This window comes from Paenibacillus sp. OAS669, assembly GCF_014873645.1.
Classification (GTDB): Bacteria; Bacillota; Bacilli; order Paenibacillales; family NBRC-103111; genus Paenibacillus_S; species Paenibacillus_S vulneris.
This window is the reverse complement of the sequence record NZ_JADBDR010000008.1, coordinates 57,672-115,342: the sequence shown is the minus strand read 5'-3', so window position 1 is coordinate 115,342 and position 57,671 is coordinate 57,672. Positions and strand designations below refer to the sequence as shown.

Sequence of the window (57,671 nt, the reverse complement as noted above, 5' to 3'; positions counted from 1 at the left end):
CCATGTTTGCCACGCAAAAAAGGCCCTTCCGCCGCAAGGGACGAAGGACCGTGGTGCCACCCTAATTTGCCTGATGATAGACATGTTATGCTTCTATTTCATCAAGCCTTAATCTCTTGTAACGGAGAGTACCCGGACCAGCCTAGGACCCGGAGCGCCAAGCTATCCTACGCTTGTTCTCTACTTCCGAGTCGTTCAACCGTCAGCTCAAGGACCCATTCAACGCCAGCTATCTACCGGTTCACAGCAGCCACCGGCTCTCTGAAAGACTCGTTGTCGTCTACTTGCTCCTGTCATTGCTTGTACCTGTTATGTTGAACAGTTTGCTTCTTGTTATCATAAACAAACGTTCCTTCCGTGTCAATCCTCCGGCGTCTGCACGTTATTTTCATGACAATTTTTCCGTTTCGCCTGTCCTATATACCACTCGTCCCGCATATTATATAATAATAATTATTACGAATTAGAAAGGGAGAAATGTCCATTGCAAACGACGCTCATGCGCTGGGGCACCAATATCCTTGCCCTGCTATGCATTATCATGCTTCTGCTAATTTATACTCAGAAGCAGCCGCCGGATCTCAGCTTTTTTCACAGCGCCGAAATGCAAAGCTTCAAAACGCTGTTCTTGAGCATCATCCTGGAGGCGTTCCCTTTCGTTCTGCTTGGCGTGCTGGTCTCAGCCCTCCTGCAAATGTTCGTCTCCGAGCAGACCATACGGCGCCTGGTGCCCAAAAACCCGGTCCTCGGCATCCTGTTTGCGTGCGTGGTCGGCATCATTTTTCCCTTATGCGAATGCGGAATGATCCCCGTGATCCGGCGTCTGATGAAAAAAGGAATGCCCGTCTATGTAGCTGTTGTCTTTATTCTGGTGGGGCCAATCATTAATCCCGTCGTCTACGCCTCCACCTACATGGCGTTCCGCAGCCGTCCGGAAATCGCGTATTCCCGCATGGGGCTTGCCTTTATCGTCGCTCTCGCACTCGGGCTGATCGTGAACAGGTTTATTAAAAGCGATCCGCTTCGCGGCAGTCTGTCCGCAGCCGCGGGAGGACATCATCATGAGCCGCATACGCACGGGCATGACGTCCACCATCATCACGAGCATAACGTACATAACCATGATCATGCTGCCCATAACCACGATCACCAGCACGATCATGAACCTAACGGACATCGTCATACTCACTCGCACTCCCATTCCCATTCCCATACCGGTATCACGGGCCGATTGTTCGGCGTGCTCGGCCACGCGTCGGATGAATTTTTCGATATGGGCAAATATTTGATCCTCGGCGCCATGATCACAGCCGCGATACAGACGGTCGTTTCGCGCGAAAGTCTCATGTCCATAGGCCAGGGAGACTTCCAATCCCATTTGTTTATGATGGGTCTGGCCTTTGTCCTGTCCTTGTGCTCGACCTCGGACGCTTTTGTAGCTTCCTCCTTTGCGACGACCTTCTCTGCGGGCTCGCTGCTGACCTTCCTTGTGTTTGGTCCTATGCTGGACATTAAGAGCATGCTGATGCTGCTGTCCGCTTTTAAAACAAAATTCGTGCTGAAGCTATCCGCCCTTATCATTGTTGTTGTGCTTGTATGCTCTTTGGTATTCGAACGAATATTTTTGACCTAAAAGGAGCGTGACCCTGTGAGTCCGCGATTGTTAAGTCTGCATCACCTTATTAAATCCGCGATCCTGTTCGGGTTCGCCATGTACATCGTCTATCTGGTCAAAACGGATAACATTCTGTACTACATAGCCCCCCGGATGATTGATTATGTCAAATGGTCTGCCTTAGGCTTATATGCCATTGCCATTTATCAAGTGTACCTCGGCATCAGCTCCTTATGGAGAAGGAATGCCGCCGAGTGCGACTGCGGCCATGACCATACTCCCTCTTCGTCCTTTCTCAAAAACACGGCCATTTACGGCCTGTTCGCCGTCCCGTTGTTGTTCGGCTTCCTGCTGCCGGATACGTCAATGGGAAGCAGTCTTGCCGCCAAAAAAGGGATGAACCTCAGCAGCTCCAGCAGCGTCAAGAAGGACGCCGTCAGCTCGGCTCCTGTTCCTTCGGCTTCCCCATCGGGTTCGGGCTCATCCGAAGCGGCATCTCCCGCAGCGCCGGCAAGCCCCAAATCGGAAGCCGCGGAGCCTGCGAATTCGGACGATCTGTTCCCATCGGATAAATTTACGGCACAGTATGCCAAATTCGCCAAGCAAATCTACAAATCCGATCTCATTCGTGTTAAGGAAGATCTGTACCTGGAGACATTGACTACGGTCGATTTGTATATGGATCGTTTTATCGGCAAAAAGATGGAGCTCACCGGCTTTGTCTACCGGCAGGAGGAAATGAAATCGAACCAGTTCGTCGTCGGCCGCTTCTCCGTTTCCTGCTGCTCGGCCGACGCTGCTCCGTTCGGCGTCCTCGTCGAATACGATCGGGCGGCCTCGTTCGCCGATGATTCCTGGGTTACGGTCACTGGGACCATTCAAAAAACAAAATATAACGATATGGACATTATGCTGCTCAAGGTTGAAAAAATCGCCAAAGCCGAGCCGTCCAAATCGCAGTATGTTTATCCGAATTTTGAATTTGGAACATGATGGGAAGCAAAAAGCCGGGCTTTATGAGCTCGGCTCAGTCTGTTGAGACTGGAGCTTGAAATGTAGTCAAATATTCCGGTCGGGTATGCCCCTCCAGCCGCTGTTGAAACCCGTGAAAAGTGATTAGATTTAGTGGTATTTTCACGGGTTTCAAAGGCGGACGTAAACTCCTCCGAGGCACACCCCACCTCCATATTTGCATATTTCACGCAGAAACAGGTCTCAAAACAACCTAATCCGAGCTTATTGGCTCAGTTTTTGCTTGTGTAGGGAGCTAGTAGTAACGCGGTGTCATCCGCGTTATAGCTCCTATGTTAGCGCTGTACGGCGGCACCTGACGTTGGTCAACCACATGCGTTGCATGTGCTAAGAGCACAGCCCCTCGCTTCTCTGGGTCGAAGCATTGCATCATGACAGACCGGACCTGCTTTGATACAATAAAGCATAAGTAAGCTTAGCGATACATACCACCTTTCATTCTTAAACCAAAAAGGAGTTATCCCCATGATCAAGCAAATAGACTGGCAAGGAACACCGGCCTACACCCTGGAGAACGATAAGCTGATCGTCTCGATCTGCCCTGCGCTCGGCAACAACGTATACAGCATCTGGGACAAAACTCTCGACCGCGAAATGCTTCGCGTCCCGGCTTCGCCTGCGGAATTGGAGCAGCAGCCGGTCCAATTCGGGACGCCGATCCTGATGCCGCCGAACCGCATTCGGGAAGGGCGCTTTCAATTTCATGGACAATCGTATCAATTCGATGTGAATCATGTGACCGGCAATCATATTCACGGCATGCTCCGCAGCCAGTCTTGGACGGTGGCTGATTCCGGGAGCAAAGATGGAGGCCTGTTCATCACCTCTACGATCCGCCTGGCCGATGACGCCAACGTTCAACGGCAATATCCGCATCCTTTGGAGCTGGAGGTTACCTATGTACTGGAAGGCAGCCGGCTGAACCAGGTTTTGAAGGTTCGCAACACCGGCTCGACGCCTGCCCCGTTCGGCTATGGGCTTCATACGTGGTTCCTGCTGGACGGAGAACCGGACAAGTGGAAGCTGACCTTGCCTGTCAGCGGCATCTGGCAGCTTGATGAAGCGAATCTCCCTACCGGTGAAATTACCCCGCTGGGACAATATGAGTCGCTGCGTGAAGGCGCAGCACTACAAGGTCATAACCTGGATACAGTCTTCCAGATCGGCGACAATCCTTGTCTGGCCGTCCTGTCCAAGGAAAATGTAGAGATTCGCTACAGCGGCTCCGAGCTGTTCAAGCAATGGGTCATTTATACCAAAGGGGAAGCTCATGATTTCATCTGTCTGGAGCCTTACACATGGGTTACGAATGCGCCGAATATCGACCTCCCTGCCGACATCACCGGCTTGCGCGGGATCGAGCCTGGCGCAGCCCTGGAGCTAGAAGTGACTCTCGAAGTCATTTACAAATAGACACCTCCACAAATCGACCCTCGCAGTGAACCGCAATTTATAAATGCTGATGTTAAAGATAAAGAGACAGTGACCTGGAAGCAGAATCCTGCTTAAGGCACCGTCTCTTTTTTCAACACAACGTCACTGCTTCCCTACCTCGATAATGTATTTATCCCCTTTTTCCCCCGCCTCTCTCAAGACGGTATTGATGTCCTTGTTCTCAGTAACCATGGACTTGGCGGCTTCCTTCAGGAAGGAATACATTTTGGTATCATATTGGGTAGCTTCCGGAAGAGGAGCTGGCTTCGCGGCGAAAATACCGGCCAAATTTTTCCCCTCATACAGCTTGGTGTCGCTCGAGAACTGCTTTTTCAAATTAGCATCCTTGAGAATCGTAAGTCGAATCCCTTTATTCATCGACTTTTGCACGTCTTCGTTGATCAAAGTTTGAATGGCCGCGAAGGCAGCGTCTTTATTTTTGCTGGTTGGTGTGATCATTGCCATATGAAAGTCGATTTCCCGTCCAAGTCCGGGCTTATCGTCAAAGGAAGGGAACGATACGATATCCCAGTTGAAATCCTTACCCGCCTCCTTCAGCTGCGGCAGCCGGGTCGTTAAGTTGGCGATCCAATACGGGTACATAGCCAGCTTCTGATCCTTCAGGAAATAATCGATGCCGTACGTATACTTCTTATTGCCGTCAACGATTCCCGGAATTTGATACAGCTGGTCGTATAAGCCGAACACTTTTTTATAAGGATCACCGGTAAGTACCGTCTTCTCCTGCTTCTCATCGACGACCGGAAGCGAATAGGCGCGGCTTAGCACCTGCGGATCTCCCATATCCAGACCGACATACTGAGTCCCCTGCTCGAATCGGGTTACTTTGCGCGCAAGCTCAATCACTTCGTTCCATGTCATGTTATCCTTAGGATAAGGAATCGCAAATTTATCGAAAATATCTTTGTTGTAAGCCATGACCCCATAATTCATGGCGTAAGGTATGCCATAGATCTCGCCTTTAGGACCGAACTTTTTGAGCAAATTGACCGCTTCCGGCTCCAGCACGTTGAAATCGACATTTTGCTGCTTGATTCGGTCGCTCAGATCAATACCCAGATTTTGCTTCAGCAAATCATGTAAATAATAATTGCTCGTTAAAATGACATCAGGCAGCTGGTCCGCCGTAATGAGCTTATCCAAAGAGCTGCCCGATACCAGCTGCACGTCGATGTTCGGGTATTTCGCCTTAACCGGCTTCGTCACGAGCGATTCCAAATCGGCGTCGCTTAATATCCCAGCATTATGATTATAAAAGGTTAAGGTAACCGGCTCATTATTATACACATTTTGGCTATTACCTGAATTTTTCGACTCATTGCCTCCGCATCCGGAAAGCAGCAAAACCATGACCAAACCTAACCCTGCACATCCTCGAACTTTGTTCCTCATTCTTATTCAGAGCCCCCCATTTTGTCCATTTTACAAGGAATCAACACCATATATTGCCTGGATGAAATTATCGGCTGACCTCCTCATGCTAACCTACATTGCCAACCATTGGAATGATCAATATAATTAAAACATGAACTATCGTGTCATTTCGTTGTATGGGGGAGCCAATGGAAAAAACAGTCCTTTTATGCGGGTATTCTTATCATCTTCAGAGGGTGAAACGAGGGGATAAGCGATTCGGTTTGGACAGCTATCTGCTTCGTCTTCAGACGGAGGGAACAAGCAGGGCGGAGATTGAGGGGGAAGATGTCAAGATGGAACCGGGGGACCTCATTCTGCTGAAGCCCGGGTCTTCTTATCAGCTTGAGGTTGATACAACGAACGGCAGCGGGGATTACTACCTGTTCTGTCATGGGGAGTGGATGGATGAATGGTGGAGCCGTTACCCCAAGCCGATCAAGTCCCGCATAAAAATCGGCGAAGCCGTCCTTCACCCATGGAGACAGATTATTAAGGAAACGCGGCGCTTGAACGAAGAGAACCAGGAATTAACCGACTATTTGCTTCGGGTACTCTGCCTTTCCATTGACCGTGCCGTCACAGACACCAGCGCATCCTACAGCAGAGCCGTAACTGCCTTAAAAATGAAGCAATACATCGAAGAGCATGCCCACCAAGCCTTTAAAGTTGAGGATGTTGCCCGGCATGCCTGCTTAAGTGTTTCACGGGCCTCCCATTTCTTTAAGGAATGCTATGGGAAAACTATGGTGGAATACGCTTTGGAATATCGTCTGGCTACAGCTTTGGAACGCATGAGACATACCGGAATGTCGATGGAAAGCATCGCGGAGAGCTGCGGATTTGGAAGCTATACGTACTTTCATCGGGTATTCAAAAGCAAATTCGGTCTGTCCCCGTCCCATTTCCGCAAGCTTGAAAAGTCCTTCCGGTAAATATGTGGCTGCGCTGTCATCCCGGCAAACAATCACGATGAAGCCGCTTCCCGCTCCATCGTGATCTTCCGGCGAGGTTACCGCCTTCCCAATCCCATCAGCCAGCCTTCGGGTACACTGGCTTCCCATTCCTGCGGCTGTTCGAGACCCATGGCTCTGCATACGACGGCGGCCGTATCCATAAGCCCCAGCTCTGGAGGTACCTTGGAGCCAGCTTCAATCCCTGGGCCCGAGCAAGTCCAGAACACGGTTTTATCCAGCGGATCATCGCTGCCATGGCCCTTGGGATTGACTCCGCCGCCTCCGTGATCCGTCGTGATCACAACGAGGCCATCCTCCGCCCAGCCTGCCTCCTCCACCGCATCGAGCAGAATACCGGTGAACCGGTCCGTCTCCGTTATAGCCTCCAAATAATCCGATGTGCCATAGCCGAACTTATGTCCTGCGTAATCGGGATAATCGAACTGTATGAATAACAAGTATACATCCGGGTTGCTTCTTATATAACCAGCTGCAGCCTCTGCCAGCTCCTTATCCGGCAAAGACACTTTATGTACTCCGATGCCCTCCTCAATAATTCCGTCCATAATCGGCTGCCAACAGGTAAACGCCGCCAGCTTGCGATCGGGATAAGCCTCATGTGCCAGCCTGAAGAACGAAGGATAAGGCGAATCGGAGGGATACCTAGAGGCGGCCGCCGTTTCATTAGTCAGCCTGTGCTTGACCGGGGGAGCCCCATGCAACAGCGAACCCCAGCACTGTGCGCTGATCGTCGGTGATACGGTCTGGGCCGTAAAGGTGGAAGCCCCCCTCGCCATCCACCGGTCCAATACGGGCGTTGACGTTTGCTGGACAAAGCTTCCTGCACCGTCCCACCCGATCACGATGATTCTATTGATTGATTTCATTGGTTGATCTCCCAATGTTCCTCTCCCCTTACCTGCGAAAGTAGGTATTGCTCCAATATTCGAATACCTGCACCTCCATTGTATAGGGATTTCAACAATAGTCAACACTAAATCCAATTAAACACAATAAATCACACAAAATTCCTCATAGATTATCGAGGTCCTTTTTCCGGTTTCATGTTCTGATGCGCTAAATGTCTGAGGAATTACTTAACTCCTCGAATACCCTCGTAGACAGATTCGCACAGCTCCGTTGTAAACCTGCCTGACATTCCTTCAAGCGCCGTATTGGTGAACGCTACAACAATAAGCTCCTCACTCGGATCAACAAACCAGGAGTGACCATAGGTGCCACCCATCCGCCACGTTCCCGGCGATTCAGGTGTATTGGCAAGCGCTGGGTCTTTAAGCAGCGTGAAACCAAGTCCAAAGCCTCTCCCCGGCCAATAGGGCATCACAAGGTTACCAATTTGATTAGTTGTCATTTCTGTGACAAGAGCCTTCGGCAGAATCGGATCTCCTCCCTGCCGCAAAGCTTCCAGCAGTTTAAGAAAGTCTCCTGCGCTGCCAATCATACCGGCTCCCCCGGAAGGATAAGCTGTCTTATCGGTAAACCTGTTGGGTGAAAGGAGGAATCCTGCCGTCCCCTCCACGAAAGGAATGGTATCCGAATCTTGTAAGCGCCGAGGCTCTCCAGCGCTGTCTGCGTAAGCCGTGGTCAATCTGTCCGTGTCCACGGCGTTAAAATCCGTGTCCGTCATGGAAAGCGGCTGAGTTACAAGCACCCGTACAGCTTCACTTAGCGGCATACCAGTAACCTTTTCGATGACCGCTCCGAGCACGTCTGTTGCTATGGAATACCTCCACATTTTCCCCGGCTCATATAGAAGCGGAACAGAAGCGAGTCTTTGCAGATTCTCTTCAAGTGAAATTCCCGCCAGATCCATGCCGTCCGATACCCCGGCAAGCTCATAAGTTCCCTTTTCTTCTTGGAAGAAACGGTAGGTTAAGCCGGCGGTATGCGTCATCAGATGGTGAACGGTCATGGAGGCATCCTGTCCGTTTGGCAGTTTGGGACGAAAGGCGGGCAACCATTTTTCCACCAGATCGTTTACCTGCAATCTCCCTTGTGAAATTAATACTAAGGCTGCCGTTGACACGATCGGCTTGGTTACCGAAGCATATCTAAACAATGCATTTTCCTGCATCGGCCGCTTCTGCTCGCGGTCGGCCCAACCAGCAGGCCTGCTGTAAACGAGGTTTCCTCCTAATGCAATTTGGACGACGGTACCCACGATCCTTTTTTCCTCAAGTGTGCGGTCAATTACCTCATTGACGCTTTTATGCACGAATTCCAGGTCTGTCTTTATCATGCTTCTCATCCTCTCCTGCTGTAATTTACTTGATTATTTATAGCAAGTGTGTTTATTATATAAATAATTTCCGCCGCCTTACATAAAACAAACAAGTTAAATAAAGAAGTTTTCGATGATTATAAAGGTATTTAAAAGAAATAACTTTTAAATTAAAGGGGACGATTTTCTTGGACGAAATCGATAAAAACATCCTGCTCCAATTGCAGAACCAGGCGAGATTATCCATGACAGATCTAGGAAAGCTGGTGGGACTGTCTCAGCCAGCTGTAACTGAACGTGTGAAACGCATGGAAGAAAAGGGGGTTATCGAGGAATACCGAACCATCATTTCTTCACAAAAAGTGGGTAAGCAATGCACAGCCTATATGCTTGTTCGGACCCGGAATTGCTATCCTTTCCTTGATTTTTGTCGTTCATCACCGGAGGTCACGGAATGTTATCGGATAAGCGGAGAGCATAATTATTTATTGAAGGTCCTCACGGAAACAACCCAGGAGCTAGAGGAGTTTGAAAACCGGTGCGACCAATACGGAACCTACACGACTCTGATCGTAATGTCTTCACCGATCGCTTATAAAAATCTCATTGGAGAAACGAATTTGCTCGCATAAGATGTAATTCTATAATCTCAAAAAAAGAATCCGCCTTGCAGCGGATTCTGCTTATGTTATACATACTCGTGACTCCTTTAGGAAGGAAAGCCATTCTTTTTAGCTAGCCAAGCTGCAAGCAAGGAGGGAAGCAGCAGGATGATTAATGAGCCCGGGAGGAATCCGGCTCCAAGCAGTTCGAGAAGAAACCCACCGATAATCCCTCCTCCGCCGATTGCCACATTCCACGCGGTGACCAGCATCGATTGGGCTATATCTGCGCTATTTCCCCCAGCTTGTGCTATTGCTGTTTGCAGTAAAGTGGCTGCCCCGCCAAACGTAAGCCCCCACGCCGTAACGCCAACAATGATGATGGCAGGCTGATGCATTCCGATTCCCAAAGCTGCAGAGGCCAAAGCAAATCCCGTGATACTGATTAAAACCAGTATTCTTAGATAACGGTCAATCAGCATGCCTATCACCCAAATGCCGACAACCGAGGTAATTCCGAAAATAAGAAGAACCAAATCCACTCGCTGAGCAAACGCGGTTTCCGCAAGATACGGTGCAATATAAGTGTACAAAATATTATGAGCTAGTACCCATGCCAAAACGACGAACAGAATCGGCCGTACACCGGGAATCAAGAAAACCTTGTGCAAAGGGAGCTGATCACCGGCAGGCTCTCCGGCATAATCCGGCACCTTCCAGAGCACCCAGCCAATAAGGGCTGCAGTCAGTAATGATACAGCTCCGAAAATGAAACGCCACCCTGTATATGTACCGAAAAATGTACCAAGCGGAACGCCCAGCGCCAATGCCAGCGGGGTGCCAACCATGGCTACGGCCATCGCTCTTCCTTTCAACGAATCAGGCACCATGCGCCGCGCATAACCGGCCGTCATCCCCCACAGTACACCCGCCGAGACACCTGCGAAGAAACGTGCGACAAGCGTCAGTACATAAACGGAAGATAACGCGGTGATGGTGTTAAAAATAAGAAAGCCGATGATGCACAGCAGCAGAAGCGGCCGGCGTCTCCACTCGCGGGTAGCTGTTGTTAAAGGAATGGCGGCCAGAAGAGATCCAACCGCATAGAGAGTGACCAATTGTCCGGCAAGAGCTTCTGTGACCCCAAGATCCAGTGCAATTTGCGGCAGTAATCCAGCAGGCAGGCCTTCCGTAAGAATGCAGATGAATCCCGCCATGGCTAAGGCCAGCAGCCCGACCCACTGAAGACGTTTGGAAGACGACACATTTGCTCCGCCTTTTCTTATAAGAGCAGTGTTTGAGTTCACGAAAAAATCTCCTTTATTTATTTTTTGCCGCTTAAAAAAGCGTTGGCTTTCGTATAAGCATATATAAATAAAACATTTTTTTACATGGATGATTAAAGGAGCATGAAGCGAATGAAAAGGAAAATACTTTTATTTTTATAAAAATTCCATGATTTTAAAGGCAAAAAGGCAGCATCGTCAGATGCCGCCTAATGTTAAATCGTAATCGACGAGCTTGAGACGTGTGGTGGAGATCCTGCTGCCGCTCTAGCGCTCTAGAAATAAAGGAGTCGTGAAGTTGAACGAATGTAAAAATACGGAACCAGCTATTCTCCCGGTAGCTTAATGACGTTCCTAGTCTAATGGTTTATATTCTTTTTACACTAAAAAAAGCGCAAACTCGGCAGAAACGCCAAATTCGCACTTTTTACAGAATGTTATGGTGTGTACATATTCGGCTGTGCCGGGGAACTCATCCCGTTGCCAAGGAAGTAGCTGGTATGGGGAGGCTGATTGTAGCCTACGTTTTGCCATGCAATGCCGAGCCGGTATACCGGATCATGCATCAACGTATACAACCGGGTGCTGGTCACATCCGTTGTCGTATAAATTCTCAGCGCCGTGCTGTCCGTCGTTCTCCACACGACTTCCTCGCGCCAATCGCCCAGCAGATCCGCCTGCAGAGTCGGTGTCGCTTTGGTGCTGTTGTTGGAGGCCGTTCCCGTTGCAGTCAATAAATTCGTCGTCGTAGAACTGCTGTAGTTCCACTTGTCAATCCGGATATCATCCAGCAGCTCCCGCTGTAAATCTCCATCCCACCATATACCGAAGTTTGTGGAGGAAGGCAGCGTCGTGCCGATTTTGGTCCCCGTGCTGGTATACAGACCGCCGTTAGCCCACACTTCTTCACCGGGGTAGCGTGGATCAATGTCGGCAGACATGCCTCGGCCTACGTCTTTGCCCGCATAGACGCCCCAGATGGTCTGCCCTGTTTTGGCATCGCGGTATTCCAATCCGTATGCGGCGGAGGTACTCTCATGAACCTGGAACACCTCCAGGCCCGGACGGTTGGGGTCCAGATCGCCCAGATGCATGGCGTCGCCATGGCCTAATCCAGTCGAGTACAGCCTGCCTCCATTGTCGTCCACAGCCATGGCGCCGTAGATGATCTCATCCTTGCCGTCCCCATCCACATCAGCGACGCTCAGGTTATGATTGCCTTGACCGGCATAAGCGGAATTGCCTGACGCGTTCGAATCGAAGGTCCACAGCTTGGTAAGCTGACCGCCCCTCCAGTTATAGGCTACCAGTACCGAGCGTGTGTAGTAGCCCCGTGCCATGACCAGGCTGGGCTTTTGCCCGTCCAAATAAGCGATGCAGGCGAGGAAACGGTCGACACGGTTACCGTAGTTGTCACCCCAATCGCTTACTGTACCGCGTGGAGAATCATAATTGGTTGTGACGAGCGCCTTGCCGTTCGTGCCCTGGAAAATGGTTAAATACTCGGGGCCAGACAAGACCCGTCCCGCCGAATTGCGGTAATCCGCAGTGGCGCTGCCAATGACTACCCCGGTTCCATCCGTCGTGCCATCCGCCGTTTTCATGGCCACCTCGGCCTTGCCGTCACCATCCAGATCATAAGCCATGATCTGCGTATAATGGGCTCCGGCACGAATATTTTTGCCCATGCCGATTCTCCAGAGACGGGTTCCGTTCAATTTGTATGCATCGACGAACACTTCGCCGGTATACCCGTCCTGTGAGTTATCCTTGGAATTGGAGGGGTCCCACTTCAAGATGATTTCATACTGCCCGTCCCCATCCAGGTCGGCCGCCGTAGCATCGTTGGCGCTGTATGTGTACGCTACACCGTCAGGGGTTGTTCCTCCGGCAGGCTTCTGCAGAGGCACAGTTAAGTAATTAGTCCCCCACACGCTGATGGTTGGCGATGCCGTCTGTTCTACTCCTCCCACCACAGCCCGGACATAGTAAGTGGAGCTTGCCGTTCCTCCAGTGTCCTGGTAATTCGTACTGGATGTGATGGGAGAGCTGTTGAGCTTCGTTCCGTTGCGGTATAAGTTGAAGGAAGTACTGCTTGCTTCCGTACCGAGCAGCCGCCAGCTTACGAACACCCCCGTGCCCGTCTTGACGGCGACCAGCCCTCTATCCAGCTTCTCCATTTGTCTGGCAACTCCCGCGGCTGAAGCTTGCCCGGGACTGACGAAGGATTGCAGAGGGAGCAGGAAAGAGCTTGCCAGCATGCAGCTCAGCAGCATCATGCCGGATTTTTTGAGCCTGCGTTTTACTGTTTTTAGCATTGTATACCCTCCTAAAAGTTTTCTGAAGGAAAACTTGCTTCGTAAGCATTCGCTTAAAGTTTTTCTGAAGGAAAAACTGACTTCGCAAGCTTTCAGGACGTATCTTTGATCGGGCTCATCATCTCACCCCCCAGTGAAATAGTGCGGCAGGGCCGCCCGCAAATTTGGGTCTTCGCCTCCCCATTTTCAGTTCGTTTATCGGCCCCCTCTTCCACCTTTTTTCGTGATACTCGCTCATCCCAGAAATGATAGCGTTTCCAAAATGTTCACTAGCGATATTCGCCAAATCGTTGCCGGTTATTACTACAACAAGCTCTACAGGCTCATCCAATTATGGGCTTCACGCCACCCGGACCACGGTTTGTTCTCCCTTTTTCCCTACAGTGCAAGCTTAATGAGAAGCGGCGAAGCAGCTGCAGCAGGCAGTCCGCTCACTCAATTTACTGTCTAACGTCTTCCTTGTAAACGGATTCATTTTTTTGATCCGATTTTTTTTGAATCTATTGATTCGCCTTTGTGTTCATTATAATATACACGTAAAAGGGGGGAACATGATGGATTTGGCTAGTTTTTTGCACGATACTGCTAATGAGAATTTAACGACCATTCCCGGTATCTTGATTGCGGACCGCTATGAGCGCTCTTATGGCTACAAAGTAAAACGTTCCAAAGGGACGAATGATTTTTACTTAACGTATACGTGCTCGGGGAAAGGAATCTTTTATAATGGAAAAGAGTCATGCGAGTGTGCGGAAGGGGAAGTCAGCATCATCATACCGGGAACGCCCCATTACTATGCAACCGCGGAAAATGAGATTTGGCAGTTCTTCTGGTGCCACTTTATTCCCCGCGAACCGTGGATGCCTCTATTGCAGCTGCCCGAACCCATCAAAGGGATCAAACGCATCCGAATTGACTCTGAACTCATGAACGTGCGCCTTTCTTCAGCCTTCTCCAACCTGGTTCAATACACGCTGGAAACCGGACCGTTGTCTGAACGCCTTGCCATCAACGCGTTGGAGCAAGTGCTCCTGCTCATTGCAAGCAGCCGCGCCGACAAGCTACAGCATATCGACCCCCGCATTCAGGAAGCTCTCGACCTGCTGTCCAATCATTATTACAAGCCTTATACCGTTGCTTCATTAGCCTCTCACGTAAATTTATCCCCATCCCGTTTTGCCCATTTGTTCAAGAATCAGACCGGCGAGTCCGTCATGGAAATGCTCATTAAAATCCGTTTGCAGCATGCCAAAAAAAGGCTGGAGCATACTCCTCTATCTATAGCGGAAATCGCCGCAGAGGTAGGATTCAACAACCCGTTTTATTTTACACGCCAATTCACTTCATTTTACGGCTGTCCGCCGGCTGCCTTCAGGAAGAAAGTAAAATCGCTTTAACTCCTTCCGCCACGATGAGGAGTCTCAGGGTGACCGCATTCATCTCGCTGGGCCAGCTCTCGACAAGACGAATGCCGCCTTTTTACTGCTTTTGTTCAAGCTCCGCCAACAGCCGCTTCACTACCTCGACCGTATCGGCAAACAATGGACGATAGTCCAAGCCTTCTATGAAGGTCAAATAAGCCTTCGCTATAGACACAACCTGCTCTTCGTACTGAGACGCTTGCACGGTGTATGTTCCAAGCTCCCTGGACGGCCCCTGTTCTTTCTCCTCCAGCTCTGTCAATTCCAGCAAGCCTCCGTCCAGATGTCTCACCCTGTAAGTATACGCCCTGCATTCCGGATCGCCGCATCCGCAGCAAAAGAATGGAATCCGCTGCCAAAGGTCGGGCGCCGACCAACGATAAGGCTCCACATCAGACCGTGTGCTCAGCAGCATGGCGGGTAGTCCGACATCCACGCACAAAGGCTCGTCAATAAGCAGCTCCCCGTCGATTTCCAGCTTGACGTCCGCTTGGATGATTTGTAGCTCGGAGTCCCATGACCATCCCGAATAACGCAATTGAAACATAAGCTTCTCTCCTCTCGCTGCCAATCCATAATGCCCTTGCTTATTCTCTTCATTATAAAAAAACACAGCAAGCTTGTATAGAAGCCGGCAAAGCTTGTTGAAGCCGTGTTAATAATTTCCATTTATTTCATGCGTATAATTTCACTTTTGGTACATACTACCTAGTGAACGGAGGTGATTACAATGGCACAAGGACAATCCCGCAGCAGTAACCAACTAGTTGTACCTCAAGCGAACCAAGCTTTAGACCAATTGAAGTACGAAGTGGCACAAGAATTGGGAATTCAAATTCCTCAAGACGGTTATTTTGGTTTCATGGCAACCCGTGATACGGGTGCAATCGGGGGCCACATCACCCGTCGTCTTGTTCAAATCGCTGAGCAGCAATTGGCAGGCAAGTTTACAAGATAATGATTCACTTCCATACTTACGCCAGGGGCGACTCCTACGAGCTGCCCCTTTTCTTGTACCAAATGAAAAACCCCGCCGACCTGTCGGCAGGGAAACCATTTTAAGCAAAGCTCAATCCTGTGATAAATAATTAAGAAAATAATAAGAATGAAAAAGAAATAAGTGCTGATTCAAGCCATCAACGGTTTTTTGTAATATAGATCATACATTCTGGTATTGCAGCTTCCGTTTTTTCTCCGCATCGGCAAAAATGCTTGCCATATTGTAATTCGATTCAAAGGCAATGCTCGTGCACAGCGTGTTCTTCTTCATGGCAAATTCGAATAAAATCTCCCCGTGGGTCCATCGTTTCAACTTCAATGATTCCAGCGCCGTTTGGCGAAACGATTGCACATGAACCTCCGATAAGCCTGAGTCCATGACTTCCAGCTGGTTCCCTCTGCTCTCTGCAGGGAAAGCCCTTACTCCAAATTTGCCAATAACATTGTTACGGATTTGTACGAATACCGTCCCCGAAGTCAGATGTGCCAGTTCATCCCTAATCTCGCGGAATACAAAGTCCAGCTGTCTGGCTAAAGGCACATTTTCTAAAATCATCAACATCCTCCTATCTAGTTCGTTTGTAGTACACTTACAAAATCTTCATGTTTTTCTAGGGCTGTAGCCCTATTATATGTAAAAATTATACGTTTATCAACAATAAATAACAATTTTCAGAAAACTTCCCATCGTTCAACAAAATCCTACAAAAACAGACAACCGCCAGTCTGCGATTGTCTGTCCATTTCGTCTATTCTATCCCTCTTGGCGTTGAATTTTTGGTTCGTTTGGTTAAGTCTCATCGCAAATTTCTGCATTGATTTCAATGATATTTCTATCGGGATCGAGCACATAAATCTGAGGGAAGCCCGCTTTGGGATAAGGCCTCGCTTCATGCGGTATGCCATTCTGATTCAGCCATTGGATGGCCTCTTTATAGCTGCGCACTCGAATAGCAAAATGACCGTCCCGCGTATGAATTTCCCCTTCTCTTAAGGTTTCGCCGTTATGAACAATAAGATGCAGCTGCTGCCCGCCGGACCCAAGTGAGTACCATGCACCGGGAAAATCAAACGGAGGGCGCTCGATCTCCTGAAGCCCGATAATGTTCTTATAGAAAGCCTTTGACCTCTCCAAATCCCGTACGCATACGCTGACGTGGTGTATTCCTTCAATAGTCATCATGTTTCATTCCTCCAACCTGTAACTGTATAGGGCTTCCTCTATTGTAGTACTTTTATGACTTTTGGCATATTCCCGAAATTATCAAATGCAGCCTGTTCCTATGCGCTCCATTCGTCCTACATTCTCCGTTATTGCTAGGACAAAGGGTATAGACCATGGTACTATTGGGTGATATAATTCTTCATAGTAAGATTTTAACATTTCATTCCTGAAGGGGACATGCTGATGAACTGGATTCAAGGCCTATCATTTAAAAAGAAACTGCAGTTCGGCTGCTACACGTTAGTCGCCATCTACTCCATCGCCTTGCTGATCGTCATTATTCAAAACTCGGAGCATCTGATCGCGGGCATTTCATTTCTCGTTCTTATGATTGCGTTAACCTTTCCTTTTATTAGCTGGTTTGAGAGAACGCTTACAGAGCCAATAACTACGATTTCACGTGTTGCTATCAACGTCTCCAAAGGGGACTTCTCCCAAAAAATCCAGATTCAAAGCAATGACGCTTTGGGCGAGCTCGGCACTGCCTTCAACAAGATGATGGACAAACTCCGCGAAATTCTGCAGAATACAGGCGATATGTCGAAGCATGTCTTCGATTCGAGCCGCGACATTTTCCTTAAGAACGAAAATTTACGCTCTGTTCTTGAGCAAGTCGCTCTTTCTTCCAACGAGCTTGCGTCCGGAGCCAATCAAATCTCGGAAGAAATATCGGATATCTCTGTAGCGACCAAGGATATTGAGCAAAAGGTGACCACCTATACCGCATCCACCAAAGAGATGGATTCCCGCTCCGGACAGATGCTATCCCTCGTCGAAAAAGGTATGAAGGCCGTCGAAACACAGAGCGAGGGCATGAAACGCAACGTAACCGCTACATCCAACGTATCGCAAACCATCGATCAGCTGGCGCAATTGGCCAACGGGATTTCACAAATGACCCGGACGATCTCCGATATCGCCGAGCAGACGAATCTGCTCTCGTTAAACGCCTCGATTGAAGCGGCGCGTGCCGGCGAGCATGGAAAGGGCTTTGCCGTTGTGGCCCAGGAGGTCCGCAAGCTTGCAGAGGAATCAACCGTCTCTACCAAGGAAGTATTCCAGCTGGTTAAGGGCATTGAGGAAGGCATCCGACAAGCGCTGGTCCATATGGCGGAAAACGAACAAATCGTCCATCAGCAGACTCAATTGATCACTGAAACTGAAACCGTTTTCGCGGACATTGTACACAGTGTCAAATTCATCTCGGAGCAAATCGCCTCCTTCGCCCGAGAAAGCGATCAGATGCTCGGCAGCGCACAACGCATCTCCGCCACGATGGAGAGCATTTCGGCTATCACCCAGCAATCCGCCGCAGGCACCGAGCAGGTATCCGCCTCGATGAACGAGCAAATCAACGAAGTGCAGGTTATGGTTGCCCAATCCGAGCAAATGACGAAGCTGGCAACCCAATTGCAGCAAACGATGCAAATCTTTAAGCTATAGGCCGCCGCATACGTTTACTGACTTACGGCGGTAACAGAAAGCCGGGGTGCGCAGCACCCCGGTATTGGTGTTGAGAAGCCTATGTAGCTTGAACCACTGCCCGCTTACTCCGTCAGGCTCATGAACGCTTTGACATCCTCAACCGATAAATCCATCGCCCGCTGCCAGAAATCCGGCTGACGGAGGTCGACGCCCAGATGCTTCTGCGCCAGCTCCTCCACCGTCATACTGCCGGTGTCGCGCAGCATCGCAATATATTTATCCTCGAAGGACTCACCTTGGCGCTGCGCTTCGGCGTAAATCCCGGAGCTGAACATGTAGCCGAACGTGTACGGGAAGTTATAGAACGGTACCTCCGTAATATAGAAATGAAGCTTGGAAGCCCAGAAATGCGGATGATATTCCTCCAGAGCATGGCTGTACCCTTCCTTCTGAGCTTCGATCATAAGCTCATTAAGGCGCTCTACGCTGACAATGCCCTTGGCCCGTTCTTCATAGAACCGGGTTTCAAACAGAAAGCGCGCATGAATATTCATATAGAACGCTACCGAGCGCTGAATCTTGTCTTCGAGCAGCGTAAGACGTTCTTCCTCCGTCGCAGCACCTTTGACAGCTGCATCGGCTACAACAATTTCAGCGAAGGTCGATGCGGTTTCCGCCACGTTCATGGCATATTCCTGCGCCAATGCCGGAAGGTCATTCATTACATGCTGATGATAGCCATGACCCAGCTCGTGGGCAAGAGTGGCTACATTGGACGCTGTTCCTGAATAGGTCATAAAAATTCGCGTTTCCTCCGCTATCGGGAACGAAGTGCAGAACCCGCCGGGTCTTTTGCCGGGACGGTCCTCTGCTTCAATCCAGCCCTTCTCAAAGGCCATAACGGAAAAATCGGCCATCCTGGGACTGAAGCGGCGGAACTGATCGACAATCAATTGGGCTCCTTCATCATAGCTGAAATGCTTGCTTCCTTCGCCGACAGGAGCCTCTACATCATACCAGCTCAGCTTCTCGACTCCGAGCAGCTTCGCCTTGCGTTCCAAGTATTGAACGAAGATGCCTTTGCTCCGTTCAATGACTCCCCACATTGCATCAAGAGTTTCCTTCGACATCCGGTTGATCGATAAAGGCTCCTTATGTATCGTATCCCAGCCGCGGCGCTCGTAAAGCTTTAACCGGAATCCGGCCAGATGATTCAGAGCATCTGCACAGTAATCGGCATGCTCCCCCCATTGCTGTTCCCACAGCTGGAACAAACGCTTCCGAACGGACCGGTCCGCACTGTGCATACGGTTAGCCGCTTGCCCTGCCGACAGCTCGATCGTCTCACCGTCCTCCTCCCAAGGGATTCGGAATTTGCTTACAGTCGTATTATAGGCTTCACCCCATCCGTGGTAGCCGTCAATCGCCAGATCGTTCACCAGTGCTTCCTGCTCGGGAGGCAGCTTGTCAGCCGCTTGCGAGCGGCGCTCAGTCAAAGGAAAAGCGATGCTCTGAAGCTCTGGAGCTGCCACCAGCTTCGCCCAGACATCGTCGTTGATCTCCGTCAATAATTGATCAAATCGGGTCAGCTCCGTTGCATAGGATGCCGATAACGTCTTGATCTTGCCGGCCAGTATGATAGCCTTTTTATCCGCTTGATTCTCAGCGGCCAAGCAGCCGACGAAGGAATCCGCTTCCCTGATTTTTTTTAATATGGATTGCAGTAAATCGATAACCGGTATGAACACGGCGGCATCGGCGGTTTGCGGTGCCTTGAACCCATCGAGGATAACCGATAATGACTTCAAATCCTTCTCAAGTGCTTCCAAAAAAGCATGAAACGCCGAGGAGCCGCTTCCGCCCGGGAAAAAACGCTCCAAATTCCATGTCTGCTGCAATGGTGTTTTCATGCAAACATCGCACCTTTCCTAAAAATTAGATACAATACATATTAAACCATAAAAAATGCCGAACCCAAAATAGCAAATCCACCATATTTTGGTTGAATTGTTATCGCGGGTGTGTTTAAATGGTGACTATAGATCTATTGACAGGAGTGAACGGCAACATGAAACCATTACAGATCTCGCCCGAAACAGCGCAAAAACTGGCAAAACAGCTTAACGTTCCCTTGGAGCATCTTATGCATATGCCCCAGCATATTTTAATGCAAAAGCTTGCAGAGCTTGCTAAAAGCGCTTCCAGCAAGGAAGAGACCGATGGCGGCAGCACGAAACAGGAGCCTTAAGCAATGATTCCATTTCATAACACATGGCCCTACGAGCAGATCCGGCAGGATATTTACGTCCATGAGTGCCCTTTTTGCAATGAGTCTAACGTACTACTTCCCTTCAAGAAAAAAGATTTACAGGAGATTATGGATGGAGCCAAGAAGCTCCTGGTATTCCGATGCTGTCATAATAAGATCATGATTATAGGTGCCGATCAAGATTATTTGCTAGCCAATCAGCCTTTACGAAACTTGCGCTGACGGAAGGTTCGTGCAGCGTATGCTGACTCTGATCAGGAGTGGAATAAGAAGCATGTACTACATTTCCTTTACGCACGCCTGCACCTTGATTGCTCTCAACTATGTGGCTTTAAAATTGAAGAACCGGATCCTTATCGAACGCTATACAACGTTCAGCGCCTCTCTATTGACGGGGATAGCCTCGATTATTACAATGCTGCAGCCGCTGCCTAATGACAGCCTGTTAACCGATTTACGGTTTGCTCCTATCGTTATGGCCGGCTTGCGGTTCGGACCGGTGGTATCGCTGCTGTCCGCCATCCTGCCTTCGTTATACATCTTTCATATGGATGAACCGCTCGCTGTGGTCAGAACCATGCAGGATTTAATTCTGCCCGCCGTCATCAGCTCGCTGTTCTATAAGAAGGATCAAGATAGCGGCTACGCCATGATTTCATTTCAAGACGGCCTGAAGATCTGCTTCCTGCTCGCTGCAATCCGGCTGGGTCTCGAATATTATTTACGGCACGAGCTGAGCGCCGGCCTTATGCTATCGCATGCGATTATGCTGGTGCTGTCCATTCTGGCGATTCAAGTTCTGATCGTGATGTACAACGATGACAACCGGTCCCAGATCTTGCAGCGCCGCTTCGAGCTTCTAGCCAATCAGGACGGCCTGACCGGACTGCCTAATTTACGGAGCTTCATGAGCATTGCCCGGAATACCTTCGAGCAGAGACCGCTTTCCATCATGATGGTCGACATTGATAATTTCAAGCGCTACAACGATACGTTCGGTCATTTGCAAGGAGACCAGCTGCTGCGCGAAGTCGGGCTGCTCCTCAGCTCCCTGATCGATGAACGCGATTACGTAGCACGGTACGGCGGGGAAGAATTCATTATCATGAGCCACTCCGTAGATATTTCGCGGTTGGAGCACTATGCGCACAGGCTGTGTAAAGCGGTTGCAGAGCATTCCTACCAAGCCAAGAGCGCCCTTCCGGTCACCATCTCCATTGGCATTTCCGTTTCCGACAGTGCTAACAAGGATCTGCTGCGCATCATATCCGAAGCGGATGAAGCTCTCTACCAATCCAAGAATAGAGGAAAAAACCGCTATACGTTCTATGCACCCGAACCTTCCCTGGCAACAAATAACGCATAATGCTTCATTCGATCCCTGAATGAGCACTATGCGTTATTTATTTTCCGTATGTAAGCTGCTTAGCTTCTACTCCATCATTTCCTGAGGCAGCTCCAGCCTCTCCGCCAGCATCTCCTCACGGGTAGCCGCCCACTGTTCGCGGGAGGCTCTGATCATAGCGGCATCCATGATGCGTTTATCGTTGATGACCCGTCCGAACCATTTGACCGCTTCATTATAATTTTTGAGCCTGCGGTTCAAATCCCCCAGCAAATACATGAGACGGGCGTTATTCAGCTCCGCACCTTCTGTTTCATACACGCTTGTGTACGCGTCCAGCGCGAACTGAAGGAACCGCTGCTCCTGCTCCGTATCCTGCTTGTAACGGTACAGCCAGGCGATATGGTGCAGCAGGCCCGCGATGACGCGCCCCTTTTCGTTCTTGATCTGGGCGCAAAGCAGGGCCAGCTTATAAGTATACAGCGCGTCTTCCCAGCTTCGCTCCTGCCCGTAATCCTTCATTGACCACTGCTCCGCCACCTTGGTCTTGAACAGATCTCTCTGAGCCGGCAAAAAGTGCGGGGATGTATTCTCCGTGCTGGCGTAGCCGCAGGATGGACATACCCTGACGACATAATAGTCGGGGTTGATGTCTTTATAATGAATGCAAAAATCCGTATCCGTCTGCTTCGCTTTCTTGAAGCTCGGCCTTACTCTTGACGTCTCGAAGGTTGCTTCGCAGTACGCGCATTCGACCTTCACCTGAAATAATGGCTCGACCACAAGTCCACTTCCTTTGTCATGTAGTTTATCCATTGGCGCAATAAACGGATGGCTGCCAAACCATCCGCAAGTCATGACTTTAATCGAACCTGAGACAAAACAACCCGATCAGCTGTTCACGAAATGATAAGCAGGCCCCTTCAGCCTTTCGAGCACAAACTCCTGAAGCTCAGGAGCAAGCCCTACTTTGGTGAGCGCCTGCTTCATGCAGCCAAGCCATGCATCCGCATGCCGGGTTGTAATTTCGAACGGCATATGACGCGCACGCATCATCGGGTGTCCGTGTACATCTGAATAGAGGGATGGACCTCCAAAAAACTGCGTCAAAAACATATATTGCTTTTCCATTACCGGATCTATATTTTCCGGAAATAAGGGACCGATTAACGGATGAGCCTGTACCAGAGGATAAAATTCCTCTACGATACGGCGAAACGTCTCTGCCCCTCCCAATGCCTCATAAGGCGTGATGTTCTGCGAATCCTGCTGACCGGACATCTCGTCTTCTCACCTGCTCTTTTTTATAAAATGGATCTATCCCTTGTTCCTTCTATATAACAAAAAAAGATGCTAATGCAACACGCGATTAGCATCCAGACCTTAGAAGAAACCGCAATATCCGAAGGGCATCAGCTTTCCAAATCCTCTTCACCGGAGGTCATTAAGGTTTCCCTAATGACATATACGAACGCACATACGAGAATTCCAGCAATCACACCTGTCATTTGACCAACTCCTCATTCTCATATTGGTACTATTGTACCATAAATCATCGTTAAATCCAGTCATTCTACAGTAAAATATCATATTTTTCTGACAGTTTGTCCCCGCTTCCATGAGGCATGTCTCCCCAAGATCATTCATATAAGTAAATGATGGTTGTACAATTTCGGAGTCGATTTGCTGGCGCAAAAACTCTTAGCCTATGCTTCCGTTGCCAGTTTTTGCTGGCGCAAAAACTCTTAGGAGGATCTACCCATGAAAAAATATGGCTCGATAACGCTCATTTCGCTGATGATGCTGTCTCTGATGTGCCTGATGCTCCTGTTCCCGTCCGAGGTGTTTCGAGCGTCTATCAAAGGGGTAGCCATCTGGTGGGACGTTCTGTTCCCGGCCTTATTTCCCTTTTTTGTCATAGCCGAAATGATGCTCGGGGTAGGCATCGTTCATTTCTTTGGCACGCTGCTGGACCCGCTAATGCGGCCTGTTTTTAGAATTCCTGGCATCGGGGGCTTTGTCGTGGCAATGGGGTTTGCGGCAGGCTACCCGATAGGCGCAAGGCTTACCGCGCAGCTGTGGGACCAGAAGCTGGTCAACCGCGAGGAAGGCGAGAGGCTGGTTTCCTTCACCACCTCCTCGGACCCTATCTTCTTGATCGGAGCCGTATCCATCGGCTTCTTTCACGATGCGGGACTAGCCGGCATTCTCGCCACGGCACACTATGGAACAGCGATGCTGCTTGGTATTATGATGCGTTATCACGGCAGGAAGTCGCCTATTCCCGCCTTACAGCCTGGCCCTCAAACGGACAGTACCTCGTCACAGCCTATATGGCTCCGCGCCTTCAATGCGATGCACACCGCCAGGATGAAGGATGGCCGGCCGTTAGGAGAGATGCTGAAGCAGGCTGTCACCTCTTCCCTCTCGCTTATTTTCGTCGTCGGCGGGCTGGTTGTCTTCTTCTCCGCGGTGATGGAAGTGCTGGCTTCCGCGCATATCATGAACATTTTCTACATAGGGATTAATGCGGTGCTTCAACAGTTTGACGTTCCGCTTGCGCTCTCCCAGGCGGTTGCAAACGGATTTTTCGAGGTTACGCTGGGCGCCAAAGCGGCCGGAGGAGCCGGTGCGCAAATTCCGCTCGTATATAAGGTCGCGATCGCAGCCTTCGTTCTATCCTGGGCCGGTTTGTCCGTGCATGCCCAAGTGGTCAGTCTGCTTCAGCGGACAGATTTAAGATATCTTCCCTTTTGCTTGTCCCGACTGGCTCATGGCCTTATGGCTTTCACCGCCGTATTCCTGCTATGGGAGCCGATGCAATCGACCCGCAGCACCTTGGCCGCTATGGTTCCCGACATGGACGTCACTTCCCCTTTGACTACTTTATGGCAGTTTACGCTGCCGTGGGGACTCTTGACTTTTGTCAGCGTCATGCTTGCGCTTGCCGTGTTATTGTGCCTGTACTATGTGGTTAAGCAATGTATGAAGAGATTGATATAACAAGATAATAAGACCGTCTAAAGACGTACGAACGTAAAGGATGGTGGTTCTCATGAATACGAAATTTCCTTATGCGGATTTGAAGCTGCCCAAAGCCATAGAGCGATTGCCGGAAATAGCCTACAACCTGTGGTTTAGCTGGAATTCCGAGGCGCTTGAGCTGTTTGCCCGAACAGACCGGAATCGTTGGGACCAATTCGTGCATAATCCCGTTCGTTTGCTCATGGAAACCGAGCCGGAGGTATGGGAAGCGTTGATTCATGATGAGGACTTTATCCATCATTATGATCGGGTTATTCAGCAATGGGATGACTATTGCAACGAACAGACCTGGTTCCAGAAGACGTATCCTGATTTCGTTTCCTATAAGATTGCGTACTTATCCGCCGAATTCGGCTTCCATGAATCGCTTCCTATCTACTCGGGCGGTCTCGGGGTATTGGCCGGAGACCATTGCAAATCCGCAAGTGATCTGGGGATTCCTCTTGTGGGTATCGGACTGCTGTACAAGAAAGGGTATTTTAATCAAAAAATCGATGCGGAAGGCAGACAGCAATCGGATGCGCTATCCTACGATTTCTCCAAGCTCCCCATCCTCCCGGTCCTGAACGACCATGGGGAGACGCTGATGATTGAGGTCCCTCTTGCGGATCGAATAGTCAAGCTGCAGGTATGGCAGGTGCTTGTCGGCCGGAATATAAACTATTTGCTCGATGCGGATATCGAAGGCAACAGTCCATGGGACCGGGATCTGACCGGTCAGCTGTACGGAGGCAATCAGGATGTCCGCATCGCGCAGGAGATCTTGCTCGGAATGGGCGGCGTAAAGGTACTAAGGGCGCTCAAGGTGCCTACCGCGGTGTATCACATTAATGAAGGGCATGCCGCTTTCCAGGCTATAGAACGGATTCAGGAGCAGCTTGAGGCCGGAATTCCTTTTCATGTGGCGGTTGAAGTCATTCGCGCGAGCTCCGTCTTTACTACGCATACACCGGTTCCTGCCGGGCATGATGCATTTCCTCTGCCTATGGTGGATTATTATTTCAGCTTTTTATTTTCCCGCTGGAAGGAGCATAAACATGCTTGGATGAAGCTTGGGCTGGAGAGTTCGAAGCCCCTGTTCAACATGACGCATTTGGCCTTGAATACGGCGGCTCTCCGCAACGGAGTCAGCAAGCTCCATGGTCAGGTGTCCAGGAATATGTTCCGCTCTTTTCACGGCAATATCGGCGAGAAGGAAGTGCCTATCGGGCACATCACGAACGGTGTGCATTTGAGCACCTGGCTGGCGCCTGAGCTTAAGGAGCTGTACAACCGCTTCATGCCGGGAACCTGGCTTCGAAACCAGACAAATACCGATTTATGGCGATCCCTTGATTTGATTCCTTCAGAATCCTTATGGGAAGTTCATATGCACCTGAAGGAGAAGCTGATTCGCCTGGCCAGGGCCAACCTTCGGGAGCAGCGGAGACGCAACGACCTGCCTGCCGATAAGGTTGAGGAAGTTCGCGGCCTCTTGAACCCTCAGGTGCTGACCATTGGATTTGCCCGCAGGTTCGCTACCTACAAAAGAGCGAATCTGATCTTTAATGACTTGGACCGCTTGGATCGCTTGATCAATGATCCTGATCGTCCCGTTCAGCTTTTGTTCGCAGGCAAAGCCCATCCTGCCGATCACCCCGGTCAGGAAATGATCAAAGAAATTTATCGCGTATCTCAAATGGACCGGTTCCGTGGAAAAATCGTCCTTTTGGAAAATTACGATATGAACTTGGCCCGTTATTTGGTTCAAGGCGTTGACGTGTGGCTGAACAACCCTCGCAGACCTTATGAAGCGAGCGGGACCAGCGGGCAGAAAGCCGCCCTGAACGGCGTTATTAACTTCAGCGTGCTGGACGGCTGGTGGGAAGAAGGCTACGACGGCAGCAACGGCTGGAGCATCGATGCCAATAACGATGCCGATTGGCAAACCCAGGAACGGGAAAATACGGAATCGATCTACCGGAAGCTGGAGCAGGAAATCGTCCCCCTCTATTACAATCAGGGAAAGCTCCCTCATCAGTGGTTGGCCCGGATGAAGCGCTCCATCCAAACTCTGGCTCCTGTCTACAATACGGACCGGATGGTAATGGATTATACGAATCATACGTACATCCCTTCGTTAAAAAGGACACTGGCCTTCTTGGCCGAGGATTACGATATGGCGACCAAAGTAGCGGATTTCAAGCAGTTTATTTTTGCCAACTGGCATTATGTCCGCATCCTGGAAGTGAACGATAACGTGAATAAGACAGCGGAAGCCAAGTCCCCGTTAACCGATTCCCGCCAACAGTTCAAGGAAGTTACCGCTACCGTAAGGTTTGGTCCTGTGTGGTATAAGGATACCCGTGTGGAGCTCGTATACTACGAGGAACGTCCGGACGGATGGCACCAGGTCGTAGTGGCTATGGAGCCGACCAAAGAACTAGAGGAACGAACCATTCAATACAGGGCCGTTATCCCCTCTCATCTGCGCCATAGAGCCCATTTCTCCGTTCGGGTTCACCCGGTAAGCCCTAATTTCGCTACCTCCTTCGAAGTTCCTTTGGTGACAACTTTGTGAACGAATCGCTCCCTATTAAAGGCCATTTAGGTCTTTAGTTGGGGGCGATTTGCCTTTTCCGGTTCTCCGGCATTGTGTTATCTGTCAATATTGATTATTATGGAAGTAATGTTTACTACTATTACATAATGGTGATCCTATGAATTGGAACCAAGCTTTATCTTTCGAAATGATTGTACCGCGTATGAGCTGCAATCTTATCATTGTCGGTGAGACCAAAGAAGGCATGCCGTTCTGCTATGAAGACAGCTTCGTTCTGCAAAAGGTCGATGAACAGCAGCTGGTTGCCACGATGGAATTTCACTCGATGAATCCATTGGAAAAATTGCACCACGTGTGCTTTATCGAATTCTCGTTCCGTGAACGGGGTATTCTTTATTACGCCTTTGTCGATCTGCTTCACGTCGAAACCAAACGAAACGTTTGTTCCTTAACGCTATCAGCACCTCAAGATTTAAGCACGTTTCAAAATCGCCGGTTCCAACGTATCCATCTCCCGGTAAGGACGCCCCTTACTTGCCGTATTATTGGAGTCCGCAAAGCTTCGACCCATCAAGGGATCGCTTTTTCCGGACAAATTCAGGATATTTCTGCGGGCGGGCTTTCGTTTATTACGAATACGAGAATTTTTTATCCGTTGTTCCTGGAGCTTAGCTTCGTGCTGCCCGATCATCCGAACAAATTTGTCATTAACGGTGAAATTGTCCGTGTGACGAATTTCAGCAATGATTCATACCGTATTGCCGTTGAATTCCGCGATGTGCCGGAGAGCTTGACCCATCAGATCGATGAATACTGCTCGCGATCCGAGGAGTAACATGGTATGCTAATGAGGGCGGTTTTCCTTCGGAAACCCAGCCCATGCTTTCGAAGTTAGGTTTTCTTATAGAAAACCCTTAGGAGGATATTCATTTGAAATATAACGTAGTACATCGCGGCGATGAAGTGTCCTTCCAATTAATGCAAACCTTCCACAGGCTCGTAGAACCGCATGGATTGATCCATGACGAGGAGACGCCTGATGTCGTGCTGTCTATCGGCGGAGACGGAACGATGCTCCATGCGTTCCATCAATACAAGGACCAACTGGAAACCATCGCGTTCGTCGGCATCCATACAGGCCGGCTCGGTTTTTTTGCCGATTGGAAGCCCGATGAAGTGGAGCTGCTTGCCGATATGATGATCGAGAGCTCCAGACTCAACGACCTTCGTGTCGTCAAATACCCGCTCGTTGAGATTCAAATTACAACCGCTCAAGGGATTGAAACGCAATTAGCCCTTAACGAATTTACGTTAAAGGGTGTAGATGTGACCCTGATGGCCGAGCTTCATATTAACGACGAGCCGTTCGAGACATTCCGGGGAGACGGTATTTGTATTTCGACGCCGCCTGGCAGCACGGCTTATAACAAAAGCTTGGGCGGAGCCATCGTACATCCGTCGCTGGATGCCATCCAGATAGCCGAAATCGCATCTATCAATAACAGGGTTTTCCGGACGCTGGGATCTCCGATCCTGCTGCCCAAGCATCATCACTGCGACATTTATCCGCGGAGCCATCAAACGATCCTGCTCTCGCTTGATCACGTCATTATGCAGAGAAACGATATTATCTCGATTCGCAGTATGGTTGCCGCCGGAAAAAAAGTGAAATTTGCGCGTTTCCGTCCGTTTCCCTTCTGGAGCCGTGTACGTGAAGCATTTATCGGCTACGAGCCGATCCAAGAAAGAAGGCCTTGACCTACTGGTCAGGGCTTTTTCTCTTGCTGCATACAAAAAGAGCCAATCCTGACGGACTGGCTCTTTAATTTCATTTTACTGCTGCTTTACATGCTGCTGGCCTTGCTGGCCTTGCTTGGACGGATGACCTTGCTTGTTATGATGGTTACGCGGTCTTGAATGATGATTATGGTTTGCCTCTCTGTTCTGTTGGTTCGGATGCTGGTTCCGTCGAGGCTGCGGATGATGATTCTGAGCTTGTTGAGGCTGTTGAGCCTCCTTCTGCGGCTCCCGGTTCGATGCAGGCTCTTTAGGCTCCGTGTTATGAGGCTGTTCGGAGGCCGCACTCTCTTGCAAATCCGGCTCCGACTGCTCCGCGGACTCCTGAGGCTGATTCGCTTGGTGCTTATTCGGGATTTTCTCGATAATAAAATAAGCACAGCCAAAATTGCAGTACTCATTCAGATAATCCTGCAAGGTTGCTATAGAGGTCTCTTTGGTTGCCTTCGGATGCGTATCCTTAAAGAAACCGCGCAGACGCAGCTGGTTGTAGCCCCAGTCACCGACAATAAAATCATATCGCTCCAGCACCTCGCTGTAACGATCGCGGAATGCATCCGGCTTCCAGCCGTTTTTATGGTCAACTACCACTTCGTACGTTTTATTGGCTATATGGATCACTAAATTGGGTCCCTCCTAAGAGTCCGGTGAAAAACTGCAAGCTGTTCAGGCAGATGATCATTCCCTTCGCCGTTGTCCCCGGATAGATAAAGTAATAATGATGACCGGGTTCGTCCGGGGCAGCCGTACGGTTTACGCCTGCCGAGCGGATTTCACTTGCTCATGCGCATGGTAAGAGCTGCGCACCATCGGACCCGACTCGACGTGGCTGAAGCCCCTCTTCATTCCCTCTTCCTTCAATTCTGCGAATTGCTCCGGAGGATAATATTTGATAACCGGCAAATGATTCAGCGACGGCTGCAAATATTGACCAATCGTCATAATATCGCATTGAACCTCTCTAAGATCGTCCATCGTCTGCAAAATTTCATCCCATTCCTCACCGACACCCAGCATAATGCTCGATTTGGTAGGAATTTGCGGCGCCATTTGCTTGGACCGCTGAAGCAGCTCCAATGACCGGCGGTATTTTGCCCGTGCACGAACTTTATCGGAAAGCCTCTCCACCGTCTCGATATTATGATTCAAAATATCCGGCTTGGCTTCCAGAACTGTACGAAGAGAGGATTCGCTGCCCAAAAAGTCGGGAATGAGCACCTCTACACTGCACAGAGGAGAGCGCTTGCGAATGGCCGCAATCATGGCCGCAAATATTGAAGCTCCGCCGTCCGCCAAATCATCCCTTGCAACGGAAGTGACGACGGCATGCTGAAGACCCATCTGCTCAACCGCTTCGGCAACCCGTTCCGGTTCCTGAAGATCCAGCTCGGTCGGAAGACCGGTCTTCACCGCACAAAACCGGCATGCCCGCGTACAGATGTCCCCCAGGATCATAAAGGTCGCCGTACGGTTAGCCCAGCATTCATGAATATTCGGGCACTTCGCTTCTTCACACACCGTGTGCAGCGTTTTGCCGCGCATCATATTTTTTAGTTCTTTAAAATTATCTCCGGTCGTCAGCTTAATTTTAAGCCAGTCCGGTTTACGCTCTATTTGACGAGTAGACATGGTTCTGTCCCTGCTTTCTAGTTCATTGTCCAATCTCTTTGAAGCTATTATATCAACGAACGTCAGAACAATCCACTTTCCATTTTATTTGTGATACACTAAGAGAGACATTATGCCAGCTATTTCAGTTCAAATCATATTCGGGGGAATGCGTTTTTTATGATAAATGTTGAATCGATACTCAAGCTTGTACGTACCGGTGATCTTGATGTCTCTGAAGCACAACGGCATCTGGATGAAATCATGAATCAGTCCTCTCCAAACGGTCGTGTCGACGATCTGGGCTTTGCTACGCTGGATCTGGACCGCGAGAGACGAACAGGCTTTCCGGAGGTTATTTACGGCGAAGGCAAGACGGCGGAGCAAGTTGCCGTTATTTTTGAACGCTTGATGCAGCAGTCGGATCGCGTGCTTGCCACAAGAATCAGCCAGGATAAGGCGGATTATGTTCAAAGCAAGCTTAACAGCGTAACCTACAACCCGATAGCCCGCGTATTGACCTGGTACGGCTCGGAAGCGGCCCGCAAGCCTGAAGGCAAGGGCTACATTGCTGTCGTCTGTGCGGGAACATCCGATCTTCCGGTCGCCGAAGAAGCGGCATTGACTGCAGAGATTATGGGATGCCGCGTAGAGCGCATATTCGATGTGGGAGTAGCCGGAATTCACCGTCTGTTCCGCAGGCTGGATGTCATCCGCGACGCAACCGCCATCGTCGTTGCCGCGGGTATGGAGGGCGCCTTGACCAGCGTGGTTGGAGGTCTGGTCTCCAAGCCGGTCATTGCAGTGCCGACAAGCGTCGGGTACGGCGCCAGCTTTCAGGGGCTGGCCGCGCTGCTGGCCATGCTGAACTCCTGCTCATCCGGCGTTTCGGTGGTCAACATCGATAACGGCTTCGGGGCCGGGTATAACGCGGCTCTGATACATAAAATTAGTATAAAGAGGGATTAAACGATGAAAATTGCCTATTTGGATTGTTTCTCCGGTATCAGCGGCGACATGACCTTGGCAGCCTTGGTGGATGCCGGAGCAGACCGCGATTATATCGAGGACGAGCTGCGTAAGCTGGATATCGAGCCGTTTACTTTGGAGTGGAAGCGTGTCAATAAAAAGGGCATCTCCGCCCTTAAGATGGATGTCGTCCTGGATCCTGAAACAGCTCCGTCCCATCACCGCCATTATTCCGAGATTGTAAGACATATCCTTAACGCCGGCTTTAATGAGCGGGTTGTTAAGCTGAGCTTGGCCATATTTGAAAAAATCGGCGTCGCCGAAGCGAAAATTCATGATATTCCTGTTGAACGAGTACACTTCCATGAGGTAGGTGCTATGGACTCCATCGTGGATGTGATCGGAGTTGCCCTGGCTATGGACTCTCTGGACGTGGAGAAGATTTACTCATCCCCTGTCCCGTTGGGATCGGGTACGGTGCGCTGCGATCACGGAATTTATCCGGTTCCCGCCCCGGCTACTCTCGAAATGATGCGGGGGCTTCCGATCGCTCCGACCTCCTATGCTGTAGAAATGACAACACCGACAGGCGCCGGAATCATTTCGGGGCTGGTGGATGAATTCGCGAAGGGCTATCCCCCAATGATCGTCGAGTCTATCGGTTATGGCGCGGGAACCCGCGATTTACCGAACCAGCCGAATGTGCTCCGGGTTGTTATCGGGAAGGCCGACCCGTTCGTGCATAAATTCCAGATCGAGAGTATTCAGCCTGTCGCCGAGCATCAACACGAGCATGATCATCACCATCATCATCATGACCACGACCACGGGCATTCTCACGATCACCATCACCACGATCACGACCATGGGCATTCTCACGATCATCATCACCATGATCACGACCATAAGCATTCTCACGATCACCATCACCATGATCATGACCATGGACATTCACACGATCATGACCACGGCCACTCCGATGATCATCACCACGATCACGGGCTGTTACCCGAGCATGAGCATTCAACGCAAGGGGACTGCGGAGTTAACTCCTCCTGCGTGAAACAATAATTGTAAAATCCAAACCGCCCAATTGGGCGGTTTATTTTTTCTCTATTTTTCCTGATTCAAAAATTGGCGCCTGACCTCATCATACACTTGCTTTAGCGGTACGCTATGCGTCCTTGCCGCGAGCTCGCACTCCTTAAATTCCGGCGCGAACTGAACCATTTGTCCTTTATGATAGCCGACTTTTACATGAATCGGCCCCCATGGCGTTGTCACTTGCCTGAATTCTCTGCCTAAACGATGGCAGGACGCCCTCATATACCGCAGTCCAATGGTTGTCGTCTCGCGAAAAATAACCTCTTCCAGCCGATCCAGCTGCTTCTCATCCGTCAAGACGTTAAGCATCACGCCAGGACGGCCTTTTTTCATGATAATCGGTATCCAATATACATCGTTAGCACCCGCTTCAAAAAGCAGCTCACCGATATAGGAGCACAGCTCGGGATTCATGTCGTCGATATTGGCCTGAAGCAGCAGCATTCCGTCATCTATATGTTCATCCCTATGTTGAAACCCCACGCTCATCCCTCCAAAACCTATGTAGATGCTTATAAATTCCATCATTATAACAAAAAATGTGTCCGCTGAAAATAAATTGTTCCTCGTCAGCTTCACCCTTCTCTTGGATAAAATGCTTAGACTCGTCACATCCTATGACTAACTGATGAAGGGACTGTAAAGTCATACGACCAATTGTGGAGGTTAAACGCTTATGGCAGCGAGATGGATGAATCCTATCCTCATAGTAGCTTTGTGCAGCAGTTTGTTCCTTGGAACGGCTCCATCAGCGGCAGCCCCGGCAGCCAAAGCTCCCAAACCGGGAAAGGACAGCAATAGTATGAAGGCGGTTTTTGCTGACCGGAAAGATTTATTTGACAAAATGAGTGCTGTGACCGGTATTCCATGGTACTACCTGGCGGCTATCGATCAATATGAACGTACGATCAATTTAGCCCGCAAACGGCCCCATAGCAGCAGCGGACTCATAGGAATTCATTTTACTGAGCTTCAATGGTGCGGCATGATGAACCCGGATCACGAGGATACGAATGAAGGGACCATCGCTCTGTTTAACGGAATTGGCAGAGACGGCTCCGGAGACGGGAAAGCAGATCGAAAAAACGATCAGGACCTCCTCTATTCCATGGCAAGTCTTCTGCTGAAGCATGGATCAGTTGAAGAAGATCTTCGTATCGGACTGTGGGAATATTATCAAAATACACGGAGCGTAGATCGAATCCAGGAGTTTGCTAAAATTTACAGCAAGTATGACACGCTGGATCTGCATGAGCATGCGTTTGTTCTTCCTCCCAATGCGGACTATTCCTATCGCAGTACGTGGGGGGCCAGCCGCGGCTGGGGCGGATACCGGATCCACGAAGGAACCGACTTGTTTGCAGGGTACGGCGTTCCCGTCCGCAGCGCGGCTTACGGGTTCATTGAGGAAATGGGCTGGAACCCCTATGGAGGATGGCGGGTAGGAATCCGGGATCTAAATAATGTCTACCATTACTACGCGCATTTGTCCGGTTTTAACAAGGAAGTCAAAAAAGGGGATATCGTCGCCCCCGGTCAAGTTATCGGATGGGTTGGCAGCTCCGGATACGGCAAACCCGGTACGTCCGGCAAGTTTCCGCCGCATTTGCATTACGGCATGTACCGCGATAACGGCTTGACCGAATGGTCTTTTGATCCGTATCCGCATTTACGGAAGTGGGAGCGTGAGGAACGCATGCGGAAAAAGAAATGAGCTTACAAGACCCTCTTTCTTGCAGAAGTGCAGAATGGCGGTCTTTTTTTCCACAGATAGCCGAAAAAAACCGACCCCGCAAAATGACAGGTCGGTTTGATTATTATTTGGGCAAGGCTTCGGCAGAGGTGCTCCCATGAGCCCCGGATTCCACACCGTTCTTCGATTGCTGAGCATTGATCCGCGGTAATGACAGATTAGGCGGAGGCGTGTTGGCACCGGTTGAGTTGCCTTTTCCATCAAAATAATACGTCGGTACATCACCCACAATCAGCGCATACGAGACCGGCACCTCCGTCTCAACGACCTCCGGCTCCGAATCAAAAGGTATTATGACGCTGACTTCCGCTGTAATATGAATATAAACCTCCACGAGGATCATATTAATACCGGCATTCTGGTATCTTGTATTCAAATCCACCTTTACATTGCCTGCAGGGACGAGTCTTACCGGGATGTTGGGACCGAAGGAAGCGATAATCGAGCTGTTCATTGCCTGCCCGAGCGGGATATGCTCCGGAATCGCCTGAAGCTGGGAAAGCTGGCCCTGTACGGTCTCAATCGTCTCCGCCGTGATCCGCATATGCTCCGCGTAATTCAGCATGAAGCCGGTGGTCTTGCCATTCTTGTCCGTGCGCCAGTCAATAAGCTTTTCAAAGTTTGTTCCTCGCGCAATCCGGTCCGAAATGGCTTTATTAATCGCCTGCGTAGCCATTTGCTTGATTCTGACCTTTGCCAGGTTGACCAAGGGCGGCCTCAGGTTTTTCTCGATATATACGAACGACTGCACCGTCAATAACACGATAATGAGAAGAAGCAGCAGCATATTGCGTTTAAGCTTTTTTGTGCCCGTAGGACTGCTTCTCCATCTTCGTCTAAGCACCAGCATCCGGCATCCCCCTAACGTACGCAGAGCTTGTCGCCATGAATCAGACATCCAGGGCATGTACGTTAAAGCTTATGCATTACGGCGGAAAAAAAGAAGAGTTCTGTACAATCACCTCGGATTCCCGCAGTTATGTATGTTGATCTTCAACGTCAATTCATGCTCCAGCTTGGGGAACCATTCCTTTCCTTGGCTTCGAAGCTGATTTAGGTACTTTGTGGAGCATATTAGCGATGACCTCGGGGGATCTTACTAATTCTGATGAAAAAAGGCCCGGCCGTTAACATAACGGCAAGACCTTGGTTCAAGCTCTAAAATTACTTATAAAATAGTAAAATGACAGCCGCTAAAGCCCCAGATTCGATTCCAGCCAATCATAAGATCGTGCTCCGGATATTTCATGCTTCCCTTCAAAAATCTCATACCCGAAATGGGCCGCAGCGCCTGCATCGTCGTATATCTTCTGCAGTGCTTCTATAGCTTCATGCGAGCCTCTGATAGGAAATACAGTGTCTCCGGTCCCCGATTCAATAAAAAGCGGCCTTGGGGCAATCAAACCGATCCACTCCGGCATCTCTCCGTATTCCAGCATGCCCGGGACATAGTTGTCCAGACAGTGATTGCGATCCATAATGCTGGTCCTGAACCTATTTGCATAGCCGCTGATGACGGTAGCCCCGATCCTCTCATCGATGGCCGACGCCAATGCCGTCACCATTCCTCCGCCCGACATTCCCATGCATCCGATACGCTCGGGATCGATGTCTTCTCTAGATTGGGCGTAATCCAGCGTTCGATGCAGCTCATAAACCCGGACACCCGCTAACGATTGTCCCATCATCATGAGCGACGAAGCCAGTCTGAAGCAGGAGTTGGCGCCAGGCTCCAGAGCAGCGTCCTGCTCCATTCGGCGGTCGCCAAAGCCGAGTAGCTCCGGGGCAATGACGACAAAGCCCCTTTGTACGAGGGAGATCGCAAAATGCTTGCACAGATTCGGATTCCCCGTGTTAACCCTGCCATCGTGAGTCAGCCCGACCACTTCTTTGCTGCCGAAGCCATGTCCGTGAACAGCCAGCACGGCGGGCCGCTTGCCTTGGCCATTGACGATCTCTCCCTTGGGCACCAGAACATAGGCAAGCATCGTTAAATCGTCGTAGGTCGAGAACGCTACCCGTTCCCGGGTATACTCTCCGCAATCCGCCGTTTCCAGCACGACGGGCTGAAGCTCCGCGGACTGCCCTGGCAATAGGCCAAGCAGTTCCTTCAGCTTCTCCCTCATGAACGGTCTTCGATGCTCACGTGCTGCTCCCGTTCCGAAAAAGGACACATGGCGGCCTGTATTCTCTGCATACAACCGATTCAAGAAGGCATTCGGCCTCGAGGTTGCCGGAGCGGCTTTGTCCATCGTCATGGATGCTTATACCCCCGCCCGGTGACGCAGCACATAGTCACGGGAGAAATCCATGCTATCCATATCTACGCCTTCCAGCGTCATATGTACCAGCGGTTTATGCAGACGAACCAGATCCATGAACATGCCGTAATCCAGCATCCCTCTGCCTGCAGCTACGGTCTCTAGCTTCCCGGAAGCATTCAGCCTCATATCCTTGGCATGAACGCTGACGACACGATTGCCCAAAAGCCGGAATGCTTCCTGCATGACCTCATGCTGACGCTCGAAGTTCTCTTGGGTCATCAGGTTTACCGGATCGATAACGACTCCGATATTGGACGACGGAATCTCGTCGATCAGCTCGGCCAATTGTGGAGCAGAGCCGATCAAGTGGCGATTTGCGGCCTCCAGGCCGATGAAGGCTCCCCACTTCTCCGCTTCCTCCACAAGCTCCTCCACGGCGGATCGAAGCCGTTTGGCGTAACGGTCGTATTGATCCGTATCAGGAACGCCGGTTTCCGTAGCCACGATCGCCGTTCCGAAATGCTTGGCCATGCGCAGATGCTCCTTGAACCGGTCCACATTATGTCTGAATGCGGTATCATCCAGCTCGATCAAGCTGACATAGCAGCCCAGCACCGGAATCTTCACTCCGTTTCGATCGAAGGCCTCAGCGATGCTGTTGGCCAATCCGGGACTCAGCTTGCCCAAGCTGCAATCCACGTCCGAAATGGCTTTGGATAAGGCAAGCTGTACATATTTATATTGATACGAGGCGACCTTGGCCGCCAGTTCCGCGTAGGGAAGCGTTCCTACATTGTGTGCTAAAATGCCTACTGACATTTTCCAGTCATCTCCTTTTTTATGTATCCTCTTATCATGATACCAGTTTCAGGCGCTGCTTTAAAGTACAAAAGAAAAGGCACGCCGCCGGGTCCTTCCTTTATTGTACGGCCCGGTTCTTCACTCTGGCGTACAAGAAGGTATTGTCCGTCATATGTCCCTGCCCGTCATAGGCTGCGGCAAAGAAGGGTCTGCCTCCGCAATACACCGGCATTCGGCCGCGCACTCCCTGAAGCTCGGCCGCAAGATGAAGAAGTGCCAACGGCTCCAATGCGTCCAGCTTGGCATACTCATGATCTGCACTTGCCATGAACAAGCCTCTGTGACTGCGGTGCAGCAGCAGGCGGTCGCCGATTCTTTGCGCAAGCTGCAAAAATTTACGCTGGTGTGTCGTCTTGAACAGCTCCAGCATGACGAAGATTCCATGAGGATGGGTACAAGCCGTCTCCATATTCAGGAAAGGCACCGCCCGTGCGGATTCTCCGATATCACCAAAGCCGATGCCTTTCGCCATGCTTCTCGCAACGGTCCACAGCTCTTCGCGGCCGGACAGGCGATAACCCGTTACATAAGACCAGAGCAGCAGGTAATCGGCCTTGTGAGCCTGGAGCTGCTGTCCTTCCCGCCCATAGTAACCGGACTTCTCCATCACCAATCCCGTCAATCTCGTGCCGTTGGTTAGCATGGGGTGAACAGTATTGTCCGAAGGGTCATACGCATGTTGACCATAGGCCGCTAAATCTTGAACAGCCCAGTCCAGAAAATCCCGTCCTGCATCCCCGAGAGCCTCCGACAGGGACATCCGGCACAAGGCGGCCTCCCCAATGATGGTGTGCGCTTGGTTGGCTGTAGTTAACGTAGCCTCGATGGGAGCATGCTCTTTCAGCTGTTCCCCGAATTGGTCGATTGCGCGGTCTCCCCGCACACCGGGCAGTACCGAAATGCTGAACTGGTAGCCGCCGAGACCCGTCTGGGGGTTCCTCGTTTCTACATACCGATAGGCTAGCCGTTTAGCCCAAGCCAGCGGCCTTTCATCACCACTGAAGCGATGCAGCAAAGCAGCGGCATAATATAGATCACTTCCCGCATTTATGAACGTTAAACCCTTGCCCGTAAAAAATACCGGGGAATTGTTGTCATATTCATGCTCCCAGACAGAAGAAGCTCCCCGCGTATGCCCGTTGTTCTCTACAGGTTGACCATGTCGGCTGAATTCAAGATTGCTCCAGTCGGCAACATGCCCTTCCCACAAGGCCTCGATATACGATGCCGTCTCTTCCGGGTCCACACGGTTCATCAGCTCATAGTAGGGGTAATGGCATTTCAATTCGTGCTGCGGTCCCTTGTCCGCTGCAAATACCTGCCGCTTGCTTTGCAGATCAAACGCCATATGGCCTCCCCAGCACATCAGACGGCCATAACGGAGATGGTCGAACGCATAACGGACAGCGCTTTCAGTTGCATTCCGGTAACGCGAATCTCCCGTCAATTCACTGAGTCCGTCCAATGTCCTAAGCCAGTTTTGCTGATTGGCCAGATTGGATACTATCCATGTCTCGCCTCCCGACAGCCATTGCACCGGCTCATAGGTTTCCGAGTGAATTCCATCGGCAAAGAGCGGAGTTGCTTCGGCACCATACCGGTCACGAGCTTTATCCATCATGAAGTCGGCATATTGCTGTACGGCTCGGACATATCTTAACGCCGTCTGTTTTGCATGCTCTTTCATTTTAATATCCGCCTCCTCATTGCTGATTTACCTGATCACCATGCATACATACCCTTACTAATACGTTGGCAGGACGAAAATATGCGCAGCAGCCAAGAGTCTTTGCTCTATGACTGCTGCGCCTTCGCTGCCTGTCGTTCAATTGTACTTGGAAACGCTCTTTTTTTCTAGCTATACCCCAGCCGAGGAATAATCATTAGATCACTTTTTTCGACGCGGCCCTGTGTTTAGCCACAGTTTCAGTGGAAGAAAAAAGATCTATTCAGATCTCTAGCTCCATACCTTTACAACAAATCTTATTCTCTATATGCATAAGCAATTATATTTATTATGCATTTCCATTATAAACAATCCCTGTGTTACAATGGACTCGATCATGTAGCGGTTCCATTCCAAACCTGGGAAGGTGTTCCTTATGAATACGGATCTTGCTGTATTGTTATTTCTTGCGTTGCTGTCCGCCGTACTGTATTTGCCCGGCTATATCCGCTCCCGCGGCAAACGCCGTAACCCCAAAGTAACGTACATTGAAGAATATCGTAATTTACGCAAAGATAAAATCAATCATTCTGACAAACTGTGTAATAAAAAGAGCGGGACCTCATAGATAACGATTTATCCATCAATTAGAACCATCGCATACTTCGTACCTTCACTGCTTCATCCAATATTCCAATCAGACTCTCTTCCATTCTATCATTTACTTTTCCATAGATAAAAATTATGCGGTTGACTGTGTATTATTGAATCAGTTCCTCCTTTCATTCTATGAATACAATATAGAAAAGAAAGGAGTTGATAGATTATGCAAACCATTATAAGCATATTGGGAAGCGCCGGGGGTGTGGCCAAATCCATTCTGTCCATATTAGACAAGGCGTACGTAACAAGTGATGATCCTATCCATTCCATGATCCGCAGCAGCAAATTACATTTCATAGATAAGAAGCAGCGGGACCTGAATTACTACAAGCAATGGATCCCTCATTTACATCCTTCCGTCACTTTGCATCAGCTTGATCTTCAACGGGGTGACATGCTGCGGCAGCATTTGATTGATACGCAAACGACCATTGTCATTGACGTCTCCTGGGCCGATACGGTTGATATGCTGGAATGCTGCAATGAATTGGGGATCAGCTACATTAATACCGCATTAGAGAATACCTCGGTTGACGAGAATGAGAGGCTTGAAGGGTTTACCCTGCTGGAACGCTACTTGTATTTCGAAAAGCATAGGAACCGATTTACCAATACCAAGGCCATTGTGTGCTCCGGCATGAATCCCGGCGTCGTGCAATGGATGGCGCTGCAGCTGATGGAGCAAGCTCCCGGGGAGCGTCCGCTTGCCTGCTACATCGTCGAGCAGGATAATTCCATGTACCTCGATCCTTCCTTGATTACCCCTCATACCATTTATTCGACATGGTCTCCCGAATGCTTTCTGGACGAAGCGATTTTGAACTATCCGATGTTCGTAAGGGACGGCATGCCTCTATTTATATATGACGATGTATATGCCCTTGAGTTCGCGGTCACACTCGGATCCAAAAAGTTCCATGGCTGCTTGATGCCCCACGAAGAGGTGCTTACCTTGGGCAAAGCGTTCGATATGGAGACCGGCTTTATCTATCGTGTCAATGAATTGACCACGAATGCTATTCGTACTCATCTTGATCAGGTTGACGATATTTGGAATTGGAATCATAAAGTATTGGATCCTGCGGTCGGCGCGCTGGAAGGCGAGGATTTGGTCGGCGTACTTCTTGTCTATAAAGATAAAGAACGCTATATGTATAATGTGATGGACAACAAGACCATTTATGCGAGCTACAAAACAAATGCCACCTATTTTCAGGTCGCGTGCGGGATATACGGAGCACTTGCCGCCATGCTGCTTGACAACATACCCAATGGCGTTCATTATGTCGACGAGCTCCTGCTTCAGACGGATACAGGCTATGGCCAATACCTTTCACGCTACATGAATCACTTTGTTACCGGCGAAAACAAGGAGACTGACGGCCTACTGCTGAAAAGATTGATAAAGATGAATCCATAAGGTGGTGCTTACTCCGTCATGGCGAACAAAAAACGTTCATTAACCGGTTATCAGAAGGAGGAAAATGACGAGCTATGGCTTTGGGATGATATTCCGGAGCTGGGTATGGAGGTCGGATATAAGATTGATCGGCTCCTGCACTACGAGCAGTCCTCCTATCAAGAAATAAGCATTGCAGACACCCGTTCTTTTGGCAGGATGCTGATTCTCGACGGCACACCGCAAATTGCATCGAAAGACGGTTTCATCTATAATGAGATGATTTCCCATATCGCGCTGGCCACCTGTCCGATGCCTGAAAATGTAGCTATGATCGGTGGCGGAGACTGCGGTCCTGCTCGCGAAGCTATGCGTTATGAAAGTGTGAAACGTATCGACGTGGTAGAAATTGACCAAAGGGTTGTCGATGCTTGCAAAATCTGGATGACACAAGATTCTAAAGACAATGCAGACGGGCGAGTACATCTTATATACCGAGATGGATATAAATGGATTCAGGAACAAACCAATGTCTACGATATCCTTCTGATAGACCGGTCAGATCCGTATGGCCCCGCAACAAGTCTGTATAAGCCTCCCTTTTATCAATACGTGCACGACAGCCTGACGAAAGAAGGCATAGCCGTCTTTCAAGCCGGATCCCCTTACTACTCCTCCCATATCCTTAAAGGGACTGTAAAAAACTTGCAAAGGCTGTTCCCTATTGTCCTTCCCTATACTTGTACTGTCCCTACCTTTCCGGGCGGAATCTGGTGTTTCGTGCTTGCATCCAAGAAATGGAGCCCGCTTCAAGCGGATTTGAGCCGGCTTCAATGGACCCATTCGAAATATATAAATCCCGACCTGTTCCGGGCCTCGTTCATTTTGCCCAATTATATAAAGAGACTTTTGAACGAGTAACGCGAAAACCTGGTCGGCTTCCTGAGGAGAGCCGTAACGGATAAATGTCCGGGCGGCTCTTATCTTTGAGAAGCGATTTAAGTGAACCATTTACGGCCGCATTGAGCGGGCAGGTTTACTTCCTGGCAGCGTTGGCATAAGCGGCTTCATACTCCCTGATGATTTGTTCCCCGCCGGCTTGAAGCCATTTATCGACTTCTGCCTTCCATCCAGCATCATCGATTTTGCCCATAATGTATCGGGTCTGCGCATCCCAAATCATTTGGTCCAGCTCCTTGCCGCGCTCCGATACCGTTGCGGAGGTCAGCGTTAACGCAGGATTCGGAATCGCATATCGGATGTTCTCGCGAGTCATTCGGGTTCCTTTTTCACCCAGCGGCGTATCCTTCTGTTCTGCCACATGATACCCCTCGATATTGACGAGATTGTCCCGGTACGGCTTCACTTCTCTCTGATACGCGCTCAAATTGGTAAACACGGTTTTCCCGCCTTCCACTATCTTGTAATGTCTGCCTTCCAGTCCCCGCAGCTGCAATGTCGACAGTTCCGGATCCATCAGCTTGTCCAGAAAAGCGAGCACCTTCTTCAGCTCCTCCTCGGTTTTCACTGAAGATTTTGGTACAGCCAGAAAGCCGAAGTTACCCGGTTCTCCCGCCAGACGTATGCCTCCAGGACCTGTAAAAGGAGCCACATCGTACTCTCCTGCCGGAACGGTCTTTGCTAACTTATCCTGATAGCTTTTCCCGTTGTTATACACCCCGTTCAGCTTCATGCCGACTTTGCCGGAATCCATCAGCTTGATCGCTTCCGAATCGTCGAACACCGCAAAGTCCTGGTTTATTAATTTTTCCTCATAGAGCTTGCGGAACATTTTCATTACGTCGTAATATTCTTTGGTCATAAATTCGGGGGTGAACTTCCCATTCTCCACTCCCCACCGGTTGGGAGCGCCTTGAGTTACCGCAATACGGGTCAGTACAGGCTGAGTGCCTTCGTTATATTTTTTGAACAGCACGGTTCCATAAGTATCCTGCTTGCCGTTCTGGTCCGGGTCGTTCAGCGTCAGCGCCTTCAGCACGTTATACCATTCGTCGATGGTCGTCGGAAGCTTTAGCCCCAGCGTATCGAACCAGTCCTTGCGGTATACGATCCCTGCCCGCCCGATATCGCGAAAGTTGGGAATCCCGTAAATCCTGCCTTCTACAGAGATATTTTCGTAATACTGCGGATTTTGTGCCGATAAATTGCCGTAGTCTTTGAGAAAAGGGCCGATCTCCCAGAACAAGCCGGATTGAATGGCGCTGATGGTCGTCGGAACATAATTGAGCTTCATGATTTTGGGCATTTCATTAGCCGCGATCATGACGTTTACCTTATCATCGAAGGCGGATTGCGGAATCCATTGAATATCCAGCTTCGTATTCGTATACTTTTCGATAGCCTGCTCGATCTCATTGCCCTTGTCAGGAAGATCCCCGACCTGCATTAACGCCATGGAAATGTTGAATGGAAGCTCAGCGGATTTGTTGCTCCCGCGGCTGGTGCCGCTATCTCCGCATCCGGATAAAATCCCGGTCGTTAACACCGCTGCGCTGAATATAGCTGTCCTTCGTTTCAGTTTCAATCGCGCCCCTCCCGCCGGCCTTATTCATTATGACTTGCCCTTCGCTGCAGCATAGGCCTCTTCATACTCCTTGATCATCAGATCTCCGCCCGCTTTGCGCCATTTATCGATTTCCGCCTGAAACCCCGCATCATCTATCTTGCCCATGATATACTTGGTTTCCGCATCCATCATCAGCAGCTCAAGCTCCTTCCCTTTCTCGTTATAGGTCGCTGAGTCCAGGCTTAGAGCAGGGTTAGGCACAGCCCACTTCAAATTGTCCTTGGAGATTTTGGCTCCCTTCTCCCCAAGCTCGGTGTCCTTCAGAGGAAGCACGTTATAGCCTTCGTAATTAAACAGGATGTCGCGGTAAGGCTTCACTTCCTTCTGGAATGCCGTAAAATCCTTCATCTCCGTCTTGCCGTCGCCGGTTTTGACGAAATGCTTGTTCTCCACCCCGCGCAGCTGCAAGGTGGACATCGGTTCATCCAGCAGCTTATCGGCAAAAGCCAGAATGCGCTTCAAATCGGCTTCCGTTTTGACCGCTGACTTCGGAATGACGTAGAGCCCGTTGTTGCCTACTTCTCCCGCTACCCGAACCCCTGAAGGACCTGTCGGCGGCATAACGTCAAACTGCCCGTTGGGATTGTTCTTTACGAGGCGATCCTGCATGCTCTTGGCGTTGGAGGAGACGGCAACCCGAATCGCGCCTTTCCCTGTGTCATAAGCCTTCTCCACCTCGGCATCGTCGAGTATAGCAAAATCCTGATTAATGAGCTTTTCACTGTAAGCTCTTCTGAACAGCCGCAGCATGTCCATAAACTCCTTGGTCATAAACTCCGGAGTAAATTTGCCGTTCGCGTCGACACCCCATTTATTCGGAGCGCCGAAGCTAGTTGCGATGCGGGTTGTGACGGCCGCCGAACCGTCGTTGTATTTTTTGGGCAGGATCATGCCGTACGTATCCGCCTTGCCGTCCTTGTCCGGGTCTCCTGTGGCTACCGCTTTGAAAACGTTGTACCATTCCTCCGGCGTCGTCGGAGGCTTCAATCCCAGCGTATCCAGCCAATCCTTGCGGTAAATGACGGCACTTCGCGCGATATCCCGATAAATAGGAAGGCCGTACAATTTCCCGTCTACCGTGATATTTTCATAAAATTGGGCATCCAGCGCAGACAAATTTTTATAATCCTTCAAATAAGGACCGATCTCCCAGAACAGACCGGACCTCATGGCACTGATCGCTGTAGGGATATATTTGACCCTGAGCATCATCGGCATTTCATTGGATGCCATCATGATATTGACTTTATCGTCATAAGCGGCAGTCGGTATCCATTGAATATCCAATTTGGTATTCGTATATTGCTCCAGAGCCAGCTTCACTTCATTGTCTTTGTCGGGGACATCTCCAACCTGTGCCGTCGCCATTGTGATCGTAAAGGGAGCATTGCTGTCGGTCTCTTTCTTCGGCAAATCCGTTGCTCCCGTATTGCCGCCGCTGCATCCTGCCGTCAATCCAATGACCATTAGCAGAGCCAACCAAGATACCGTCCGATTCCTGCTCTTCATTACCATGGACCTCCATTTAACATTCGTACAGTGGTTAAAATAACCCCTAATGTGGGGTGAGTTTGTCGAGAAATCTGTAGTGCTTGAACTATTGCCAATATACTAAGGTGGGGTAAAGCCCCTCCAGCCGCTATTGAAACCCGTGAATTGGATTAGATTTAGCTGTACTTTGGGCAGCCCCCCAAGCCTATTGTGGGAAAAAGGCTGTCCCTTGTCATCATCGATGCACTGCAGGGCCAGCCCTCTCCATTGATTCTACCCATCAAGAATTGTCTTTATTGTACTGCTCGCGGTATTGTCCCGGCGTCATGCCGACGATTTTGCGGAACGTCCGGATGAAGGCGGTCGTATTCGTATAATTCAGCTTTTCCGCTATCTCCGAGATCTTCAAGCTCGTATTTTCCAGCCACGTCTTGGCCATGTTCATCCGATAGTCCGCCAAATATTCGCTGAAGTTGATGCCCATCTCCTTCTTGAACACCCTGCTTAAATAAACCGGATGGAAATTCAAGATCGAAGCGCACGCTTCAAGGGAAATATCCTGGTCGAACCGTTCATGCACCAGCTTCACCATTTGGTTGGCGATGTTCACATATTGCGATTCGGCTTGATGGTTCAGGAACCCGACGATCGGCTCGAACAGCTCCGTCTTGAACCATTTCATAATATCCTCCAGCGTATTGAGCTTGAGGAAATGGTCTATGGTCGCTTTGCTGCCGAGCACCTTTTTCACGGCGCCTCCCTGCTCCTGCACCAGCTGGTATGCCTTGGAGATGAGCTGCATCATTAACGCGGGATATTCGTTGAAATGAATGTCCTTCTCTACGATGGCCGCAATATATTTCTCGAACACCATATCGACCCGGTCCAGCTCACCCAGCTTCAGCGAGTTGATCATCTGATCCTCCAGAAGCTTCAATTGGGTATAGACCGTGATCTCCAGCTCTTTCCGGCCGGCGTCAATATCCTCGTAATGGACAATGATTTCCTGCCCCAGGCTGATTCTGCATTTTAACGCCTCCAGACATTCCCCATAAGCGAGGACCGATTCCGTCACCTTGTCAAACGGGCGGCTTATTCCAATGCTGACAGGCAGCTGCAAAAACTCATGGATTTTTTGTTTGATCATCTCAGCCGTTTGGAAAAAATACGCCTTGCGTTCGGCCTCATTGTCGGACCGGCACACAAGCAAGGTTACTTGGGATTGATCCAGCAGCACCGGGCTGAATCTATCCTGCTGTGGAATGAGCTCTCCGACCATATTGTTAATCGCAAACAGCAATAGCTCCTTATCATGATCCCGGTATCGGCTCTCCTGCAGCGTATCGATCTGCACCGTCAGAACGCCGAGACAGCTCCATTCCGTAGGAAAACCGAATTTTTGCGACCGGTAGGCAAAGTCGCTGTCCGAGATTTGCCCCGTGAACAGCTTCAGTACAAGAAACTCCTTTAATTGGCTGAACTGGCCCCTCACCTGCTGCTGCAGCTGCTTCTCCGTGCTGAATAGCGTTCGGAACCGTTCCTCGATCCGGCTGAATTCGTCCTTTGGCCCGCTTTCCTCTACCTCGACCTGCTTGGTGAACTCAAACAACCTTTTGATAGGAGAGTACATGCGTCTGCTTCCATAAAAAGCAAGAATGCCGACCAGGACAAAAATAACCGTGCATGCGATAAAGGTAACCCATGCAATTTTCTTCGACTGCTTCGTTATATCCTGAATGGAAACAGCTGATATATAAGTCCATCCGTTATAAGGAGAGGAACGGTACGTAATGCCGAGCTCCTGGTCGTTAACATAAGCGTTAAAAAAGCCGGAATCCTCCTGGGTTTCACGGATTCTGTCGGCAACCAGCGTCTGAATCCCCTGGCTGTTATCGACCTCGTTATCCTCCAGCAGGAAATTATGACCCTCCCGGTCCAGCACATAGACATCGCCCAGCTTCTTGTTATTCATCAAAAGGTTCTTGAACTGGCTGTTCAAAATTTCTACGACAAGAAGTCCTTTGGGCTGGTTCGTCATCGGAATGACCGGAATTTTATATACCATCCGGATCACCGGCGGTGAAGACGCTTCCTGAGTATTTCCTTCCTCGTCAACAGGCTTGTCCTGCGATTTCGGACTTTGGGTAATCCAGAACAGGCTGTTCGGGTACTTGGCGTAGGAGGTCATCACATCCCGGTCAGGATAAGTGCTGAAGCGGCGGAAGGTGGAGAAGCTGACCATCCAATCCATATTGAAATTAATCAAATAAGCCTCTTTGACGCTTGTAAACGTCTGCAGGTTGTATAATCCTTTGGATAAATCCCGGAGCTTGGCGAAGTCATCATAGCTCAAGCTTTCATTGACAGACGAAGCGACTAACGGCGAATTGACAAATTGAAGGGAAGTAAGCTCCAGCGTTTTTAATACTTGCTCGACCCTCATCTGTGTTTGCAGCAATACCTGCATGTTCCCGTCCTTGACTTTATCTTCTATATCGCCCGAAGCTATGAAATAAGAAATAAGGCCAATGGAAATCACAGGAATCGCCGCGACTATGAAAGTAAAACTGATCAAACGCACCAAATATTTCGGCATTTGACGATTCCCTCCTGTTAAGCAATCTGGCGGCTCCAGCTGCTATTCCTTGATGAAACCGCTTTATCTTTAAAAGAACGATGGAATGCAATACAAGTGCATGACTCCCGTATTACAACTCCAGAACTAGGAAATATTCGATGTTCATGAGACTAAAGCCACTTTTTTTTCATCATTGTTTTCTATATTAAACTGCTTTAGAATTCTCGGTTCATTATACAGCAATGCATAGGGCACTGCAATCGACAAAAGCGTCTCCTTTTCTATCATACAACGAATCTATCAGGATAAAAATCTCTTTATGCATTTCTCTTTCTATCTTGGGATACCGTCCCATTACAATCCATAGTCCGAATTTAACTTTATAACCAAACGGCAAAAAAGCGCCCGGAAATATCGTTCCGAAACGCTCTAATATCTCATGCCAACTAGCTTATTTTTTCTTCTCGGCCTCAATCGCTTTATTGGCCGTTTCTTCCGCCTTGCGCAGGGCTGAGTTCAAATCGGCAGCATCGGTAGCGACCTCGGCGATGGCTGCTTCCAGGGGCTTCTGGGCCAGCGGCTCCAGCGGACTGCGCGGTGAGCTTGCGGCGGGTGTCAGGAAATAAGTCGATTGGAAGTGAATGTTTTTCCCCTTCAAATCCTCCCCCATAGCCTTGCGAACTTGTTCGTTTTTCAACGAGGTCATTTCGCCGCGCTTGGATACAATCATTTGGAATTCATCCGATGTCAAATATTTGATGACCTCCATAGCTGCATCCTGCTGCTTGGAAATAGAGGCGATATTCCAGAAGGTCGGGTACGATTGCGGTCCCGTTCGCGGGGCATCCTTGAACACCGGGGAGGATACCATCCCCCAGTTCATTTGATCGAGCTCGTTCGTATTGGCCGAATACAGGTCGGATAGGTAGACGAACATCGCCAGGTTCTTTTCTTTATAGAATTCGTTCTTATAAGGCATTTTGTTCGAGTTGGAGGCAACGTATTTTTTATAGTCCGGCATATCGCCTTCGGCCTTATAAATCCCCTGATAGATTCGTTTCCAACGTTCGTCTTGAGCGAGAGACTTCTCGGTCTTCGGTTCTACCGCACCGACAGAAAGCTGGTTAAGGCGGATATAATGCAGCGGGGATACGACTAAGCCCAAGTACGTCTTACCGTTATCCGTCCTTGTTAATCTCTTGGCTATTTCCAGCGTTTCTTCCCAGGTCATCCCGTCCTTCGGGTAAGCTTCCCCGAAACGATCGAATATGTCCTTATTATAATAGGTCACCATCGTCATATCGTTGACAGGCAGTCCATAGATTCCGCCTTTGGCCAGCTGGCGCATAACATCGATGGGGCCCTGATCAAACCGGCTCAGGTCGATATTGTGCTGTTTGATTTTATCCGTAATGTCCATGGCCAGCCCGGGATTGATCAGCCCGTCAAAGATGTTGCCGGAGCTTTCGTAAATGATATCGATAGGCGTTCCCGCCGTGATCAGGTCTGTTATCAGGCTGCCGGTGCCCTTCTTGATATATTTGAACGTGTAGTTTGGGAATTTCGCTTTCAAATATTTCCCGTAGTTCGCTTCAAAGGATTCTTCGCTCAGCGCACCGCTGGACGTAATCGTCAAATCGGCCTTCTCCGGCGCCAGCGATGGGGTCTTCTCCTCCTTATTGCCGCCGTCCGTGCCGCCGTTTCCTGTCGCACTTCCGGTTGTCCCGCCTCCTCCGCAGGCAGAAACCATCAAGGATAGCATCGCCAGCCATAGAATAGATAAGGTCGTTCTTCTTCTCGCTCTATCCTTCCCCGCGTTCATATGAACCCCTCCTGATCTTGTTCTTGAAGCTCCATCTGAACCTTCAACATCAGAATAAGAGAGAGGAGGATTACGGTCTATCAGCTTATCTATACCTGATGGTGCAAGCTGATCTGGTGATTATTTTATGAGGCCTATGATCATGCAAGGAGTTCAACCAGACTATTCGAACACAGGCTCACTGGTTCGTTCCGCAAGATAGCCCATCTCTTCGAACAGCGGCTTTCTCCCGTATTTCATTCGGAATTCGCCTGGTGTCATCCCTTGCCCTTTGCGGAAGGAACGAATGAAATTCTGAGAGTTTTTATACTGCAGCTTATACGCGATTTCCTTGACCGGCAGACCTGTTTCAATCAGCCATTTCCGCGCCATCTCATGCCGCTGTTTGGCCAAATATTCGCTGAACGTAATGTTCATTTCTTTATTAAACAAGCCGCTTAAATAATTGGGATTGTAATGCAGCCTGGCAGCTACGGTTTCAAGCGACAGATCGGTATCGTATTCCTCGCGAATCATGGTTACGATCTGATCGAGCAGATTTTTTTTATAGGATTTCATGTTTCCCTCTAGTGTAGTCAGACATGGGTCCATCAGGACTTGCTTAAACCAACATTCTATCTCCGCCTCGGATTGAAGCTTTATGACTTGCTGAATCAAGGATGTCCGGCTGTTCTGCCAAACGTCATACAAAATCCCCCATTGCCGCATATGCTCCATAAAAGCAAACAGCAAACGGACCATCGACAGCTCCAGCATTTGCGGGCTGCCTGCATTGCGAACTATTTCCTTAACAACCTGATGAAGCAGGTTATCCGCTCTTTCGATCTCACAATGCTTAACGGCTTCCAGCCACTCTTGCTCCAATTCATGAGGGAGCGGGTAACCTCCTGCGGATTCCGCCAAAGTATGCTCATAGTAATAAACCGGTTGGGAATGTGTCCATATCCGGTATTTAAATGCTTCCAGACTTTCTTGGTAAGCTGCCGGGATATACATCCGGTCGACAAAGACCGAGCTGACCCCGACGCTGATAGTAAGTGATAAATACTCGGATACCGCCGTCCGGACCCTATCGACCCAGGTGTCTAACATGGCCCTGAATGCCGCATGATCCTGATCCCGGCCCGCGGCCAAAAGCACGATCTTCTCTTCGATGGAGACCGGCGTCAGACGAGAGGATGAAGGAATCAGCTCCTCTATCACATTACGGATAGCGAATAAGAGCAGCTCCCTGTCATTCTCTGAAAAACGGGTATGCTCCAGCGACTCGATACGATACGTCATTACAGCCAGCGGATTCTGCCGGTCAGGAGCACCGCCGATGGCGGCAAGACGGGTTTGCAGCTCCGGCTGCGTGTAGCCCCCAAGAAACAGCTGCTTCAAAAAATACCGGTTCAGCTGCGCTGCCTGGTCGTCCAATTGCTGCTCCAGCCGTTGTTTCATGTCCGTCAAATACCGCAGCTGCTCCGCCATTACGGTATCGGGTTTGCCTTCCTCTTGCTTCCGTGTGCAGGGCACCTTCTCATTCATGCGCTTCTGCATAAAAAGAAGTCCCATCATCATCGATGCCAAGCAGCCTGAGATCAATATGCTTGATCTCCAGAATGAATCTTTCCCTGTCAACAATTCCGCGATAGCCAATGTTGTGCTGCAAATAAAACAAAGACTAAGGCATTTGTAAAAGAGCCTGCTTGCATGAAGCAAAGAATCAACCTCCTCGGGAAACAGCTGCTTTCTTCATACCGTTTAGCTTCATTCTAGCCCAATTCGGATGTCATACCATCAGCCGGATTTAACTTATTCTCGCCATACCTGCAATTCATCAAAGCGGCATATCGCATGTAACGGAAGAAATGACGGAATAACCCCTGCTAAACCTCTGATTTTCAAAAAAGTGCAAACAAATCAATAATGTGTAAGGAAATTGGGAGGGGTTATCAAGAATCTGCAATTGAAGGGCCGCCCGTATTCTTATAAGATGAATAAAATCGTGTAATGCGAGTTATTTATTGAGGGCTGGAGAGATGAAAAAAATGGAAAAACGATTGTACCATGGAGCCGCTTTTTATCCGGAATTGTGGAGTTCCGACGTAATCGCTCAGGATATTCAGCTTATGAAGGAAGCAGGTATTAATGTAGCACGGATCGGGGAGTTCGCCTGGTCCCGAATGGAGCCTGAGGAGGATAACATCGATATCAGCTTCTTCGTCGATGTAATCAATCAACTGCACGCCAACGGCATTCAAACTGTCATGTGCACCCCGACTCCGACGCCGCCGATTTGGTTCACCCACGGGCATCCGGAGCGGATGTATGTCGATGAGAACGGCACGGTGATGGGCCATGGCTCCAGACAGCATGCTTGCACCAACAACGCTTATTTCAGAAAAAGAGCGGCCATCATCACGGAGCATATCGCCAAAGCGATTGGCCCGCTGCCGGGAGTCATCGGCTGGCAGATCGATAACGAGTTCAAGGCTCATGTAGCTGAATGTATGTGTGAAACCTGCAAAGGCTTGTGGCATCAATGGCTCCAGGACCGTTATGGCACGGTCGAGAGGCTGAATGAGGCTTGGGGTACGGACATTTGGAGCGAATATTATCACCGCTTCGATCAGGTGCCGCAGCCCGGAGCCGCGCCTTTTCTGCATAACTCTTCCTTAAGAACGATGTATCAGCTGTTCTCCTACGAAAAAATCGCCGAGTTTTCGGACGAGCAGGCGGCCATTATCCGCAACTATTCGAAAGCGCCTATCACTCATAACAGCAGTGTAGCCTTTCATGTAGATAACGAGCGTCTGTTTAAAAATCTGGATTTTGCCTCGTTCGATACGTATGCAAATTTCGATAATATGCCCGGGTATTTGATCAACTGCGATCTGTTCCGCAACTTCAAGCAGGGCAAAGATTTCTGGATTATGGAAACGAGCACCTCGTTCAGCGCTTCTCTGGAAAGCTATGCCAAGCCCCATCCGAACGGCTACTTGCGCTCTGAAGCGGTGGCCGCTTATGCGCTTGGCGCGGAGGCCTTCTGCTACTGGCTGTGGCGCCAGCAGCGGGCAGGCTGCGAGCAGCCTCACGGCTCGGTCATTAGCGCCTGGGGCAAGCCGACGGTAGGCTACCAGAGCGTATTGGAGGTGGAGCAGGCCCGCAAGCGGATTGAGCCTGTCATAGTTGCATCGCGCCCTACCCAAGCCGAGGTTGCAATCACGTATTCAGACCGTTCCAAAGCGTTCCTTAAGACGGAGCCTCACCGCAAGCTGAACCATCGCGGTTTGGTGACTTCATTCTACGAGCGTTTCGTTGACATGGGAATCCACCGTGATCTGACCCCGGAAGGAGCCGACCTCGACGGCTACAAGCTGCTCTTCACTCCGTTCCTCCATTATGTCTCGTCGGACTACAGGAAACGTGCCAAGGCGCTTGTGGAGCGCGGCGGCATCTGGGTTATCGGACCGCTGACAGGAGGTAGAACCGAAAACCACACGGTACATACCGATGCTGCACTGAGCCTGGGGCTCGAGCAATTAGCGGGAGTGGAAACGCTGTTTACGTACCCGATGGAAGGCACCACAACGCTCGGAAGCGCCTTCGGCGTGTCCGCACCGCTGAGCATGTGGAGCTCGGTATTCGAACCGAAGGACGCTAGCGCCGTAGGCCTACTGGAGCAAGGGCTGACGCCGGGCAAAGCCTTTATTACCGAGCACCGCTGCGGCAAAGGCAAAATCGTTATGCTCGGCTCCATGCCGACAGGAGAGGAAGGCGACCTTCTGCTGCGCAAGCTCATCGATCACTATGCGGCAGAAGCCGGCGTCACGCTGAGAACCGATGTGACCCCTGGCACCATTGTGGCACCGAGACATACAGACACTCACGATCTGTGGGTCGTTGTCAATATGAATGGTAATGGAGGAACGGTTACAATTCCTGTACAAGCTACAGATGCGTTGACACAGGACATCATCCAGCCGGGTACGCTGGAGCTGGGGGCATTCGATTATCGGGTTGTACAATTTCCCCGGCAATAATTTTACATGACATGCAAAAGGCTGGTTCACACCTAGGGTGAGCCAGCTTTATTTGTTCTCAATAATAGAACTTAACTCTAGTGATACAGTAGATACCGTACCGGGTATTGCCGATTTCAGGATGCTAGACTCTGCGGGGATTTGGTATACTTATCCAATAACCTACCCTTCGCGACCGGAAAGGAGCACTCCTCATGAAACCTGCTATAGGCGACATCTATTGCGTCTATGTCGATAAGCTTCAGCAATATGCCGCATGTCAGGTCACCGGGCTTAAAGATAGCTCATCCAGCCGTTCCCATGGGCTTATATCCATAGTAGAGCTTGATTGGACCGGGGAAAGCCTGCCGAGCGAAACCGAGCTGCAAGCAATGCGGCCGCTTCGCTGCAATTATTTGTTTTGGGACAACCGTCTGGATCATAGCTATGTGGATGCCAATGTACCGAAAAATTACCTTTTCACGGGAACTATTCCTCCACTGATTACGGAAGAACCTAACAGCTACAGCGGATGGTCTACGGGAGGAAGCGTTTATCGGCAGCGCCAATGGGAGCAAATCCCGGAACGGCTTCGAGAGCAATTTAAAGCTGCGTCCCGGGAGGATACCATGGTTGAGCTGGAAGGACATCAAGTCCGGCGTTCCACCAGCAGAATCCATGAATCCATTCTTGATAACTTGACGGACATGAGCGAGCTTAGCAAGCTCCCTTGTCTGACCCAAATTCAAGCCAGCCGCCTTTATGATGGGCTGCTCCCTTATTTAAGACATCATCCTTTTGTTATAGAGCTCCAATTGGGAGAACATAGCTGTACCTCTCTCGATTTGCGTGATACGCACCTGCAGCGGCTATCCGTCTACGCAGGAGGACTCGAAAGATTGGTTCTAAACCCGGAGCTGTCCACACTATCTCTATGGGGACCGATATCGCCCAAGCTGCAGATCATAGCCGAGGACCAAGGAAGATGGATTCATGCTTCATTCACTTCCAAACCTCCGCTTCATTGCGGACTGGATCGATTGAAGGGATTGCATCTTACGGGTATTACCGAATTGGACCTGCTTCCTGTCATTCACAGCTATCCCATGCTTCAGGAGCTCCGTCTATGGGGTAAGCCCGGGGTCATAGCCAATATAGGCAGCATAGCCGCTCTGCCCAAGCTGCAAACCTTCAGCACCTCCGACCTGTTCGGATTTACGCCGGAGGAATTTCCTCATCCGGAGCAGCTTCCTCAATTGACATGGCTCTGGATGTCGAGCTTACCTGCAGATGCAGCCAAGTCCATAAAAGCCCGCTTCAAGAAAGAGGTCGCTATCGGATTGGATCTCTCCATTACGAAGCCGCGCAAACCGGAGTGGCTGGCTGAGAATTTGGATAATCCGTTTAGGGATTGGGACGGCCGCGAACATATCACATCGGCGAATGCCAAAAAAGCGGCTGCTTTGTACAAAAAGACATCGGCCGAGATTCATGCTTTGGTCCGCCGGGCCCTAGATGAATCCGAGGCTTCGGAAGTACAAGCCCAATTGAATGCCATCGTCCGACAATATGCGGAGGCCTTTAATCGAATGGACCGCCGTCAGGGCTTTATCGAAACCGTAGAAAGGGAAGAAATATACACAGTCTTATCAGAGCTGCTGAATTCGGCAGCCGGCAGGCTGACAGAGGCCGGGGTGAGTATTGATATAGAGGAGCTTTATGCTGCCTTCGACGCGGTTAGAGATTATTAGACCTGGCGGCGAAAACGGGATGTGATGGTTCGCATTGCTAGTATAGTATCCCATAGGTCTCGGTCCCAATAGACGCACCAAAAAATACGGGAGCAAGCCATTGGCATGCTCCCGTTAGTTGTTTTTTCATAGATTTAATTGAACCCGCCGTTTGAACGAATCGTCTGTCCTGTAATCCAACGAGCCTTGTCGCTGACAAGCAGTTCGACCGCGTTGGCAATGTCCTCGGGCTCACCAAGCCGTCCGAACGCGTTCATTCGGCGGTACGAATCAACCAGCTCCGGCGATTTGCCGTTCAAGAACAACTCGGTTGCTACTTGCCCGGGCGCAATGCAATTGATGACGATATCTTTGGGGCCGAATTCCTTGGCCAATTGACGGGTCAGCTGTTCAACCGCCCCTTTCGTTGCAGCGTAGATGCTATACTCTGGAAGCATAGCGCCAGCTACAGAGGTCGAGAAGTTGATGATCGTGCCGCCCTTTGCCATATGCTTCATGGCTTGCTGGCAAGCGAAATAAGTGCCTTTTACGTTGACCGCAAAATTTTGATCAAACATTTCCTCCGTCACATCGGAGATAGGCATACGCTCCATAATGCCGGCATTATTGACCAATATGTCCAATCGTCCAAAACGCTCGATCGTTTCCAAGAAGAGGCTTTCCACTTCTTTCACTTTACTTACATCGGCACGGATCGCGGCCGCTTCACCGCCGGATTGCTCAATCGTCTTTACAACCTCATTCGCTTTTTCTTGATTCGAGGTATAATTGACAACCACCTTCGCTCCGGATCGTGCCAATTGGATGGCGACCTGACGCCCGATACCCCGTGATGCCCCAGTGACGATAGCTACTTTTCCATTCAAATTCATTTTCATTCTCTCCTTTATTTTTTCATTGCGGCCGTTCGGTTTTACGCCGTGTTCGACCTTGTAAGCTTATTATAGGGAATATTTGTTTTACCCCGTTAGAACATCCCTATTCAATCCTTGCCTATTTCTCTTTTATCCCGTTATGATGTAAATAAACATAAATCCCTTTTGGAAAGGAACTTACAACCATGGATGAATCCCTGCGCAAGGAGCTGGCTTTGCAGCAATTGGCGCTCTTGATCCGCCGTCATGCTCCGTCTAGCGGCATACATCGGACGTCTGTGCCTTCTTTGTCGCTGATGCATGCCACACAGTTGTCAGAACCGCTGGAATCCATATATAAGCCATCCATATGCGTCGTGGCGCAAGGAGCGAAGACAGCCTCATTAGCCGATGAGACTTACCGGTATGATCCATCGACATATCTGGTCACTTCCGTCGAGCTGCCGATTATCGGGAGAATTATCGAAGCTTCGCCCGAGGTCCCGTATCTGAGCTTGAAGCTGAGCTTCGACGCCGACGTCATTCTGGATATCGTGAAAGAGACGAACCGACCCGCCATCGTCCCTGCTGAAGCCTCGCGCGGCATCACCGTGAATCAAACATCAACTGCATTACTCGATGCCATCGTGCGGCTCATGCAGCTGCTAAACGATCCCGAGGACGTCACGATTCTGGCGCCGCTCATCATCCGGGAAATTGTGTACCGGGTGCTTCAAGGCGAACAAGGCGATCTTCTTCGCCAATTCGCGATTATCGGCAGCCATTCTCACAGTATTGCTCAAGCGATTCAGTTGATTAACCGGGAATACGATCGCCCGCTGTTGGTCGAGCAGCTTGCAAAATCCGTAAATATGAGCACGTCGGCGTTTCATAAGCATTTCAAGCTCGTCACGGCGATGAGCCCGCTGCAATACCAGAAAACGGTTCGTCTGCAGGAAGCCCGGCGCCTAATGCTGACGGAAACCTTGCAGGCTTCCGATGCAGCCTTCCGCGTAGGCTACGAGAGCCCGTCCCAGTTCAGCCGGGAGTATGCCCGTATGTACGGACGTCCGCCGATGCTGGATGTTCAGGAGCTTCGCGGTTCCATTACAAGGTCTAATATGTTGGGCTGAAAAATTTGAATGGCGGGAAGTCAAGGGTGGTAATGACAATCCTGACGATTCCCGACAAAAGGCGGTAGGTAATAAATTTGAGGGGGGATATTACAGTCTTACGTTCTTGATGAATAGTACTACTGGTGAATCAGCTTCCTTAATGCCCTCGAGCATTAAGGAAGTGTCATTTTA

General features: G+C 50.0%; 49 protein-coding genes and 1 other annotated feature. Of the genes, 25 read left to right on the top strand and 24 right to left on the bottom strand.

Features of this window, described 5'->3' with window-relative positions; translation table 11 throughout:
- Positions 1–33: 33 nt before the first annotated feature.
- Positions 34–306, bottom strand: a binding site (T-box leader).
- A gap of 178 nt (positions 307–484) precedes the next feature.
- The 3 genes from GGC63_RS18730 (at position 485) to GGC63_RS18720 (ending at position 4,060) form a co-directional block, all read left to right on the top strand.
- Complete coding sequence (locus GGC63_RS18730) at positions 485–1,633, top strand: permease (RefSeq protein WP_192703592.1); 1,149 nt, start codon at positions 485–487, stop codon at positions 1,631–1,633.
- Positions 1,634–1,648: 15 nt separating this feature from the next.
- A complete protein-coding gene (locus tag GGC63_RS18725; protein ID WP_192703591.1) occupies positions 1,649–2,608 on the top strand; it encodes a TIGR03943 family putative permease subunit in 960 nt (319 codons plus the stop codon).
- Positions 2,609–3,112: 504 nt separating this feature from the next.
- A complete protein-coding gene (locus GGC63_RS18720) occupies positions 3,113–4,060 on the top strand; it encodes an aldose 1-epimerase (RefSeq protein ID WP_192703590.1) in 948 nt (315 codons plus the stop codon).
- 123 nt (positions 4,061–4,183) lie between these two features.
- Here GGC63_RS18720 and GGC63_RS18715 read toward each other — a convergent pair whose 3' ends face one another.
- Positions 4,184–5,494, bottom strand: coding sequence for an ABC transporter substrate-binding protein (locus GGC63_RS18715; RefSeq protein ID WP_192703589.1), 1,311 nt, complete (start codon positions 5,492–5,494; stop codon positions 4,184–4,186).
- A gap of 170 nt (positions 5,495–5,664) precedes the next feature.
- On the opposite strand from GGC63_RS18715, the gene GGC63_RS18710 reads away from it, so the two are divergent.
- A complete protein-coding gene (locus GGC63_RS18710; RefSeq protein WP_192703588.1) occupies positions 5,665–6,450 on the top strand; it encodes an AraC family transcriptional regulator in 786 nt (261 codons plus the stop codon).
- 77 nt (positions 6,451–6,527) lie between these two features.
- On the opposite strand, the gene GGC63_RS18705 is transcribed toward GGC63_RS18710, so the two are convergent.
- Together GGC63_RS18705 and GGC63_RS18700 are read right to left on the bottom strand one after the other, a co-directional pair.
- Positions 6,528–7,358, bottom strand: a complete 831-nt coding sequence (locus tag GGC63_RS18705) for an alkaline phosphatase family protein (RefSeq protein WP_192703587.1) — start codon at positions 7,356–7,358, stop codon at positions 6,528–6,530.
- A gap of 206 nt (positions 7,359–7,564) precedes the next feature.
- Positions 7,565–8,731, bottom strand: a complete 1,167-nt coding sequence (locus GGC63_RS18700) for a serine hydrolase domain-containing protein (RefSeq protein ID WP_192703586.1) — start codon at positions 8,729–8,731, stop codon at positions 7,565–7,567.
- 170 nt (positions 8,732–8,901) lie between these two features.
- Here GGC63_RS18700 and GGC63_RS18695 point away from each other — a divergent pair, with 170 nt between their 5' ends.
- Positions 8,902–9,345 (top strand): Lrp/AsnC family transcriptional regulator, encoded by a 444-nt coding sequence (locus GGC63_RS18695; protein ID WP_079912674.1) that lies wholly within the window; start codon positions 8,902–8,904, stop codon positions 9,343–9,345.
- Positions 9,346–9,422: 77 nt separating this feature from the next.
- Here GGC63_RS18695 and GGC63_RS18690 read toward each other — a convergent pair whose 3' ends face one another.
- Both GGC63_RS18690 and GGC63_RS18685 read right to left on the bottom strand, forming a co-directional pair.
- Entirely contained in the window at positions 9,423–10,622 is a 1,200-nt protein-coding gene (locus tag GGC63_RS18690) for an MFS transporter (RefSeq protein ID WP_192703585.1), read from the bottom strand.
- Between the two features lie 416 nt (positions 10,623–11,038).
- A complete protein-coding gene (locus GGC63_RS18685; RefSeq protein WP_318781089.1) occupies positions 11,039–12,862 on the bottom strand; it encodes a rhamnogalacturonan lyase in 1,824 nt (607 codons plus the stop codon).
- A 319-nt stretch (positions 12,863–13,181) separates the two neighbouring features.
- Between GGC63_RS18685 and GGC63_RS18680 the strand changes: the two genes are divergently transcribed.
- Together GGC63_RS18680 and GGC63_RS18675 are read left to right on the top strand one after the other, a co-directional pair.
- Positions 13,182–13,370 (top strand): hypothetical protein, encoded by a 189-nt coding sequence (locus GGC63_RS18680; RefSeq protein ID WP_192703583.1) that lies wholly within the window; start codon positions 13,182–13,184, stop codon positions 13,368–13,370.
- Positions 13,371–13,470: 100 nt separating this feature from the next.
- Positions 13,471–14,316, top strand: a complete 846-nt coding sequence (locus tag GGC63_RS18675) for a helix-turn-helix domain-containing protein (RefSeq protein ID WP_192703582.1) — start codon at positions 13,471–13,473, stop codon at positions 14,314–14,316.
- Positions 14,317–14,398: 82 nt separating this feature from the next.
- On the opposite strand, the gene GGC63_RS18670 is transcribed toward GGC63_RS18675, so the two are convergent.
- Positions 14,399–14,887, bottom strand: coding sequence for a hypothetical protein (locus tag GGC63_RS18670; RefSeq protein WP_192703581.1), 489 nt, complete (start codon positions 14,885–14,887; stop codon positions 14,399–14,401).
- 183 nt (positions 14,888–15,070) lie between these two features.
- Between GGC63_RS18670 and GGC63_RS18665 the strand changes: the two genes are divergently transcribed.
- Positions 15,071–15,298: an alpha/beta-type small acid-soluble spore protein gene (locus GGC63_RS18665; RefSeq protein ID WP_079912679.1), complete on the top strand. Its 228-nt coding sequence runs from the start codon at positions 15,071–15,073 to the stop codon at positions 15,296–15,298.
- A 201-nt stretch (positions 15,299–15,499) separates the two neighbouring features.
- On the opposite strand, the gene GGC63_RS18660 is transcribed toward GGC63_RS18665, so the two are convergent.
- Together GGC63_RS18660 and GGC63_RS18655 are read right to left on the bottom strand one after the other, a co-directional pair.
- On the bottom strand, positions 15,500–15,895 hold the full coding sequence (locus GGC63_RS18660) for an O-methyltransferase (protein WP_079912680.1): 396 nt from the start codon (positions 15,893–15,895) through the stop codon (positions 15,500–15,502).
- Positions 15,896–16,129: 234 nt separating this feature from the next.
- Positions 16,130–16,522 carry a VOC family protein gene (locus tag GGC63_RS18655; protein ID WP_192703580.1) on the bottom strand — a complete coding sequence of 131 codons (393 nt, stop codon included), beginning with the start codon at positions 16,520–16,522 and terminating at the stop codon, positions 16,130–16,132.
- Between the two features lie 225 nt (positions 16,523–16,747).
- On the opposite strand from GGC63_RS18655, the gene GGC63_RS18650 reads away from it, so the two are divergent.
- Positions 16,748–18,007, top strand: a complete 1,260-nt coding sequence (locus tag GGC63_RS18650) for a methyl-accepting chemotaxis protein (protein WP_144027965.1) — start codon at positions 16,748–16,750, stop codon at positions 18,005–18,007.
- 104 nt (positions 18,008–18,111) lie between these two features.
- Here GGC63_RS18650 and GGC63_RS18645 read toward each other — a convergent pair whose 3' ends face one another.
- Positions 18,112–19,899, bottom strand: coding sequence for a M3 family oligoendopeptidase (locus tag GGC63_RS18645; RefSeq protein ID WP_192703579.1), 1,788 nt, complete (start codon positions 19,897–19,899; stop codon positions 18,112–18,114).
- Positions 19,900–20,057: 158 nt separating this feature from the next.
- Here GGC63_RS18645 and GGC63_RS18640 point away from each other — a divergent pair, with 158 nt between their 5' ends.
- The 3 genes from GGC63_RS18640 to GGC63_RS18630 are packed head-to-tail and all read left to right on the top strand — an operon-like array spanning position 20,058 to position 21,624.
- Positions 20,058–20,237 carry a YycC family protein gene (locus GGC63_RS18640; protein ID WP_192703578.1) on the top strand — a complete coding sequence of 60 codons (180 nt, stop codon included), beginning with the start codon at positions 20,058–20,060 and terminating at the stop codon, positions 20,235–20,237.
- Positions 20,238–20,240: 3 nt separating this feature from the next.
- Positions 20,241–20,480 carry a hypothetical protein gene (locus tag GGC63_RS18635; RefSeq protein WP_192703577.1) on the top strand — a complete coding sequence of 80 codons (240 nt, stop codon included), beginning with the start codon at positions 20,241–20,243 and terminating at the stop codon, positions 20,478–20,480.
- Between the two features lie 52 nt (positions 20,481–20,532).
- Positions 20,533–21,624 (top strand): diguanylate cyclase, encoded by a 1,092-nt coding sequence (locus GGC63_RS18630; protein ID WP_192703576.1) that lies wholly within the window; start codon positions 20,533–20,535, stop codon positions 21,622–21,624.
- Between the two features lie 66 nt (positions 21,625–21,690).
- Here the strand turns inward: GGC63_RS18630 and GGC63_RS18625 are convergent, their stop codons facing one another.
- Entirely contained in the window at positions 21,691–22,386 is a 696-nt protein-coding gene (locus tag GGC63_RS18625; RefSeq protein WP_318781082.1) for a DUF2225 domain-containing protein, read from the bottom strand.
- 108 nt (positions 22,387–22,494) lie between these two features.
- Complete coding sequence (locus tag GGC63_RS18620; protein ID WP_192703575.1) at positions 22,495–22,884, bottom strand: globin; 390 nt, start codon at positions 22,882–22,884, stop codon at positions 22,495–22,497.
- A gap of 480 nt (positions 22,885–23,364) precedes the next feature.
- Here GGC63_RS18620 and ylbJ point away from each other — a divergent pair, with 480 nt between their 5' ends.
- The 4 genes from ylbJ to GGC63_RS18600 all read left to right on the top strand — a co-directional run bounded on the left by ylbJ (position 23,365) and on the right by GGC63_RS18600 (position 28,948).
- Entirely contained in the window at positions 23,365–24,606 is a 1,242-nt protein-coding gene (gene ylbJ, locus GGC63_RS18615) for a sporulation integral membrane protein YlbJ (RefSeq protein WP_192703574.1), read from the top strand.
- A 52-nt stretch (positions 24,607–24,658) separates the two neighbouring features.
- Complete coding sequence (gene glgP / locus GGC63_RS18610) at positions 24,659–27,208, top strand: alpha-glucan family phosphorylase (RefSeq protein WP_192703573.1); 2,550 nt, start codon at positions 24,659–24,661, stop codon at positions 27,206–27,208.
- 139 nt (positions 27,209–27,347) lie between these two features.
- Positions 27,348–28,025: a flagellar brake protein gene (locus GGC63_RS18605; protein WP_192703572.1), complete on the top strand. Its 678-nt coding sequence runs from the start codon at positions 27,348–27,350 to the stop codon at positions 28,023–28,025.
- Positions 28,026–28,120: 95 nt separating this feature from the next.
- On the top strand, positions 28,121–28,948 hold the full coding sequence (locus GGC63_RS18600; RefSeq protein ID WP_192703571.1) for an NAD kinase: 828 nt from the start codon (positions 28,121–28,123) through the stop codon (positions 28,946–28,948).
- Positions 28,949–29,023: 75 nt separating this feature from the next.
- On the opposite strand, the gene GGC63_RS34525 is transcribed toward GGC63_RS18600, so the two are convergent.
- Together GGC63_RS34525 and lipA are read right to left on the bottom strand one after the other, a co-directional pair.
- A complete protein-coding gene (locus GGC63_RS34525) occupies positions 29,024–29,608 on the bottom strand; it encodes a YutD family protein (protein ID WP_318781080.1) in 585 nt (194 codons plus the stop codon).
- A gap of 132 nt (positions 29,609–29,740) precedes the next feature.
- A complete protein-coding gene (gene lipA / locus GGC63_RS18590; protein ID WP_225948320.1) occupies positions 29,741–30,649 on the bottom strand; it encodes a lipoyl synthase in 909 nt (302 codons plus the stop codon).
- A 126-nt stretch (positions 30,650–30,775) separates the two neighbouring features.
- On the opposite strand from lipA, the gene larB reads away from it, so the two are divergent.
- Entirely contained in the window at positions 30,776–31,564 is a 789-nt protein-coding gene (gene larB, locus GGC63_RS18585; RefSeq protein ID WP_192703569.1) for a nickel pincer cofactor biosynthesis protein LarB, read from the top strand.
- Positions 31,565–31,567: 3 nt separating this feature from the next.
- Positions 31,568–32,635, top strand: a complete 1,068-nt coding sequence (gene larC, locus GGC63_RS18580) for a nickel pincer cofactor biosynthesis protein LarC (protein ID WP_192703568.1) — start codon at positions 31,568–31,570, stop codon at positions 32,633–32,635.
- 42 nt (positions 32,636–32,677) lie between these two features.
- Here the strand turns inward: larC (GGC63_RS18580) and larC (GGC63_RS18575) are convergent, their stop codons facing one another.
- Positions 32,678–33,151 (bottom strand): nickel insertion protein, encoded by a 474-nt coding sequence (larC, locus tag GGC63_RS18575; RefSeq protein ID WP_079912851.1) that lies wholly within the window; start codon positions 33,149–33,151, stop codon positions 32,678–32,680.
- A gap of 193 nt (positions 33,152–33,344) precedes the next feature.
- Here larC (GGC63_RS18575) and GGC63_RS18570 point away from each other — a divergent pair, with 193 nt between their 5' ends.
- Positions 33,345–34,382: a M23 family metallopeptidase gene (locus tag GGC63_RS18570; RefSeq protein ID WP_192703567.1), complete on the top strand. Its 1,038-nt coding sequence runs from the start codon at positions 33,345–33,347 to the stop codon at positions 34,380–34,382.
- Positions 34,383–34,485: 103 nt separating this feature from the next.
- Here GGC63_RS18570 and yunB read toward each other — a convergent pair whose 3' ends face one another.
- The 4 genes from yunB to GGC63_RS18550 all read right to left on the bottom strand — a co-directional run bounded on the left by yunB (position 34,486) and on the right by GGC63_RS18550 (position 39,233).
- Complete coding sequence (yunB, locus tag GGC63_RS18565; protein WP_225948319.1) at positions 34,486–35,271, bottom strand: sporulation protein YunB; 786 nt, start codon at positions 35,269–35,271, stop codon at positions 34,486–34,488.
- Positions 35,272–35,614: 343 nt separating this feature from the next.
- Positions 35,615–36,679, bottom strand: a complete 1,065-nt coding sequence (locus GGC63_RS18560) for a dienelactone hydrolase family protein (protein WP_225948318.1) — start codon at positions 36,677–36,679, stop codon at positions 35,615–35,617.
- Positions 36,680–36,685: 6 nt separating this feature from the next.
- A complete protein-coding gene (locus GGC63_RS18555; RefSeq protein ID WP_192703566.1) occupies positions 36,686–37,504 on the bottom strand; it encodes a sugar phosphate isomerase/epimerase family protein in 819 nt (272 codons plus the stop codon).
- Positions 37,505–37,604: 100 nt separating this feature from the next.
- Positions 37,605–39,233: a hypothetical protein gene (locus GGC63_RS18550; protein ID WP_192703565.1), complete on the bottom strand. Its 1,629-nt coding sequence runs from the start codon at positions 39,231–39,233 to the stop codon at positions 37,605–37,607.
- Between the two features lie 415 nt (positions 39,234–39,648).
- On the opposite strand from GGC63_RS18550, the gene GGC63_RS18545 reads away from it, so the two are divergent.
- The 3 genes from GGC63_RS18545 to speE all read left to right on the top strand — a co-directional run bounded on the left by GGC63_RS18545 (position 39,649) and on the right by speE (position 42,195).
- Entirely contained in the window at positions 39,649–39,840 is a 192-nt protein-coding gene (locus GGC63_RS18545; protein WP_192703564.1) for a hypothetical protein, read from the top strand.
- 198 nt (positions 39,841–40,038) lie between these two features.
- On the top strand, positions 40,039–41,295 hold the full coding sequence (locus GGC63_RS18540) for a saccharopine dehydrogenase NADP-binding domain-containing protein (protein WP_192703563.1): 1,257 nt from the start codon (positions 40,039–40,041) through the stop codon (positions 41,293–41,295).
- Positions 41,296–41,313: 18 nt separating this feature from the next.
- Positions 41,314–42,195 carry a polyamine aminopropyltransferase gene (gene speE, locus GGC63_RS18535; protein WP_192703562.1) on the top strand — a complete coding sequence of 294 codons (882 nt, stop codon included), beginning with the start codon at positions 41,314–41,316 and terminating at the stop codon, positions 42,193–42,195.
- A 115-nt stretch (positions 42,196–42,310) separates the two neighbouring features.
- On the opposite strand, the gene GGC63_RS18530 is transcribed toward speE, so the two are convergent.
- The 5 genes from GGC63_RS18530 to GGC63_RS18510 form a co-directional block, all read right to left on the bottom strand.
- A complete protein-coding gene (locus GGC63_RS18530; RefSeq protein ID WP_412973876.1) occupies positions 42,311–43,819 on the bottom strand; it encodes an extracellular solute-binding protein in 1,509 nt (502 codons plus the stop codon).
- 27 nt (positions 43,820–43,846) lie between these two features.
- The gene (locus tag GGC63_RS18525) at positions 43,847–45,370 is read right to left on the bottom strand and encodes an extracellular solute-binding protein (protein WP_192703561.1); all 1,524 of its coding nucleotides are present in this window, start codon (positions 45,368–45,370) and stop codon (positions 43,847–43,849) included.
- Between the two features lie 262 nt (positions 45,371–45,632).
- Positions 45,633–47,948 carry a helix-turn-helix domain-containing protein gene (locus tag GGC63_RS18520; RefSeq protein WP_192703560.1) on the bottom strand — a complete coding sequence of 772 codons (2,316 nt, stop codon included), beginning with the start codon at positions 47,946–47,948 and terminating at the stop codon, positions 45,633–45,635.
- A gap of 433 nt (positions 47,949–48,381) precedes the next feature.
- Positions 48,382–49,752 (bottom strand): ABC transporter substrate-binding protein, encoded by a 1,371-nt coding sequence (locus GGC63_RS18515; protein WP_192703559.1) that lies wholly within the window; start codon positions 49,750–49,752, stop codon positions 48,382–48,384.
- 162 nt (positions 49,753–49,914) lie between these two features.
- On the bottom strand, positions 49,915–51,339 hold the full coding sequence (locus GGC63_RS18510; RefSeq protein ID WP_192703558.1) for a helix-turn-helix domain-containing protein: 1,425 nt from the start codon (positions 51,337–51,339) through the stop codon (positions 49,915–49,917).
- A gap of 446 nt (positions 51,340–51,785) precedes the next feature.
- On the opposite strand from GGC63_RS18510, the gene GGC63_RS18505 reads away from it, so the two are divergent.
- Both GGC63_RS18505 and GGC63_RS18500 read left to right on the top strand, forming a co-directional pair.
- Positions 51,786–53,780, top strand: a complete 1,995-nt coding sequence (locus tag GGC63_RS18505; RefSeq protein ID WP_192703557.1) for a beta-galactosidase — start codon at positions 51,786–51,788, stop codon at positions 53,778–53,780.
- Positions 53,781–53,974: 194 nt separating this feature from the next.
- Positions 53,975–55,510 (top strand): hypothetical protein, encoded by a 1,536-nt coding sequence (locus GGC63_RS18500; RefSeq protein ID WP_192703556.1) that lies wholly within the window; start codon positions 53,975–53,977, stop codon positions 55,508–55,510.
- A gap of 134 nt (positions 55,511–55,644) precedes the next feature.
- Here GGC63_RS18500 and GGC63_RS18495 read toward each other — a convergent pair whose 3' ends face one another.
- Positions 55,645–56,382 carry an SDR family oxidoreductase gene (locus GGC63_RS18495; protein WP_079912709.1) on the bottom strand — a complete coding sequence of 246 codons (738 nt, stop codon included), beginning with the start codon at positions 56,380–56,382 and terminating at the stop codon, positions 55,645–55,647.
- A 188-nt stretch (positions 56,383–56,570) separates the two neighbouring features.
- On the opposite strand from GGC63_RS18495, the gene GGC63_RS18490 reads away from it, so the two are divergent.
- Positions 56,571–57,497 (top strand): AraC family transcriptional regulator, encoded by a 927-nt coding sequence (locus GGC63_RS18490; RefSeq protein ID WP_192703555.1) that lies wholly within the window; start codon positions 56,571–56,573, stop codon positions 57,495–57,497.
- Positions 57,498–57,671: the final 174 nt, after the last annotated feature.

What these genes read in the sequence shown, in the direction of transcription:
- GGC63_RS18545 (WP_192703564.1), top strand. Translation starts at nt 39,649, where the DNA reads ATGAATACGGATCTTGCTGTATTGTTATTTCTTGCGTTGCTGTCCGCC.
- larB (WP_192703569.1), top strand. Translation starts at nt 30,776, where the DNA reads ATGATAAATGTTGAATCGATACTCAAGCTTGTACGTACCGGTGATCTT.
- GGC63_RS18490 (WP_192703555.1), top strand. Translation starts at nt 56,571, where the DNA reads ATGGATGAATCCCTGCGCAAGGAGCTGGCTTTGCAGCAATTGGCGCTC.
- GGC63_RS18710 (WP_192703588.1), top strand. Translation starts at nt 5,665, where the DNA reads ATGGAAAAAACAGTCCTTTTATGCGGGTATTCTTATCATCTTCAGAGG.
- GGC63_RS18670 (WP_192703581.1), bottom strand. Translation starts at nt 14,887, where the DNA reads ATGTTTCAATTGCGTTATTCGGGATGGTCATGGGACTCCGAGCTACAA.
- GGC63_RS18630 (WP_192703576.1), top strand. Translation starts at nt 20,533, where the DNA reads ATGTACTACATTTCCTTTACGCACGCCTGCACCTTGATTGCTCTCAAC.
- GGC63_RS18675 (WP_192703582.1), top strand. Translation starts at nt 13,471, where the DNA reads ATGATGGATTTGGCTAGTTTTTTGCACGATACTGCTAATGAGAATTTA.
- GGC63_RS18660 (WP_079912680.1), bottom strand. Translation starts at nt 15,895, where the DNA reads ATGATTTTAGAAAATGTGCCTTTAGCCAGACAGCTGGACTTTGTATTC.
- GGC63_RS18540 (WP_192703563.1), top strand. Translation starts at nt 40,039, where the DNA reads ATGCAAACCATTATAAGCATATTGGGAAGCGCCGGGGGTGTGGCCAAA.
- GGC63_RS18555 (WP_192703566.1), bottom strand. Translation starts at nt 37,504, where the DNA reads ATGTCAGTAGGCATTTTAGCACACAATGTAGGAACGCTTCCCTACGCG.
- GGC63_RS18605 (WP_192703572.1), top strand. Translation starts at nt 27,348, where the DNA reads ATGAATTGGAACCAAGCTTTATCTTTCGAAATGATTGTACCGCGTATG.
- yunB (WP_225948319.1), bottom strand. Translation starts at nt 35,271, where the DNA reads ATGCTGGTGCTTAGACGAAGATGGAGAAGCAGTCCTACGGGCACAAAA.
- GGC63_RS18700 (WP_192703586.1), bottom strand. Translation starts at nt 8,731, where the DNA reads ATGATAAAGACAGACCTGGAATTCGTGCATAAAAGCGTCAATGAGGTA.
- GGC63_RS18550 (WP_192703565.1), bottom strand. Translation starts at nt 39,233, where the DNA reads ATGAAAGAGCATGCAAAACAGACGGCGTTAAGATATGTCCGAGCCGTA.
- GGC63_RS18655 (WP_192703580.1), bottom strand. Translation starts at nt 16,522, where the DNA reads ATGATGACTATTGAAGGAATACACCACGTCAGCGTATGCGTACGGGAT.
- GGC63_RS18560 (WP_225948318.1), bottom strand. Translation starts at nt 36,679, where the DNA reads ATGACGATGGACAAAGCCGCTCCGGCAACCTCGAGGCCGAATGCCTTC.
- GGC63_RS18680 (WP_192703583.1), top strand. Translation starts at nt 13,182, where the DNA reads ATGTTCACTAGCGATATTCGCCAAATCGTTGCCGGTTATTACTACAAC.
- GGC63_RS18640 (WP_192703578.1), top strand. Translation starts at nt 20,058, where the DNA reads ATGAAACCATTACAGATCTCGCCCGAAACAGCGCAAAAACTGGCAAAA.
- GGC63_RS18715 (WP_192703589.1), bottom strand. Translation starts at nt 5,494, where the DNA reads ATGAGGAACAAAGTTCGAGGATGTGCAGGGTTAGGTTTGGTCATGGTT.
- GGC63_RS18635 (WP_192703577.1), top strand. Translation starts at nt 20,241, where the DNA reads ATGATTCCATTTCATAACACATGGCCCTACGAGCAGATCCGGCAGGAT.
- GGC63_RS18705 (WP_192703587.1), bottom strand. Translation starts at nt 7,358, where the DNA reads ATGAAATCAATCAATAGAATCATCGTGATCGGGTGGGACGGTGCAGGA.
- ylbJ (WP_192703574.1), top strand. Translation starts at nt 23,365, where the DNA reads ATGAAAAAATATGGCTCGATAACGCTCATTTCGCTGATGATGCTGTCT.
- GGC63_RS18570 (WP_192703567.1), top strand. Translation starts at nt 33,345, where the DNA reads ATGGCAGCGAGATGGATGAATCCTATCCTCATAGTAGCTTTGTGCAGC.
- GGC63_RS18620 (WP_192703575.1), bottom strand. Translation starts at nt 22,884, where the DNA reads ATGTCCGGTCAGCAGGATTCGCAGAACATCACGCCTTATGAGGCATTG.
- GGC63_RS18515 (WP_192703559.1), bottom strand. Translation starts at nt 49,752, where the DNA reads ATGAACGCGGGGAAGGATAGAGCGAGAAGAAGAACGACCTTATCTATT.
- larC (WP_192703568.1), top strand. Translation starts at nt 31,568, where the DNA reads ATGAAAATTGCCTATTTGGATTGTTTCTCCGGTATCAGCGGCGACATG.
- GGC63_RS18665 (WP_079912679.1), top strand. Translation starts at nt 15,071, where the DNA reads ATGGCACAAGGACAATCCCGCAGCAGTAACCAACTAGTTGTACCTCAA.
- GGC63_RS18685 (WP_318781089.1), bottom strand. Translation starts at nt 12,862, where the DNA reads ATGCTGGCAAGCTCTTTCCTGCTCCCTCTGCAATCCTTCGTCAGTCCC.
- GGC63_RS18650 (WP_144027965.1), top strand. Translation starts at nt 16,748, where the DNA reads ATGAACTGGATTCAAGGCCTATCATTTAAAAAGAAACTGCAGTTCGGC.
- GGC63_RS18500 (WP_192703556.1), top strand. Translation starts at nt 53,975, where the DNA reads ATGAAACCTGCTATAGGCGACATCTATTGCGTCTATGTCGATAAGCTT.
- GGC63_RS18525 (WP_192703561.1), bottom strand. Translation starts at nt 45,370, where the DNA reads ATGAAGAGCAGGAATCGGACGGTATCTTGGTTGGCTCTGCTAATGGTC.
- GGC63_RS18495 (WP_079912709.1), bottom strand. Translation starts at nt 56,382, where the DNA reads ATGAATTTGAATGGAAAAGTAGCTATCGTCACTGGGGCATCACGGGGT.
- GGC63_RS18520 (WP_192703560.1), bottom strand. Translation starts at nt 47,948, where the DNA reads ATGCCGAAATATTTGGTGCGTTTGATCAGTTTTACTTTCATAGTCGCG.
- GGC63_RS18720 (WP_192703590.1), top strand. Translation starts at nt 3,113, where the DNA reads ATGATCAAGCAAATAGACTGGCAAGGAACACCGGCCTACACCCTGGAG.
- glgP (WP_192703573.1), top strand. Translation starts at nt 24,659, where the DNA reads ATGAATACGAAATTTCCTTATGCGGATTTGAAGCTGCCCAAAGCCATA.
- GGC63_RS18505 (WP_192703557.1), top strand. Translation starts at nt 51,786, where the DNA reads ATGGAAAAACGATTGTACCATGGAGCCGCTTTTTATCCGGAATTGTGG.
- GGC63_RS18645 (WP_192703579.1), bottom strand. Translation starts at nt 19,899, where the DNA reads ATGAAAACACCATTGCAGCAGACATGGAATTTGGAGCGTTTTTTCCCG.
- speE (WP_192703562.1), top strand. Translation starts at nt 41,314, where the DNA reads ATGGCGAACAAAAAACGTTCATTAACCGGTTATCAGAAGGAGGAAAAT.